A 57,671-nucleotide genomic window follows, 5' to 3' on the forward strand; every position below is an offset into this window, starting at 1 on the left:
CTTGGCAACGAGTCGGGAGAGTAGGTAATTGCCGCATTTCATTAAAAAGCACTGTATCGCTACAGTGCTTTTTTGTTTGTGTGTATACCTTTCTTATGCCTGAGATTGCTTCGGAACTAAAGTTCCTCGCAATGACGTGCTCTAAACTTTGTTTTTGCGAGCGGCGCACAAATAATGTCATTGCGAGCGGCGCAGCCGCATGGCAATCTCTTGCATTAAACAAGTACAGTATCTGCACTTTTCTTATGCCTGAGATTGCTTCGGAACTAAAGTTCCTCGCAATGACGTGCTCTAAACTTTGTTTTTGCGAGCGGCACACAAAGAATGTCATTGCGAGCGGCGCAGCCGCGTGGCAATCTCTTGCATTAAACAAGTACAGCATCTGCACCTTTCTTATGCCTGAGATTGCTTCGGAACTAAAGTTCCTCGCAATGACGTGCTCTAAACTTTGTTTTTGCGAGCGGCACACAAAAAATGTCATTGCGAGCGGCGCAGCCGCGTGGCAATCTCCTGCATAAGAAAAAATCGCCTCAAATACTATAGTCGTTAGTCAAGACTTTTAACTACATTTGTAGTAAAATTATCATATGGAAACTTTTATAGAACGCTTGAAAGAATTGAGAATTGAAAAAAAACTTTCGCAAGCACAATTAGCAAAAGAAACCGGACTTACTCAATCTGCTATTGCTACGTGGGAGGTGGGTAAGCGTGTGCCCGGTGCATTAGCCATTATAGCTCTTGCAAAATATTTCAATGTTAGCTCCGATTATTTATTGGGGCTTGAGTAAATGAGCGTTTGCGGACGGTTTGCGCCCACTCCGAGCGGAGAATTGCACGCGGGAAATATCCTTTGCGCACTTTTGGCGTATCTTTCCGCTAAGTCTAAGGGCGGCAAATTCATTGTGCGTATAGAGGACCTCGACGCCGCGCGTTGTCCCGCGTCGTCGGCGCAAAATATGCTCGATATGCTCGGAGCGTTGGGGCTTGAGAGCGACGAGTCGGAGGTGTGGCAAAGTAAACGAACGGACGCTTATCGTGCGGCAGAGGGCATTCTGCGGCGTAAGGCGCGAATATATCCTTGCTTTTGTTCGCGTGCGCAGTTGCTGGCGGCTCAAGCTCCTCGTTTGAGCGACGGCGGGGTGGTATATTCGGGCAGGTGCAAAGATTTGTCCGAAAAAGAAACCGAACTGTTGCTCAAAAAAAAGACTCCGTGCTTGCGCATCGAAGTGCCGAACAGGGTAATTAGTTTTACCGACGGTGCGGCAGGGGAGTATTCCCAAAATTTAGCAACCGAATGCGGCGATTTCATTTTGCGGCGCGGCGACGGCGTGTACGCATATCAGCTTGCGGTTGCGGTAGACGATTGCGAAAGCGGCGTAACTGAGGTTGTGCGGGGAATAGACTTGATTTCGAGTACTCCTCGGCAACTTTGGCTTATGGAGTTGCTCGGTTATTCCGCGCCTAAATATTATCACATACCGCTTGTGTGCGACTTTGAGGGGCGCAAACTCTCCAAGAGCGAGGGCGACGGCGCGACAAAACTTTTTAACAAGTTTCGTACCGAAGAAATACTCGGTGCGCTCGCCCACGCGGCGGGCATTTTGTCCAAAAACCGCCCGTCAAGCTTGCAAGAACTTATCACCATATTCGAGTGGAAAAACGTACGCACAGATAAGATACTTTTGCCGCGTGAATTTTTGTAAATCAAACTCAATTTGCTTGACTGCCGCGGCTATGTTTGGTATAATTTTAGTTACGTTGTGGAGAAGTACCCAAGAGGCTCAAGGGGCTCCCCTGCTAAGGGAGTAGACCGGATAACACTGGTGCGCGGGTTCAAATCCCGCCTTCTCCGCCAACGCTCCAAAGCATGTTGTATACGAACAACGATTTTGGACGTCAACAGATAAATCCCAGATAGAATGCAGGCTATCTGGGTTTTTTCTTTATAAGGAAAATTAGCAGCTCATTGGTAACAGCAATACCAATGGGCTTTTTTCATTTGAGAAAAGCCCCTATGCGAAAATAAACTCATAGGGAGAGCAAATATGAACAACAGTAGCAATGTAGTTATCGTAGGCAAGATAACGAAACCGCTTGAGGTAAAAGAGGTTTCTACAGCCAACGGAAACAAGAAAGTCGGCAATATGACTGTCAGTGCAGTTAAGCAAGTAAAGCAACCCGACGGTGGGGTTCTCATGGTGCCGACGTTCTATGAAGTCAGCACATGGAGTGCAGCGCAGCAAGAAAACTTGTCTAAGCTCAAGAACGGCGAGACGGTACTTGTGCAAGGACAATTAGAGGCGAAAAAGTACGAGCGTAACTCTGATAGCGGTGTGGCTTTGACTATCGCTAATGCCGACGTTCATGCGTTGGGCAGTCAAAACACAAGCGTGCAATCGATTGTCGCGGTAGGCAGAGTTACTCAAGATATTGAACTCGAGGAAACAAAGTCCGGGCATAAAGTAGCGAGAATTCCTCTTGCGCTCAATCACGGCAATGAAAAAACGTCATACGTAGACGTGGAAGTTTGGGACAAGTACGCCGAGTCTATATCGTCGGCTATCGGCAAAGGCAGCTTGCTTACCGTAAAAGGCGAACTCGATTTGAATACTTACCAAAAAAACGACGGGGGTAAATGTGCCAAGCTACGCATAGTAAATGCCGAAATCGGCTTTATGGATAAGTTCGCCAAAGCGGGCAAGGCGGCAACGTCCGAACAAGCTGCCGGAAACGGTAAGACGACCGGCAATGCGGGGCGATAATCGATTATGGACGAAAATTTCAAATCGATTGCAGCCAAGCACGGACTTACACTGGAACGGTTGGATAAGGTGAGCGCGGAGCTGTACAGCATACTTGTTGCATACGAGCCGCGCGAGTTGCAAGCAATGACCGAACTTATACAAAGCGGAATTTCGCCGCGTTCAAATCAACGCGACAAAGGAGCGACGAGATGAAGAACACAAAAAAAGAAAATGAGACCAACCAAACTACTCTTGACGGGCAAATATCGCTCGACGACGTTCTCGGCAACGTTGATGACGGTACGTATGGGAAACCGTCTGATGACTTTGAGGTGCAGTGATGAGGTTCAATCAAAGAAAGCGCAATGGACAGTTTGGCAGAATGTCACTTGTTGAGCTTGGCTTGTTGAGAGTCAATCAAATTGCTTGTAAACCAATGGTATGTGGTAAATGTGGTTATGAATGGATTCCTATTCTAATTACCGGTAAATGCCCTAACTGTGGAAATCAAGAGGGACATACGCCCAAAGCAGAGAGATAGTAGTCTATTTTAGAGAGGTGCAGTAATGAGTGAAATTGAAAAGAAAGACGCCCACGGCAATGTCATATATTCCCGTGATGATGACGGCGAAAATTTCTTTCAGTATGACGAAAACAATAGACAAACGTATTGCTATTATAGTGACGGCAGCGGCAGTTTTAAGGAGTATGACGAACAAGGCAGATTAGCTAAACGAATTAGCTTTGATTTAGCAGTATCCACTTATGACGGAGAGGGTGAATTTTGGGGCAAGGAGTATGACTATGACTCTGACGGGAATTTGCTCGGTGACCGTAATATCGGCGTACAATACAGTTTGTATAATAAAGCACGCATAAATGCCAATAACACAAAGATAAAAACGCAGATAGAACAACTGCAAGAACAAAAGCAACTAAGCAAAGCGCGCCAAGCACTTGTTGACCGTGTTCTTTCTCGTCTTGATGAGGGAGCTATACCATGGGACGACGGTATGCAAGGAGTTCGCGTCAAACCTTTTAACGCCGTTTCCGGCGCCCAATATCGCGGCATGAACGCTCTGAACTTAATGCTTGCGTATAAGTCTGACCCGCGTTGGCTTACGTTTAACCAAGCTACCGACGCCGGCTACAAGGTTAAAAAGGGAGCTAAGGGCGTGCCAATCGAATTGTATAAAATCATTGACCGTCGCACCAAGAAAGAGGCAGACCTTGAGGCAATCCGCGAGGAGATAAAAGACATGACCTTTATGGAGCGGCAAGAGTTTAAGCGTCAAAACCTGCAAACGTTCGCGCGCAGCTACTATGTTTTTAACGCAAGTGACGTCGTGGGCATAGAGCCGTACAAAGCGCCGGAATTGACGCCCGCCGACATTTCCGCACGTAACGAGCTTATCGAACAAGTGATTGCCGGCAGTCAAGCACCGATTTCTTATGACGGAAACGGACGCAATTATTACAGCCCGGCGTCTGATGAGATACACTTGACCGAACGTACAGCGTTCAAATCCGACGAGTTTTTCTATAACACCGCACTACATGAAATGGCACACAGTACCGGGCATAGTTCACGGCTTAATCGAGAGGGCGGTAGGTTCGGTTCTACAGCGTATGCTCGAGAGGAACTCGTTGCGGAAATATCGAGCGTGCTTGTCGCTGCCGAGTTTGGACTTGTCTATTCAGACCGCACTATCGAGAACAGCGCCGAATACGTGCGTTCGTGGGCGCGGCTTATACGTGATAACCCGCAAACACTTATCGACGCGATGTTCGACGCTTCGAGAGCAACTGATTATGTTTGCGATTACGAACGCCAACGCGCACAAACAAAATATGCATTATCACCTATTGTAACAGTTGAAGCTATACAGAATTATGCTGTAGTCGGTCAAGGCGCAATAAAAGATATGGCGGAATATCCCGGTTTCAGTATTTTACATGACAAAGCAAACGACACATGGTATTGCTTGAAAGACTGTTTTCCTCGCGGCGAACAAATAGATGAGTGTTCGTCGAGAAGATTGGCGATTGGAGACAATGCAAGATTAAATGCAATATTAGACAATTACGACGAGCAGTATAGACAAGAGTTTCTCACGCGATTTGAAAGTAAATCAGAAGCCTTGGAGTATTGGGAGCGCAGCAGCAAAATTTATGCTGATATTCGTGAAAAATATGTTGATGTCAATACGGTTAGCAAAGAAAAACAATCTACTTATGATAGCGCCGCAAACAAATCTGCGTTATTCACCGATGAGAAAACACAAAAAGAAAATGCCGCAAGCGGTGCGTGGGTTGCAGAGCGAGACGGTAAGAACGTAGTAATCGGCACATGGGAAACGCATGACATTTCCGAGCAAGAAAAGGCTCCACCCGAGCCGGAGCATAAAAAGCCGCTAATGGTAAACTTTTATGCGGGTCCGGGGAGCGGGAAAACTACTGCTGCGCTTGAATTGACCGCCGCATTAAAAAAAGCGGGCTACAATGTTGAGTACGTAAGCGAATATGCAAAAGAGCTTGTTCTTGAAAATCGTACCAACGAGCTTGACGACCAACGAAAAGTAACTGATGAGCAATATCGACGTTTTGACCGCATACGTAATAGCGCGGAAATTATAGTGACAGACAGCCCGGTTTTGTTGGGTATGGTTTACGGCGACGGTAAAATCGACGACGAGTATAAAAAGCAAATTCGAGCTTATCATGACAGTTTCGATAATTTCAATATGTTAGTTGCTCGACCGGAAAACTCAAAATTTCAAACGGAAGGGCGTGTACATGATGAAAAGCAATCCCTCGAGCTTGATAGCAAAATCAAGGGCATGCTTGATACACAAGGAGTGTTTTACGGTAGTTATAAACGCGACGATATAAGCAAGACGGTAGAGCGAATTGGACAGACGTATGAGCGGCTTTACGGCGAACACCAGAAAGTAAGAACACAAAAAGAAAATGCAAAGCCGCAGACCAAACCGAACGCTTTTAAGACGCAGCTCGAGAATATCCCGGACGCCATGAAAGCGTTGCCGAATTGGGTGGCGTTCCGAACGAGTTGGGTTTTCAACGAGAAAAAGCAAAAGTACGAATTGAAAAAAACACCCCTAACGCCAAACCAACCGCGCGCGGTATCGAGCAGCATGTATCTGAAATGGGCGCATTCCGACAAATCTACAACATGGGCAACGTTCGATAAAGCTGTGGCACTTGCAAAGCGGTACAAACTTGACGGACTTGCTTTTGCTATGAGTGGCAGCGGCATAACGTGTATTGACCTTGACCACCACATAGACGAGAACGGAAAACCAAGCGAGCTTGCGCAGAAGTTTCTAACCGCAGCTCAAGGTACATACGTTGAGCGTAGCGTATCCGGGCATGGATTGCATATCTTTTATGCCGGAAATCGCCCCGACGGATACCGCGCTCGAAACGACAATATCAATCTCGAAACTTATGACAACGTGCGGTTTATGAGCATGACCGGTGATATTTATGGCAATGCACCGAGCGAGCTTGCGCCACCGAGTGCAGCGCTCACCGAACTACTAAAATCCAACCTTAAGCAAGTGAGCCAATACAGCGCACCGAGTGTACCGCTCGGAATGGACGATAACGCTTTGATAGATAAAATCCGCGCAAGCAAAGTGGCTGCCGATTTCGAGGCGCTTTGGAACGGCAATGATATTTGCGGCAATCACTCGGTTAGCGATTTCAAGCTGTGCAATATGATTGCGTTCTTTAGCGGTGGAGACGCAGCTCAAGTAGAGCGAGTCTTTCGGTCAAGTGGTTTATACCGTCCGGAAAAAGGCGACGCATACGTGAAACTAACCGCTCAAAATGCGTGTTCGACTTTACAAAAAAGCATTGACTCAAGAGCTTACATTCCAAAATCCAACGCAAACAAGAACAGCGGCAAGCCGACCGGTACCGGCAATAGCGGGCGGTGACGTAGAACATTCTCTTTTGTGTTCTTACTCGCGCCGCTTGCGGCGCGCATATTCACTAAAATCTGACCTTATAATCCCGCGCGTAGCGCGGGTCGCGCCCCAAATTTCCCACACTGTCCGCTGTTGTGCTTTCTGTTGCTGCAATACCCTTGTTTTCAAACAAGCAGGATAAGGCAAGTGACCCTTTCGCCGCGATTTTACGCCCCTATATACTACGTATATAAATCATGGGTCACAAATCGTTGCTTTATGGGTCATAAAGGGTCACGTTGAAATGCGACAAATCGGACACCGATTTTCGCCTAATTACACGAAAAGGAGCTAACGTACATGGCTAAACCTAAATTCAATCTCAATGCTGCAGATATTACGCTCCGCATACATAATGCGGACACTTTGGCGCTCGTGAATGAGCTTGCCGTCAAGTTAGGAAATCGCAGCGCTGTTTTGAATGAGGCACTCGATATAGGGGTACCCATAATGTACGCACGCATTTTCGGTAAAGCCGGCAATCCCGAGTCGGCACCGGCGCCGGCATATTCTCCGTCCGTTGGGCGGGAGATGAAAGAGTTACGCCGCGTCATAGATGATTTGTTTATTGAAATGGCTATACAAGAAACCATGATAGCGGGCTTGTTTAACGCTACCGTTGCGCAGCTCGACGGTGAGGCGGTAAACGCGGAAACGTTGCGTGACGGTTCGCTTTGCGATTTGCCCGAACTCGTATCCGGACTGAAAGAGGACTTGATAGGTATGACAAAGAGGAGTGACTCATGAACGCAAAAAATGCCGTTGTATTTTCTTGCACGTTCACGCCACCGTCGCCGTCGGGGCAGTGGGGTACTAAGCAAAAAGCGACCTGGGCAAGCAATCGCAGATTTTATTCGTGCAACGCCGCACACAACGAAATAGACGTTACGGAGTATATTGCCGACGGGGAAAAGGTCGAGCGTCCGGACAATGAGCTACTGCAAGAGCAAGCGGCACAAAGGCTCAACATGGATTTGTCGAACCGTCTCCCGAACAAAAACGAGGCGCGCAATATAAGCGAGTACGTTACGAGGTTTAACAGCTTGGGCGCGTTCGGGCTTAACGGCGCCATGACGCAAAGCGAAATTGACGAGTGGCGAGAGGCAGCGCGGAAAACAAAAAGTATCATTTGGCATGGAGTGGTTTCTTTTCCGTCGGAACAATCAAAGCTAATAGGGTATGAGGACGCAGAGCGGCTTATGCGGCAAACGTTCGGCGGGTTCCTTAAGAACGCCGGGTTTGACACTAACAACGTTGCTTTGTTGTGCGCAATGCACTCCAACACCGAAAACAAGCACGTGCATTTCACGTTCTACGAACGCGAGCCGAAATACCGCAACAAAAACGGTGAGGTCGGCTACCGCGCAAAAGGCAAGATAGACAATGCCGTTCTGAATGAGTACCGCATGAGCGCGACAGCTTACCTCGACGAACACAAGCGCGATTTATATAATTATCGCAATGCTGCCGTGAACGGGATACGCGGGCTGAACGTGGTACCGACAGACAGAGACTTGTACGTTTCGTTATGTGAGCTTGCAGACAAACTCCCGAAAAGGGGTAGGCTACAGTACAATAGCGAAAACGTTGCGGAGTATCGCAAAGACATAGACAATGTAGTGCAGCTATTGCTACGTAGAAATACTAACGCAATGCAAGCTCACAAAAAAGCGTTGTCCGAGATAGCGCGGCGCGGAAAAGCGCTTTCCGAAACCGGCACAAAATCCGATTACGTAAAACGCTTGACCGAAGAATATAAATCTCGTCTCGGCAACGTCGTACTCGGTATGGTTAAAAATTTCCGCAACAAACCGAAAGCCGACGTTCGCGGGGAGCCGACAACGTGCAAGCAGCACAAAGCAGCAGCGCGACGTCGCCGCACTCACGGAGCAAAGGTTATACGGAGTGCAATGCAAATGGTGAGTGGCGGCAACAAAAGTATTCAAGCGGATTTCACACGCGAGCTTGCACGTGTAGAACACGAAATCGAGTTCGAGCTGCAGAGTTCGCAAAAGCATAATAGGAGTTGATTTTTTTGGCGAACAAGGGCAGACAATCGAATAAACGCCCCGTCGGCGTGACGATAGCACTATTGGCTGTAGCGGCGGTTTTTATGTGGGTTGCCGTCGCCGTAGTTATCGGCTTGCTGTCTTTCGGTAAATCGTTTGAATTGTTATCGGCGCTCGTTGCCGGGCTTTCCGATTACCGCGTATGGGTTATATTCTTATGCGCGCTCGCGGGCATAGGTATTGTATTTGCCGTGCGCAGTATGCAATCGGGTAAGCGTGTTCTCAAGGTCAACGACATAGAGGACACACATTGGCTCACCAACGCCGAAGTTGTGAAAAGCGATAACATGACGCTGACCTCATATAGTAAGTTGCACGAGGTGAAAGACGGTGTGCCGGTTTATGCGGCTAAGCAAGGCAATGACATAACGGTAGTATTCTCTAAGCCGATACACACGCTTGTTATCGGAACCACCGGCAGCGGTAAGACAAGCGCGTTCGTTGACCCCACCGTGCAAATACTTTGCCGCACCAAGACTAAGCCGGGAATAGTTGTGACCGACCCGAAAGGCGAGCTGTACCGTCATCACGCGGCAACACTCCAAAAGCAAGGGTACACCGTTCTCGTGCTTGACGTTGCCGACCCGTACAGTTCGGCAAGGTGGAACCCGTTTGCGGCGGTCATAGAAAAAACACGGAAAATAAACGAGGTGCAGAACCAACAAATCGGTGAAATGCAAATCGAGCAGCGCAACGGAAAATACGTAGACGCCAACGGAGAGATACACGATACGTTCGAGCTTGCAAATGCCGCTAACGGCAAGCTCGGCAAGTATGTGTTTGAGGGTAAGAGCTACGACTCGTACAGTCAAGCGGACGCGGCGCGCCAAGTTCTGATACAAACGTTAAAAGACGAGATATACATTGATATTCAAGATATTATATACACGATTTGTCCGATTTCGTCACAGACGGAGCCGGTGTGGGAGCAAGGTGCGCGGAATTTCATATTCGCTCTTGCGCTTGCTATGTGGGAAGATTTGCTGATAGGCGGTTGTAACGAAAACGAATTTAATCTGCATACGCTCTATCGCAATATAGCGGATTTTGCCAAAGGCGACTTGTCAACGCTATCCGAGTATCTTGTAGCAGAGCGCGACGATAGTCGAATAGCCGGACTTGCCAATCCGATACTTGCGTCTGAAGATAGGCAGCTCTCAAGCTATCTCTCGCAAGTCAATAACTACATGTTGGGCTTTGCCGATACCGGCATACGACGTCTTACGAGCGGCAACGATATTACGCTCGATACGTTCGACGAGCAGCCGACGGCGCTATTTATCAAAATTCCGGACGAAAAGGAGAACAGACACTTTCTTGCAACGTTGTTTATAACGCAACTTTATAAGGTACTTGTAAACAAAGCGCGTAAGAACTACAAGAACGGCGAGACCAAAGACGAGGAACTTATGCGCAACGTTTACGTGATAATGGACGAGTTCGGCAACCTACCGAAGTTTCCGAGCATTGATAAAATAATTACTGTCGGGCGTTCCCGCAACATTTTCATGGTGCCGATTATTCAAGATTACGGGCAGCTATACAATAAATACGGCAAAGAGCTTGCCGGCATTATTAAGTCGAACTGCAATATCAAAATCTTTATCGGCAGTACCGACCAAAACACGATAAACGAATTTTCCGAGCTGTGCGGCAAGACCAAACAGCGTCGCATAGGATTTGGCGACGGCAGCGGGAATTTTAACGTGAATACAAGCGCAGAGAGCGTACCGCTCATTTATCCGAGCGAACTTGAACACCTAAACGACCCGCCGGTCATGGGCAACGCAATCGTGCTTGTGTTTGGTAAAAATCCAATACGCGCAAAGTATGAACCCGTATTCAAATCGCGCAAGATTTATAGCCCCGTAGAGGGCGAACCGCCTGACTCGCCCGAGGCAGCCGTTTTTAATGAGCAAGCTCACTACTATAACTTTTGCGCTCGCGCCGCATGGATAACCAAGAACAAGGAGTTTATTGCTCGGCAGAACGCACAAGCTCAAAGTTTAATCGAGGAGCTATTGAGCGGCGTTAAGCCGCCGGACGAAAGCGGTGGGCAAGTAGCCGAGACGTATGACCCTTTAGACGCAGCCGAAGAACGACTACTGCCAATGGTTTTGAAAATCAAAGCCAAGGTGCCCGAAATGCTTGGAATAAAGCTCGAGACCGGATTTTTCGAGCATGACGTTGAAAAGATAATCGACGCTTGCGTGGCGATAATGGATTACACCAAAACGCGAGGATTGCGTTGGGTGCATACGGAAAGCGCAAAGCTCAAGAATATGATACGGCAAATAGCGGCAAGGTTGCCGCTCGAAGTCAACGAACAAGGAGATATAGAAAATGAAACGGAAATCGATTAAAGCACAATTATTAAAAGCTGTACTAATACTTGCGACAATAGGAATATCCTCGCTTGTGTTTTTAATACTTCCGACACAGCATGAATGTGTTTATGCCGCCGCGGCAAGCGCCACTACATACACGACAACGGACAAACTGTATATAAACATTCCCGACCATGACGTGAGCCATACCATGACTACGCTCGGCGGTTGGGTAAACGGACTCGGCTACCGCGAGGAGCAGGCAGTTAAAACTACTACTATGAAAGCACATTCATGGTACGATATTTATATAACTCGCTCGAACGGTTGGTACGTTCCGAAAAGCGACCAATCCTCTGACGGCAAGTTCTATTACAAAAGCGGCAACTATGACGCGACCGGTGCGCAGTTATTTCTTGAGATAAGAGATTTGCCCAAAGACAATACGTTAATGTCTTTTATTTGGAATGACACCGACCGCATTTTCCACCGCGAGGGAGCGCCGGGCAAAAGCGGTAGTGATAAACTTAGGCGCAGTACGTGTAGCGGGTTGGGAAATTATACTGCTATGTCATTTTATGCGCAACGTAGCGGCGGTTCTACGGTTAGAGCAAACATTACGGACAACGTGTCTTACAACGATAGTCAATGGAAACCCGAAAGCGGCGACGCAATAGGGGACACGTCATGGATGCTTGAGGGACCCGCCGATTTTTCGACGGGGTTCGGGATACAGCCCAAGCCAGGCACTTATCGTTTGGATAACATGACGTCGGGATTGAATAGCAGCACGTGGACTATTCATATTCAGTTTTTGCTCGGAGCGGTTTGTTTGCCGGGTAATTGGAGCCACGGCGTAGACCAAACGGCGCATTTCGTAATGCCAAACAGTTCGTATCGATACAGCAGAGATATAACAGTATCGTTTCGCACGGACTATGCGAAACCCGACGTCACACTTTCCGCAGAGTATTCGAAGACTAATATATCCGCAGAATGGGCTGACGCCTCGTACACATTTGCAACCTATACGCTTAACGGAGAAGACAAGGGCGAATACATACAAAAATCGCGCCTATCCGACGAGGGTAAATATATATTTACCGTAACGGACACGGGCGGCAATAAAACGCAGAAAACCGGTTGCGTCGATAAAACGGCGCCGAAGTTTTCAAGCGATTTCTATGACGCGTCGGGCAATCCGCTTGTTAAGTACACAAACGCAAGTTCATATACGCTCTCGTTCCCGACGGCAACGGCGAACGAAAGTCCGATTAACACGCAAGCTACGTACGTATATTCCTATTACGACAGTGCGGCAAAGCGCGTAGTTACAATGCCCGCCGAGTATTATAATCGCGGTGACAAACTTACGCAAGAGGGGCGGTACGTAATTACCGTCACCGACGCCGCGGGCAATAGCGGGTCTTGTACTGTCGTCATAGACCGTTCATTGCCGGTTTTCACAAGCACTCAATATTCAAAGACGGGCGTATATGCGAGTTATTCCGCGTCGGACGCAGAAAGTCCGATTAGCGCAACTTATACGCACACGACCGCGAGCGGTACGAGTAGCCCGCGCGCGTACAGTAGCGGAATGCGACTGACCGCCGAGGGCAAATATACGGTAACGGCAAGTGACGCGGCGGGCAACAGCGCAAGCGTTACGTTGTACGTAGATAATTCGGCGCCGGTATTATCTCGACCGTTCGAGTACGGAGCGGAGAGCGGCGCGGTAACGTTCTCGTATGCAGAGTGGGAGAGCGAGGTTACTGCAGTATATTCCTACGTAGGCGAAAGTGAGTCCAAAAGTAACGTTGAGTACGTGTCCGGCATGTTGCTCGAGGCTGACGGAGAGTATACAGTTACGGCTACTGATAAAGTCGGCAACACGTCGAACGTGCGATTTATTATAGACCGTAAAGCGCCGACGCTTACATTTGCCGACGGAACCACCGGCATGTCGCAGATAACGCGCGGGAGTTCGTTTGTGTCTTGGCGTACCGAACGCTACGAAAGCCCGGTTAGCGTCACATATTCGTTTATGTCTTTTGACGAGTCAAAAGTGCCGTCGGTAGAAAGCACCCCGTACACTTCGGGTAACGTATTTACCGCAGAGGGAACATACAGCTTTAATGCCGAAGACCGTGCCGGCAATTCCGCTCAAGCAACGGTTATAATCGATAATACGCCGCCGACGCTTACGTTCTCGTCTAACGGCTTGGCGTTCGAGCGGTATATCAACTCAACGTTTACGGCAACCGGCGCCGACGCATTGAGCGGAATTGCCGCTATCGAGCTATACGAGAACGGCAGCTATGTTCCTTACGATTTTGAACCGCGTGGCGCAAACGGAGCCTATTTGTTCCGCATAACGGATAGAGCCGGAAATTTTACAAGTGCCACCGCAACGGTTTACAAAACGGATACGTTCGGCAACATAACGTCGATACGCGATAGTTATAAGCTGAATGCGTGGTACGTAGTTACACTGCCGGCGCGCATTTTCACGACGGAAAACAAAGACGTCGCCGGGCGCTACAGCTTTGAGAGCTACGATAAAGCACTTGCGTTTGCCGTGGCGAACGAGTGGGAGTTCCGTGTGACGCCGGTGCAAGGCGGGTACATGTATATCGCGGCGAGCAATGAGAGCGTTGCGCAGAAATACGATACGGAAAGCGCCGTAAAAGCCGTAGTGGAGAAATACGCCAAAGGATATATATCCGCACGTCAGACGGCGAGCACCAACGGGAACGATAAATACTATATCGAACCCGAAAGTCTTACGCGCAATAGCCCCGCATTGCCCGATTATCTATTGGAGTTAAAGAGTATGCCGCGTTACTTTGTTCGCCCCGACATGTTATGGGCGTTGCCGAATATATCTTACATTTCGGAAATGCCGTATACTGTCACGGCAAAATATTTGGGGGACTACGCAGAGGAAACAACACAAAAAGAATTCGAGATACCTCGCGGTACCACACTGCAGAGCGCGAGCTTAGACTACAAGCAAGGGTACTACTTGATTACGGAGCGCGACGTCGCCGGCAATATCGAGCAGTATTTGATTTATTCGGACGCGGAGCTGCCTACGGCGCGCGTCACTGCGACTTTCGGCGACGGAGATAAAAGTTTTGTGCTCGATTACGGCTATACCCAAAATGAGACGCTCTATTTCTTGTCGCTTGCTTTTGAGGGGCTTTTGGATAACGCCGACGAGTACGTTACGTTGAAAATCGAAAAGGGCAGTACGGTTAGATACTTTACGCAGTCCGATATGCTGCCTATACTCGGCTCGGACGAATTTACGAGCGGCAAATATACTGTCACGGTGTTCGACCGTTCGCTCAACGCTCTTACGTTTGACGTGTTCATTGCCGGCAACGCGCCGACTATGACGCACGGCTCGCTTGCCGCAGATAAGACCGAGTGCAAAATATCGTTTGTTACGAGTGACCGCAACAATGTAATCACCGGCATTACGCTTTATAAAATCGAGTACGACGGTTCGCATACGGTGCTTGAGACCGACGGTGAGGGTACGCCGATTAGTGCGGCGACGCTAACGTACATTCTGAACGTTGGCGGTAAATACGGCGCGACCGTTACGGATAACTATCGCCGCATGATAGAACTGCCGCCCATATTCTTCTTGAAAGGCTTACCGAGCGGCAAGCTCGCGGGCGTGAGTGACGGCGGGCGCACCAATAAGAACGTGTCGTTTACGTTTGACAGCGGCGACGTTGCGGAGCTTTACATACTGTTGCCCGGCGGCGAACGTCAACCGTTCAACGGTTATACCATTCAGACCGGTTCGTCTATTACTACGTACAATATTACAGCTGACGAAACGACGTCGCATGAATATCTTGTGTTTTTACATAATGCGCAAGACTTGTCGCTTTTCGTGGAATACCGATTTGAAATCGATACGATATTACCCGAGTTCGAAATAACCGATAGCGACGGCAACGTCATACAGTCCGACGGCGCCACAAACAAATCGTTCTCGATTAAGTGGCAAGAAACCGGAGTGAGCGTGCGTTACTATACTGCACGCGGCGGTTCGCTCTCTGCTACCAAATATAACATGAACACTGTGCTGACTCAAGGAACGCTGTACTATTTTACGATAAAGGACGACGTGGGGAATACGCTCGAGTTCACCGTGTTGCTTGATAATTCGGTTGACTACACCTTGAGCGGAAAATACAACGACGTGAACGGCGTTTTGTATGCGAACACGCCCATTACCTTGACGGTAAACGAGCCTACGCAAAAGTTTGAGGTAGAAAACGAGGACGGCTTTACCGTGGAGAACGGTGGAACGCTTACGCAAGCGGGTAGGTACGATATAACCGTTACCGACAACTACCGTAATACGGTTGTCATCAGTATCGTTATCGATATTACGCCGCCCGTGTTATCGCTCGTTGGAGCCGAGAACGGCAGCGCGGTAAAGAGTGAGGTATCGATTTCGGCAAGCGATTACGACTATTTGTATCTTGCCGATAGCAAGGGAAATAAAATACGCGACGTCGCAAATGACGAGGTATTTGCAGCAGCGGGTATTTATTACATAACCGCAATGGACTATGCCGGGAACAGCGTAACGGTTACGTTCTCTATAGACCTTTCCGTAGATTACGCGTTGTCAGTGCCGAACGGAGCTGTAACGACGTCGAAAGTCACGCTCGATACCGACGAGCCGCTGACTGTTGTCGTTAAGCTCAACGGCGCCGAAATCGATACACAAACTAAGTTTACCGACCCCGGCGAATATGAGCTTACGCTCACCGACGTTCTCGGCAATACTGTTTCTTGTGTTTTTATAATCGTTCCGCAATACGCGCAAACGGTTTCGCAGCCGCTGCCGAGCGGTACGCGCATAGTAGGCTTGACCAAAGACGGAATGAGCGTAGCCGTTTCGGACTCGTCTGTAATAAACCTTACAGACACCGGAGTCTATGTTGTAAAGCTCGATTGCAGCGGCATACCGTATGAGCTTACGCTTTCGACGGACTGTGTGCCGCCGGTAGTTACTATCATAAAAGACGGCAATAAAATCAAAATCTCGGCTATAGACAAAGAGAACGTTAAAATGTTGCTACTCAAAGACGGCGTTGAGGTAAATTGCCGCGTTGGGCAAACGTTTGACGAACCCGGAAATTACGTGCTTACCGTTACCGACGAACTCGGCAACATAGCCGTCTACGAATTTACCGTACCGTTTAGGCTTAACTTGTGGGCGATTGTGATTATCATAGTCGGAGTCTTTGGCTTAGTGACAGTATCGGTGCTTATTATCCGCGCTCGCAGAAAGCCACGCATGAAATAAAGGAGTGATTTATGAATAGCACAAAGAAGAACAGCACACGACCGCCTTGAGACGTTCCCGTTTACGTAAGCAAAGTTTTTTGCTCGGAAATTTACGGGTTTTCAAAAAATATTCTGACACAGCGCGTCTGAATGACTTTCTAAAAATAAAATCAAGGAGTAAAAATATGAACACTTTTATCTCGTCGATTATGACGTTACTTGCAGCCGACGGCGCGGACTTTACCGACTTGTCGGATACTATAGTTGAACTGATAAATTCCATGTGGGTGCCCTGCGTTGCAATAGCAAGCGCACTTGCCGTAGCATGGGGAATATATCTCGGTATCAAATATTGGCTCGCTGCCGGCGACGAGCAGAAAAAGCGCAGCGCCAAAAGCTCGCTCATATCGTTCGGAGTGGGAATAATAATTATCTTTGTTGTGGCTGTAGGCGCTCCGCTCGGCATAGGCGCTTTAAGCGAGTGGGTGAGTGCAAACAATTCGGTTACGGTACTTGCCATATTGCAGTAGCCTGTTAGGATAAAGGAGCAATTTATGCAAGGTACTTTCAAAGAACGAGTTGCGCAAGTTGTATCGGGCGAATATAAGGACTTCGATACGGTACCTGTATGCGTTACGCCACAGCTTATACGAGATATAGGCTTTTCCGACGGTGAAATTGTAATGACGCAAAAGCATATCCGCAACTGTTTGGCTCAAGAGGAAACGGCTACGGATAAAGAACACCACCATAATCTCCCGATAGATTTTATGGATAGTTTGCCGCAGTACATAGAAAGTCCGGCAATGGTGCTTTCGTCGCTTACGCAGAAAGATAGTATTGTACTCGTTACTGATTGTAAGGACAAAAAAGACCGCCCGATTATAGTTGCATTGAAAAACAACGGCATAGGGCGGTCGAACGGTAGGCTAATTTCATGCAATGTTCTCACAAGTACATATGGCAAGGATAGCTTTGAGAGTTTTATCAATAATTCGATTAAACAAAATGGGGTACTGTATTATGACAATAAAAAAAGCCGCAACTTGGTAGTGTCGGCGGGGTTCCAATTACCCCGTGTTCTTGCCAAGTACGACTCTAATATTATTATACGCCGTTTTGATGAGATTGTCAACCCCTTATCTGAAAATAATTTGGATTTTTCGCCCGACGGTTATGGTACGACGCTTGAACGTCCGGACGGTAAGCCGTTTGCTTACGCCGATTCGGACGGGCGGCAAAAGACCTATGAGTATAGCAAGGCAGAGGACGGCAAGGAGTATTTGAGCAAAACTACGGCGACGTTCAGCGACGGGCGCAGCGAGATAACCGATTACGGCGAGAACGGCGCCGTTCTCGGTATCGAGCGCAAAGACGCCGAGGGCAGAACGACGTACAAGTATTCGTCGGACGGAATCGGCTATCATGCCCACGAGGTGAGCTACGAATACTACGACGGTTTAAGCGAGTATTGGGACAAGTACGCCGACCGTTCCGAAGAACTCTACAAGAGTGTTCATGAAAAAACACGCGATAAAGTAGAGGAGCGCGGATACTATCACGATACCGCAAAAGAGGGTTGGCGCGAGTCCGACGAGCGCGGCAATATCACCTTGAGCAGATACAACGTTTACGGCGTGAACGACGCGGTGCAGTACACGTCTGAAATCCGCTACGGCTATGACCGCTACAACAATACGGTTTCCGAGATAGACAGTGACGGTGGGGTATATAAAACCGAATACTATTCTCCGAGCGAGGTGCGTGACTACTTCTGCTATGATAGCGAGGACTACGAGGCGGGTGCCCGCGATTATGACAGCGTGAAATCAAAGGTATCTCGGTACCCGGACGGACGCATAAGCGTCAAGTCGTACTCGCTCGACGGTAAGGAGACGCAGCTCGATTATTCGGCAGACGGCAATATAGAGCATTACAGAGATACCGCCGGTAATTCGCATTATGGCTTTTCCGCTCAAGCGGCGTATGTTAAGAGTGCGGTCGGCGCGCCGCCAACGTTTGCCGAGGTTGCCGCCGCGTCCAAAGCCGCTCGACCGACTACTTTGATAAACAACACAAAAAAGAATGACGGTAAGCCGACAGGGAACGGAACGGGGAGCCGAGGGAGATAGTCTATGAAACCAAAGTGTATGGAGTGCAGATATTACATACCGAGCGCGCGGACGTTTTATAACAAGCCTACAGGGTTTTGCGGCAATATACGTGTAAACAAACAGTGCCGCGGATTAAGCCCCGCTTGCAACTGTTTTGAGCAGCCACTGTCCCGAAATGTTCCTCGAGCGCAAAGGTAATTAAAAAGCCCGGCGCTTAGGTCGGGCTGAAAGGGTAAGGTTATAAAAAAGTTGCTATTTTTGAACCTGTTTGATTATATGCAATGTTGGGTTCAGTGTCAAAAATGTACCAATTGGACATTGCCGTATAAGTAAATTTGAAGACATAATAATGACCTTTTTTGTTGTTTGTGCCCTCGTCTATCAAAAAAAATGTGTCTGTGTAAGCATTTCCCGAATTTCCTACGTGCAAAAAAGTTCCGTCCGAATTAAATTTATAGGTTTTAGACGAATTTGCGCTTTTCCATGAACCTACAATAATTCTTTCGGAGCTATGTAATACTCTTGTGGTGCTTATTCTGGTATAAGTTGCAGTGCGCCCTACATAAAGCGAATTACTATTAAAGTCGTAATATCTCAAAATTGTATTACTATCAAGAACAATTTCGTAATAATGACCGAAAATGCTGTCAATGCCGTCGTTGCCTTGTTTGAATATACCGGTTGAATTGTTGCCTGTATATGTACCGTCAAGGTGAAATGAGTAACTTAAATTTTTGCTACTGTCATAGTGCTTATATTCGCCGATAATTCGGTCTTCGATTTCGGTTAAAACTCTACCGCTACTACCATTGTTTTCGTTATTCTCATTACTATCGGAGTAATCGTCCGTACATGCGGCAAAGGCAAAAACGGATAATAACAGTGAGAGTATTAAAACAAAAGATGAAAACCCTAAACTCTTCTTTTTCATACAAATTCTTCCTTTTTGTGTTTTTATATATTTTATCATTACGTAAAAAAATTGTCAAGGAGTAAAATTATGCTTATTTGGCTGAAAGAAATTTTAATGCAAGGGCTTATTTGGCTACTCGGTTTTATAGACAGCATTTTTGTCGTATTCCGAAGTGTAGCGGGACTCGACAGCGTAACTACCGAAAACGGCGAGCAGACTTTAAGCTCGTACTTTCTGAACCTTAACGGGGTGCAGTGGGCGTTTTGGGTAATTTTCATTGCGTCAATCGGTATTTGCGCCGTTTGTACCGTTGTTGCCGTTGTAAAGAACGCTATAAATGCGCGCAGCGGAGAAACCAAAAGTCACGTGCGCACGCTCGGACAGTCAATGAGTACGTTGTTGGTATCGCTGTTTATGGCAATGTTGCTGATTGTCGGCGTAGCTTGTGCCGACGGTTTGCTTAGTGCGATAGACAAAGGTATAAATCACGGAGAGCAAACGTTTATGTCGCATGAGATAATAAATATCTCCGTAGGCGACGGCTTTTTGTATGACGTAAACGACGTTCAAGGACTTAACGAGCGAGATGAAGATGGAAATTACACATTTGTTTCGTATTTATACCGTTTTGAGGTTGAAGACCCTACAAGCGGACAGCTTCTGCCGAAGCGGTATGACGACGGCACCGGACGTATAATTTTTCTTGATGACAAAGGAAATAGATTGCGTCCCGAAGATACATATACGGAAATTGAAGATGAGAACGGCAATAAGACGTGGAAAATTACCGAAAAGAATTTGGAAAAGCTGACGCCTTTACGAACATACAACGGTTGGCGTCCTAAAGATATTTTCGGTGCGATGAACGGAGATACCGACGGTGACGTTTACTATTCAAAAAACGATTTGCGGGACAATTTTTGGGACGAAGACGTAGAGCATATTTTGGGTGATGACAAGTGGATGGTAGTTCCGTTACCTTACGGTTGGAAAAACGACGGACTTGTAGACCCGGAGGCTTTTAACTTTTTGGTTGCATATATTTGCGCCGTCGTTCTGATGATAGCACTCATCAGCGCGACGTTCGGACTCGTAAAGCGGCTTTTCGATATTGTGCTACTGTTTATCGCACTGCCGGGTATTGCCGCAACTATACCGCTTGACGACGGAGCCAAGTTTAAGCTATGGCGTGAAACCGTAATTAGCAAGGTGTTTCTCGCGTTCGGCACGGTCTTAGCTGTAAACGTATTCACTATCGTAGCGCCGAGTTTGTGGGGAGTTTCTCTCGGAACGAGCGAGAACAGCTTTGCAAATTCGATTTTGCGACTCGTTCTGATATGCGGCGGCGCACTCACTATAAGCGGCGGGCAGTTGCTATTTGCCCGATTGCTCGGTACGAGCGCAGAGGAGAGCCGCGAAATGGCGCAGAGCGCACGTACGCTTATGGGCGGAGCTATGACGGCATGGGGCGGAGCCAAGGCAGCGGGACGTCTTGCTTTCGGATACCGTAATGCAAACGGGCAACGAATGGGCGGATTGCTCAAGGGCAGTGCAAACGCGCTCGGCGCCTTAGGTGGCGGAACGGTAAATGCGGCAGGTTCAATTATTGGCGGACAAGCGTATCGAAGTAGCCGTTTTGCAAGCGGAGTTGCTGCAACTCAACGCGCTCTCAAAGGTTTTGGAAGTAGTGCGGGGTGGATAGGTAAAGACCACGTGACGGGAGAAAATACTCTCGGCGGCTCAATCGGCTCCGGCATGGGTAAATTCGGCAATAAGTTGTCGGGCAGTATCGGCGCACAAAAAACAGGTTTAGACAAAGGGCTTTTGGGCGGAGTTCATAAGCTCGGGCAATCCGTAAGGAGCAAAGCAAGCATGGAATACGGTACGCAATTAGATAAAGAGAACCATGCGAAACAACGCGCGGGCGACATTGCCGCCGCTTTCGGCGTAAGCCCATATGCCGTTAAGCACGTTAAAAATAAAAAGAGCAAGGAGTAAACATGTACGATACCGCTAATTTTTTCGCTATCTTACCCGCAGCGGTCAGATACAATGCAAAGCTCACACCGCGAGCCGTGTTGCTTTATGCAGCATTGACGTCGCTTGCCCAATCGGACGGCGAGGCTTATGCGTCGAATGATTATTTAATGCGTGTACTCGATATTTCGGAGCGCACTGTCGTTCGATTGCTGCGCGAGCTTGAGGCGGAGAAATTTATATCCATACGTTATGAATACGTAGGGAGTACGCGTGAGATTGCGCGGCGACTTATACGAATAAGTCCGCTTGCGCCGTTACTCGACTTACATAAAACGCAAGCTCTCTATGCCGTAATACCGTCTCATATTTTGTGCAATACGACGTTATCGGTTCAAGCCAAAATTCTATATGCGGAAATATCCGCGGCGACGCCGACGGACGGTTTCTGTTCGCAATCGGCGGCGTTTTTTGCAGAACTGCTCAATGCGTCGGAACCTACCGTGCGACGTTGGATAAAAGAACTGCAAGACGCGGACGCTGTGCGCGTCGAAATGGAGTATAGGGGAGATACCCGAGAAATACGCCGCAGACGGATTTATTTGACGGCGGCTGCCGAAATCGCCGAGAAACGGGCAGAAATGTGCCGCAACGACTCGGAGCCGAGTTGTTCGGACAGTCCTTTGATTTTCCATGACGAGGCGGAGAGCGCCGATTGCGGGCGAAATCGAGGTGTGCTCATTTTTGACACCACCTCTGATGAGCCGCAAAAAATCGTCGGAAAACGTTGGGAAAATTGTCGAAAACCGCTTGAGCGGCTGCGACTATAATTTTTTTACCTACGTATGCTCATTTTTGTCACCACGTATGCTCATTTTTGTCACCCATATATAAAATAAATTATATAACGAGGGAATAACACAAAAAGGGAGTATGTATACAAATACTAAACTTGTAACGTGTCGATAGAAACAAGTGTGCGCGTTCCACGTTCTTCCTTGTGTTCTTAATACGGCGTAGCCGTAAAAAACCGAGCTGTAGTTGCTCTTAAGCTGTACATATCGGCGGCGCGCGCGGCTGTTTACCCCCCCCACACTTTTTTGTGTTCTTAAAATTCGTTCAAAAGGAAATTTCGATTATGCGTTTAATACCCAAAAAGTCTAAGATGAACTCGACGATATGGAAGACGTTTACGTTGCTCGATTTCATTCTCATGTTCTTGTTACTCGTGCTTGCGTTGGTGCTCGCCATGTCGAACATACCCGGTAAGTGGTATATCTTGCTTTGTTACGTTCCGGTGTGCGCCTTGTTGTTTGTTCCCGACGGCGACGGTGGGAGAGCTTACTCCGAACTCGGGCATATCGTCAAGTACATATTTTCCCGTAAATACTTCCATGACGGCGCGCGTTCGGCGTCAAAGAACATTTCGGCGCTTTTGCCGGAGTTTACAATCCGTGAGGACGGCTTGCTTGATTACGGCGAGTATGTCGGCGGCGTTCTCGAGGTTGACAGTATCGAGTTCGCTCTCAAATCGGAGTGGCAGCAAAACGAGGCAATAACCGCGTTCTCGGCGGTGTTCAATTCCTTATCGCTCGGTGAGAGCGCTCAAATCGTCAAGGTTGACCGTCCAATAAACTTTGACGATATTTCGGCTTTGACGTTCGCCAAGCTCCGCGTTGCCGAGAAGACTTCCGAGGACAAGGCAAAGCGCCTCGTGCTGCGCTCTCGGCTTAAGCAGCTTGATGAGATAAATAACGTGCAAAAGCAATATCGCCCGTATTATTATCTTGTGTTTTTCTCTGCCAACGTTCAGACGCTCGGCGCTTTGCTCGATACTGCGCAGCATGCGCTCGGCACTTGCGGGTTGAAGACGTCGCAGCTCGACGGCAAGCAAGCCGCAGTATTTTTCAAGTATTGCTATACGAGAGATTTTGACGAGCGCGACATTGACACGGTACCACCCGAGAAATATCTTGAGTACATTCGTCCGCACGATATTCGTTTCCGTTTGGCAGACTACACGACCGACGGAAAGTATGCGTTTACCTACGCGATTTCGGATTATCCGTTGTCTGTCGGTAACGCATGGGGTGCAGATATTTTCAATATCGACAACACGCGAGTTGTGATGAACATACGCCCGGTTGACCGTGAGAAAGCAGTCAAGCGCATTGACCGCACCATTGTTGAGATAGGCACGAGAGCAAGCGGCAACAAGGCGTCGGAGATGATAGCTCAAGACACTCACCTTTCGACAATGGGCGCTTTGCTGCAGAGTCTGCAGAACGAGAACGAGGGGCTATTTGATTGCACGTTGACGATTACCGGTTACAACAATACCGGGGAGAGCAATGCTGCGTTTAGAAAGCGTGTTCGACAGCGCATAATCACGTCAGGCTTTAAGGTGTCCATGCTCCGCGCGCGGCAGCTTGACGGATTTATTTCGGGGAGTATTACCGCGCGCGAGTCGCTCAAGAACTTTATGCGCGGCATAAACAGCGAAAGCCTTGCTGCAGTCTTTCCGTTCGTGTTCACTTCGATAATCGAGCCGCAAGGTATGACGCTTGGGGAAAGTAACGGCTATCCGTTCATTTTCGACCCGTTCAAGTGGGAGTACAGCGGCGGCGAGTTCGTAAACGCGAATATGTTTATTGCCGGCACGAGTGGCAGCGGCAAAAGTTATTTTGCAAAGAGCTTATTGTCGCAGCTCTACTCGGAGAATGCCGTTATTTATGTACTCGACCCCGAAAACGAGTACAAGCATTTGTGCCGTAACGTAGGCGGCACGTTCATAGACGTCGGCTCGGCTACGACCGGAAGAATAAATCCGTTCCACATTTACCAAACGCTTACCGATGACGGAGAGCCGGCACCGCCGCAAGCAACGTTTTCGGCGCACTTGCAGTATCTTGAAAACTTTTTTGCGGTGACGTTGCCCGGCATAAATCCGGATACGCTCGAAGAAATCAACAATCTGATAGTCAAGTGCTATAAGCAAAAGGGCATAACTCAAGACACCGATTGTTTATATTTCAAGCCCGAGCAGTATCCGATATTTGATGACCTCTACGAGCTTGTTAAGAGTGAACTCACAAAAGAAAAATCCGGAGTTCGGTTCGGCAATTTGCAGCGCGCCGAAGTCTATCTCGCTAAGTTCGCGTCGGGTGGACGTTTCGCCAATCTTTGGAACGGGGCGAGTACGCTTGACGCTGCCGACAAGTTTACGGTGTTCAATTTTCAGTCATTATTTGAGGCGAAAAATAAGGTTACGAGCAACGGTCAAATGCTTACCGTGTTGCGCTTTTTGGAGCAGCAAATCATAAATTTGCGCGAGAAAAATGCGACGCTCGACCGCTCCGAACGGTTGCGCCCCATAGTCGTTATCGATGAGGGATACATGTATATCGACGCAAATAATCCGTGCGCGCTTGACTTCATTTATCAATGGTACAAGCGTATTCGTAAGTACAGCGGCAGCATGATTTTCCTTACTCAAAATCTTGCCGACATAGTGGGGAACATGGAAATCATACAAAAAACCTCGGCGATAATCAACAACACGCAGTACAGTTTTATCATGACTTTGCAAGGTAAAGACATCGAAGTTTTGCAAGATATTTTCGCGTCGCGCAATTTAACCGTAGCTGAAATCGAGGAAATCCAACGCACAAATAAGCCCAAGGGGACAGCGTTTTTTATGGGCAGTTCGGCGCAGCGAGCTATGCTGCACGTAGTCACTGCGGACGAGGTAGAGAGCATGTTTTCGGGACAAATTGACCTTGATACCGTATTTCCGGATACGGTACCGAACGAGGACGTTCCCGCCGTTGATGAGGCGGAAAGCGGCTCCGATAACCCGTAAAAATATGCTCATAAAGCAAGGGTAAATGCCATTGAGTAAGTAGTCGTTGGTGCCGATAAGCTCGCGTAGGCGCGATTTTACGACGAAATAAGAGCATTTTCAGAGAGGGTACACCACATGTGTACTCTCTTTTCATTGCAAATCTTGAAATTTTTTTGACTTTTTGTTATAATGAAAGTTCTCTTTTTTAAGGGGCAACAGCACAAAGGAGATTGCATTATGACGATAATGGAAATGCTCAAAAACATTTCGGACAAGTTGGATTTGGTTGTTGGTATTTTAAGCAATTTGCAGCCACAATCGCAAGATAGCGAGCGGACAATTTTTGAGGATTTTGCTCGATACTACTTTGATAAATTTCGTTGGCGCAAAGTTTCGCCGGAAACAAAGGTCAGAGATTTGCGCCGCTACAATAGACATATTGCGCCGGCATTCGGAACGCTGCAGATTGATAGAATAACGCCGCAACATTGTCAACGGCTGATAGATAATTTGTCGGAAAAACCGAAGACAGCACATGAGATTTTATCACTGTTGAACGTTATATTTAAGGCGGCGATAAAGCATAAACTTGTCGGTGATAATCCTTGCGATATGATATACATTTCCGAGTATGAACAGCAGCACGGTAGGGCATTGACCAAAGACGAGGAGTGCCGGTTGCTTGCGGCGACAAGTGGCACTCGGTATCAAAAAATGTTTGCGGTTATACTGTACACCGGGTTGAGACCGAACGAATACAAAACGGTAGAGTTTGACGGTGCATTTATAGTTGCCAAGAACAGCAAACAAAAAGACGGAAAAGAACACAAAAAGAAAATTCCTATAACACCTATGCTCGCGCCGTATCTTGCTGATATGAGTAATGATGAGTTGCGCAATTTCAAATTTCATCACGTAAACCGATTGCGTGATAAATTCAAATTGGTTTTGCCGGAGCATAAGTTGTACGATATGCGCACAACATTTTATACCCGCTGTCAAGAATGTGGGGTAAGTGATATTGCGCGAAACCTTTTTGTCGGACACTCTTTGGGCGGGCTTGCCGATACATATAGTGACATTTCAGATGAGTATTTGATTAGCGAGGCGCGAAAGATAGTTTATTAGTTGCTCAAAAATTCCAAAACAAAACTATTGACAATGCGTTTTTTTTGTGTTATTATACTTACGTTATCAATGAGCCTGCATTTATTGAGTAACAAAGTAGATTTATCAATTAGAGATAGTGGGTAAGAGCACCGCGATTGTGCGCGGGTTCAAATCCCGCCTTCTCCGCCAACGCTCCAAAGCATGTTGTATACGAACAACGATTTTGGACGTCAACAGATAAATCCCAGATAGAATGCAGGCTATCTGGGTTTTTTCTTTATAAGGAAAATTAGCAGCTCATTGGTAACAGCAATACCAATGGGCTTTTTTCATTTGAGAAAAGCCCCTATGCGAAAATAAACTCATAGGGAGAGCAAATATGAACAACAGTAGCAATGTAGTTATCGTAGGCAAGATAACGAAACCGCTTGAGGTAAAAGAGGTTTCTACAGCCAACGGAAACAAGAAAGTCGGCAATATGACTGTCAGTGCAGTTAAGCAAGTAAAGCAACCCGACGGTGGGGTTCTCATGGTGCCGACGTTCTATGAAGTCAGCACATGGAGTGCAGCGCAGCAAGAAAACTTGTCTAAGCTCAAGAACGGCGAGACGGTACTTGTGCAAGGACAATTAGAGGCGAAAAAGTACGAGCGTAACTCTGATAGCGGTGTGGCTTTGACTATCGCTAATGCCGACGTTCATGCGTTGGGCAGTCAAAACACAAGCGTGCAATCGATTGTCGCGGTAGGCAGAGTTACTCAAGATATTGAACTCGAGGAAACAAAGTCCGGGCATAAAGTAGCGAGAATTCCTCTTGCGCTCAATCACGGCAATGAAAAAACGTCATACGTAGACGTGGAAGTTTGGGACAAGTACGCCGAGTCTATATCGTCGGCTATCGGCAAAGGCAGCTTGCTTACCGTAAAAGGCGAACTCGATTTGAATACTTACCAAAAAAACGACGGGGGTAAATGTGCCAAGCTACGCATAGTAAATGCCGAAATCGGCTTTATGGATAAGTTCGCCAAAGCGGGCAAGGCGGCAACGTCCGAACAAGCTGCCGGAAACGGTAAGACGACCGGCAATGCGGGGCGATAATCGATTATGGACGAAAATTTCAAATCGATTGCAGCCAAGCACGGACTTACACTGGAACGGTTGGATAAGGTGAGCGCGGAGCTGTACAGCATACTTGTTGCATACGAGCCGCGCGAGTTGCAAGCAATGACCGAACTTATACAAAGCGGAATTTCGCCGCGTTCAAATCAACGCGACAAAGGAGCGACGAGATGAAGAACACAAAAAAAGAAAATGAGACCAACCAAACTACTCTTGACGGGCAAATATCGCTCGACGACGTTCTCGGCAACGTTGATGACGGTACGTATGGGAAACCGTCTGATGACTTTGAGGTGCAGTGATGAGGTTCAATCAAAGAAAGCGCAATGGACAGTTTGGCAGAATGTCACTTGTTGAGCTTGGCTTGTTGAGAGTCAATCAAATTGCTTGTAAACCAATGGTATGTGGTAAATGTGGTTATGAATGGATTCCTATTCTAATTACCGGTAAATGCCCTAACTGTGGAAATCAAGAGGGACATACGCCCAAAGCAGAGAGATAGTAGTCTATTTTAGAGAGGTGCAGTAATGAGTGAAATTGAAAAGAAAGACGCCCACGGCAATGTCATATATTCCCGTGATGATGACGGCGAAAATTTCTTTCAGTATGACGAAAACAATAGACAAACGTATTGCTATTATAGTGACGGCAGCGGCAGTTTTAAGGAGTATGACGAACAAGGCAGATTAGCTAAACGAATTAGCTTTGATTTAGCAGTATCCACTTATGACGGAGAGGGTGAATTTTGGGGCAAGGAGTATGACTATGACTCTGACGGGAATTTGCTCGGTGACCGTAATATCGGCGTACAATACAGTTTGTATAATAAAGCACGCATAAATGCCAATAACACAAAGATAAAAACGCAGATAGAACAACTGCAAGAACAAAAGCAACTAAGCAAAGCGCGCCAAGCACTTGTTGACCGTGTTCTTTCTCGTCTTGATGAGGGAGCTATACCATGGGACGACGGTATGCAAGGAGTTCGCGTCAAACCTTTTAACGCCGTTTCCGGCGCCCAATATCGCGGCATGAACGCTCTGAACTTAATGCTTGCGTATAAGTCTGACCCGCGTTGGCTTACGTTTAACCAAGCTACCGACGCCGGCTACAAGGTTAAAAAGGGAGCTAAGGGCGTGCCAATCGAATTGTATAAAATCATTGACCGTCGCACCAAGAAAGAGGCAGACCTTGAGGCAATCCGCGAGGAGATAAAAGACATGACCTTTATGGAGCGGCAAGAGTTTAAGCGTCAAAACCTGCAAACGTTCGCGCGCAGCTACTATGTTTTTAACGCAAGTGACGTCGTGGGCATAGAGCCGTACAAAGCGCCGGAATTGACGCCCGCCGACATTTCCGCACGTAACGAGCTTATCGAACAAGTGATTGCCGGCAGTCAAGCACCGATTTCTTATGACGGAAACGGACGCAATTATTACAGCCCGGCGTCTGATGAGATACACTTGACCGAACGTACAGCGTTCAAATCCGACGAGTTTTTCTATAACACCGCACTACATGAAATGGCACACAGTACCGGGCATAGTTCACGGCTTAATCGAGAGGGCGGTAGGTTCGGTTCTACAGCGTATGCTCGAGAGGAACTCGTTGCGGAAATATCGAGCGTGCTTGTCGCTGCCGAGTTTGGACTTGTCTATTCAGACCGCACTATCGAGAACAGCGCCGAATACGTGCGTTCGTGGGCGCGGCTTATACGTGATAACCCGCAAACACTTATCGACGCGATGTTCGACGCTTCGAGAGCAACTGATTATGTTTGCGATTACGAACGCCAACGCGCACAAACAAAATATGCATTATCACCTATTGTAACAGTTGAAGCTATACAGAATTATGCTGTAGTCGGTCAAGGCGCAATAAAAGATATGGCGGAATATCCCGGTTTCAGTATTTTACATGACAAAGCAAACGACACATGGTATTGCTTGAAAGACTGTTTTCCTCGCGGCGAACAAATAGATGAGTGTTCGTCGAGAAGATTGGCGATTGGAGACAATGCAAGATTAAATGCAATATTAGACAATTACGACGAGCAGTATAGACAAGAGTTTCTCACGCGATTTGAAAGTAAATCAGAAGCCTTGGAGTATTGGGAGCGCAGCAGCAAAATTTATGCTGATATTCGTGAAAAATATGTTGATGTCAATACGGTTAGCAAAGAAAAACAATCTACTTATGATAGCGCCGCAAACAAATCTGCGTTATTCACCGATGAGAAAACACAAAAAGAAAATGCCGCAAGCGGTGCGTGGGTTGCAGAGCGAGACGGTAAGAACGTAGTAATCGGCACATGGGAAACGCATGACATTTCCGAGCAAGAAAAGGCTCCACCCGAGCCGGAGCATAAAAAGCCGCTAATGGTAAACTTTTATGCGGGTCCGGGGAGCGGGAAAACTACTGCTGCGCTTGAATTGACCGCCGCATTAAAAAAAGCGGGCTACAATGTTGAGTACGTAAGCGAATATGCAAAAGAGCTTGTTCTTGAAAATCGTACCAACGAGCTTGACGACCAACGAAAAGTAACTGATGAGCAATATCGACGTTTTGACCGCATACGTAATAGCGCGGAAATTATAGTGACAGACAGCCCGGTTTTGTTGGGTATGGTTTACGGCGACGGTAAAATCGACGACGAGTATAAAAAGCAAATTCGAGCTTATCATGACAGTTTCGATAATTTCAATATGTTAGTTGCTCGACCGGAAAACTCAAAATTTCAAACGGAAGGGCGTGTACATGATGAAAAGCAATCCCTCGAGCTTGATAGCAAAATCAAGGGCATGCTTGATACACAAGGAGTGTTTTACGGTAGTTATAAACGCGACGATATAAGCAAGACGGTAGAGCGAATTGGACAGACGTATGAGCGGCTTTACGGCGAACACCAGAAAGTAAGAACACAAAAAGAAAATGCAAAGCCGCAGACCAAACCGAACGCTTTTAAGACGCAGCTCGAGAATATCCCGGACGCCATGAAAGCGTTGCCGAATTGGGTGGCGTTCCGAACGAGTTGGGTTTTCAACGAGAAAAAGCAAAAGTACGAATTGAAAAAAACACCCCTAACGCCAAACCAACCGCGCGCGGTATCGAGCAGCATGTATCTGAAATGGGCGCATTCCGACAAATCTACAACATGGGCAACGTTCGATAAAGCTGTGGCACTTGCAAAGCGGTACAAACTTGACGGACTTGCTTTTGCTATGAGTGGCAGCGGCATAACGTGTATTGACCTTGACCACCACATAGACGAGAACGGAAAACCAAGCGAGCTTGCGCAGAAGTTTCTAACCGCAGCTCAAGGTACATACGTTGAGCGTAGCGTATCCGGGCATGGATTGCATATCTTTTATGCCGGAAATCGCCCCGACGGATACCGCGCTCGAAACGACAATATCAATCTCGAAACTTATGACAACGTGCGGTTTATGAGCATGACCGGTGATATTTATGGCAATGCACCGAGCGAGCTTGCGCCACCGAGTGCAGCGCTCACCGAACTACTAAAATCCAACCTTAAGCAAGTGAGCCAATACAGCGCACCGAGTGTACCGCTCGGAATGGACGATAACGCTTTGATAGATAAAATCCGCGCAAGCAAAGTGGCTGCCGATTTCGAGGCGCTTTGGAACGGCAATGATATTTGCGGCAATCACTCGGTTAGCGATTTCAAGCTGTGCAATATGATTGCGTTCTTTAGCGGTGGAGACGCAGCTCAAGTAGAGCGAGTCTTTCGGTCAAGTGGTTTATACCGTCCGGAAAAAGGCGACGCATACGTGAAACTAACCGCTCAAAATGCGTGTTCGACTTTACAAAAAAGCATTGACTCAAGAGCTTACATTCCAAAATCCAACGCAAACAAGAACAGCGGCAAGCCGACCGGTACCGGCAATAGCGGGCGGTGACGTAGAACATTCTCTTTTGTGTTCTTACTCGCGCCGCTTGCGGCGCGCATATTCACTAAAATCTGACCTTATAATCCCGCGCGTAGCGCGGGTCGCGCCCCAAATTTCCCACACTGTCCGCTGTTGTGCTTTCTGTTGCTGCAATACCCTTGTTTTCAAACAAGCAGGATAAGGCAAGTGACCCTTTCGCCGCGATTTTACGCCCCTATATACTACGTATATAAATCATGGGTCACAAATCGTTGCTTTATGGGTCATAAAGGGTCACGTTGAAATGCGACAAATCGGACACCGATTTTCGCCTAATTACACGAAAAGGAGCTAACGTACATGGCTAAACCTAAATTCAATCTCAATGCTGCAGATATTACGCTCCGCATACATAATGCGGACACTTTGGCGCTCGTGAATGAGCTTGCCGTCAAGTTAGGAAATCGCAGCGCTGTTTTGAATGAGGCACTCGATATAGGGGTACCCATAATGTACGCACGCATTTTCGGTAAAGCCGGCAATCCCGAGTCGGCACCGGCGCCGGCATATTCTCCGTCCGTTGGGCGGGAGATGAAAGAGTTACGCCGCGTCATAGATGATTTGTTTATTGAAATGGCTATACAAGAAACCATGATAGCGGGCTTGTTTAACGCTACCGTTGCGCAGCTCGACGGTGAGGCGGTAAACGCGGAAACGTTGCGTGACGGTTCGCTTTGCGATTTGCCCGAACTCGTATCCGGACTGAAAGAGGACTTGATAGGTATGACAAAGAGGAGTGACTCATGAACGCAAAAAATGCCGTTGTATTTTCTTGCACGTTCACGCCACCGTCGCCGTCGGGGCAGTGGGGTACTAAGCAAAAAGCGACCTGGGCAAGCAATCGCAGATTTTATTCGTGCAACGCCGCACACAACGAAATAGACGTTACGGAGTATATTGCCGACGGGGAAAAGGTCGAGCGTCCGGACAATGAGCTACTGCAAGAGCAAGCGGCACAAAGGCTCAACATGGATTTGTCGAACCGTCTCCCGAACAAAAACGAGGCGCGCAATATAAGCGAGTACGTTACGAGGTTTAACAGCTTGGGCGCGTTCGGGCTTAACGGCGCCATGACGCAAAGCGAAATTGACGAGTGGCGAGAGGCAGCGCGGAAAACAAAAAGTATCATTTGGCATGGAGTGGTTTCTTTTCCGTCGGAACAATCAAAGCTAATAGGGTATGAGGACGCAGAGCGGCTTATGCGGCAAACGTTCGGCGGGTTCCTTAAGAACGCCGGGTTTGACACTAACAACGTTGCTTTGTTGTGCGCAATGCACTCCAACACCGAAAACAAGCACGTGCATTTCACGTTCTACGAACGCGAGCCGAAATACCGCAACAAAAACGGTGAGGTCGGCTACCGCGCAAAAGGCAAGATAGACAATGCCGTTCTGAATGAGTACCGCATGAGCGCGACAGCTTACCTCGACGAACACAAGCGCGATTTATATAATTATCGCAATGCTGCCGTGAACGGGATACGCGGGCTGAACGTGGTACCGACAGACAGAGACTTGTACGTTTCGTTATGTGAGCTTGCAGACAAACTCCCGAAAAGGGGTAGGCTACAGTACAATAGCGAAAACGTTGCGGAGTATCGCAAAGACATAGACAATGTAGTGCAGCTATTGCTACGTAGAAATACTAACGCAATGCAAGCTCACAAAAAAGCGTTGTCCGAGATAGCGCGGCGCGGAAAAGCGCTTTCCGAAACCGGCACAAAATCCGATTACGTAAAACGCTTGACCGAAGAATATAAATCTCGTCTCGGCAACGTCGTACTCGGTATGGTTAAAAATTTCCGCAACAAACCGAAAGCCGACGTTCGCGGGGAGCCGACAACGTGCAAGCAGCACAAAGCAGCAGCGCGACGTCGCCGCACTCACGGAGCAAAGGTTATACGGAGTGCAATGCAAATGGTGAGTGGCGGCAACAAAAGTATTCAAGCGGATTTCACACGCGAGCTTGCACGTGTAGAACACGAAATCGAGTTCGAGCTGCAGAGTTCGCAAAAGCATAATAGGAGTTGATTTTTTTGGCGAACAAGGGCAGACAATCGAATAAACGCCCCGTCGGCGTGACGATAGCACTATTGGCTGTAGCGGCGGTTTTTATGTGGGTTGCCGTCGCCGTAGTTATCGGCTTGCTGTCTTTCGGTAAATCGTTTGAATTGTTATCGGCGCTCGTTGCCGGGCTTTCCGATTACCGCGTATGGGTTATATTCTTATGCGCGCTCGCGGGCATAGGTATTGTATTTGCCGTGCGCAGTATGCAATCGGGTAAGCGTGTTCTCAAGGTCAACGACATAGAGGACACACATTGGCTCACCAACGCCGAAGTTGTGAAAAGCGATAACATGACGCTGACCTCATATAGTAAGTTGCACGAGGTGAAAGACGGTGTGCCGGTTTATGCGGCTAAGCAAGGCAATGACATAACGGTAGTATTCTCTAAGCCGATACACACGCTTGTTATCGGAACCACCGGCAGCGGTAAGACAAGCGCGTTCGTTGACCCCACCGTGCAAATACTTTGCCGCACCAAGACTAAGCCGGGAATAGTTGTGACCGACCCGAAAGGCGAGCTGTACCGTCATCACGCGGCAACACTCCAAAAGCAAGGGTACACCGTTCTCGTGCTTGACGTTGCCGACCCGTACAGTTCGGCAAGGTGGAACCCGTTTGCGGCGGTCATAGAAAAAACACGGAAAATAAACGAGGTGCAGAACCAACAAATCGGTGAAATGCAAATCGAGCAGCGCAACGGAAAATACGTAGACGCCAACGGAGAGATACACGATACGTTCGAGCTTGCAAATGCCGCTAACGGCAAGCTCGGCAAGTATGTGTTTGAGGGTAAGAGCTACGACTCGTACAGTCAAGCGGACGCGGCGCGCCAAGTTCTGATACAAACGTTAAAAGACGAGATATACATTGATATTCAAGATATTATATACACGATTTGTCCGATTTCGTCACAGACGGAGCCGGTGTGGGAGCAAGGTGCGCGGAATTTCATATTCGCTCTTGCGCTTGCTATGTGGGAAGATTTGCTGATAGGCGGTTGTAACGAAAACGAATTTAATCTGCATACGCTCTATCGCAATATAGCGGATTTTGCCAAAGGCGACTTGTCAACGCTATCCGAGTATCTTGTAGCAGAGCGCGACGATAGTCGAATAGCCGGACTTGCCAATCCGATACTTGCGTCTGAAGATAGGCAGCTCTCAAGCTATCTCTCGCAAGTCAATAACTACATGTTGGGCTTTGCCGATACCGGCATACGACGTCTTACGAGCGGCAACGATATTACGCTCGATACGTTCGACGAGCAGCCGACGGCGCTATTTATCAAAATTCCGGACGAAAAGGAGAACAGACACTTTCTTGCAACGTTGTTTATAACGCAACTTTATAAGGTACTTGTAAACAAAGCGCGTAAGAACTACAAGAACGGCGAGACCAAAGACGAGGAACTTATGCGCAACGTTTACGTGATAATGGACGAGTTCGGCAACCTACCGAAGTTTCCGAGCATTGATAAAATAATTACTGTCGGGCGTTCCCGCAACATTTTCATGGTGCCGATTATTCAAGATTACGGGCAGCTATACAATAAATACGGCAAAGAGCTTGCCGGCATTATTAAGTCGAACTGCAATATCAAAATCTTTATCGGCAGTACCGACCAAAACACGATAAACGAATTTTCCGAGCTGTGCGGCAAGACCAAACAGCGTCGCATAGGATTTGGCGACGGCAGCGGGAATTTTAACGTGAATACAAGCGCAGAGAGCGTACCGCTCATTTATCCGAGCGAACTTGAACACCTAAACGACCCGCCGGTCATGGGCAACGCAATCGTGCTTGTGTTTGGTAAAAATCCAATACGCGCAAAGTATGAACCCGTATTCAAATCGCGCAAGATTTATAGCCCCGTAGAGGGCGAACCGCCTGACTCGCCCGAGGCAGCCGTTTTTAATGAGCAAGCTCACTACTATAACTTTTGCGCTCGCGCCGCATGGATAACCAAGAACAAGGAGTTTATTGCTCGGCAGAACGCACAAGCTCAAAGTTTAATCGAGGAGCTATTGAGCGGCGTTAAGCCGCCGGACGAAAGCGGTGGGCAAGTAGCCGAGACGTATGACCCTTTAGACGCAGCCGAAGAACGACTACTGCCAATGGTTTTGAAAATCAAAGCCAAGGTGCCCGAAATGCTTGGAATAAAGCTCGAGACCGGATTTTTCGAGCATGACGTTGAAAAGATAATCGACGCTTGCGTGGCGATAATGGATTACACCAAAACGCGAGGATTGCGTTGGGTGCATACGGAAAGCGCAAAGCTCAAGAATATGATACGGCAAATAGCGGCAAGGTTGCCGCTCGAAGTCAACGAACAAGGAGATATAGAAAATGAAACGGAAATCGATTAAAGCACAATTATTAAAAGCTGTACTAATACTTGCGACAATAGGAATATCCTCGCTTGTGTTTTTAATACTTCCGACACAGCATGAATGTGTTTATGCCGCCGCGGCAAGCGCCACTACATACACGACAACGGACAAACTGTATATAAACATTCCCGACCATGACGTGAGCCATACCATGACTACGCTCGGCGGTTGGGTAAACGGACTCGGCTACCGCGAGGAGCAGGCAGTTAAAACTACTACTATGAAAGCACATTCATGGTACGATATTTATATAACTCGCTCGAACGGTTGGTACGTTCCGAAAAGCGACCAATCCTCTGACGGCAAGTTCTATTACAAAAGCGGCAACTATGACGCGACCGGTGCGCAGTTATTTCTTGAGATAAGAGATTTGCCCAAAGACAATACGTTAATGTCTTTTATTTGGAATGACACCGACCGCATTTTCCACCGCGAGGGAGCGCCGGGCAAAAGCGGTAGTGATAAACTTAGGCGCAGTACGTGTAGCGGGTTGGGAAATTATACTGCTATGTCATTTTATGCGCAACGTAGCGGCGGTTCTACGGTTAGAGCAAACATTACGGACAACGTGTCTTACAACGATAGTCAATGGAAACCCGAAAGCGGCGACGCAATAGGGGACACGTCATGGATGCTTGAGGGACCCGCCGATTTTTCGACGGGGTTCGGGATACAGCCCAAGCCAGGCACTTATCGTTTGGATAACATGACGTCGGGATTGAATAGCAGCACGTGGACTATTCATATTCAGTTTTTGCTCGGAGCGGTTTGTTTGCCGGGTAATTGGAGCCACGGCGTAGACCAAACGGCGCATTTCGTAATGCCAAACAGTTCGTATCGATACAGCAGAGATATAACAGTATCGTTTCGCACGGACTATGCGAAACCCGACGTCACACTTTCCGCAGAGTATTCGAAGACTAATATATCCGCAGAATGGGCTGACGCCTCGTACACATTTGCAACCTATACGCTTAACGGAGAAGACAAGGGCGAATACATACAAAAATCGCGCCTATCCGACGAGGGTAAATATATATTTACCGTAACGGACACGGGCGGCAATAAAACGCAGAAAACCGGTTGCGTCGATAAAACGGCGCCGAAGTTTTCAAGCGATTTCTATGACGCGTCGGGCAATCCGCTTGTTAAGTACACAAACGCAAGTTCATATACGCTCTCGTTCCCGACGGCAACGGCGAACGAAAGTCCGATTAACACGCAAGCTACGTACGTATATTCCTATTACGACAGTGCGGCAAAGCGCGTAGTTACAATGCCCGCCGAGTATTATAATCGCGGTGACAAACTTACGCAAGAGGGGCGGTACGTAATTACCGTCACCGACGCCGCGGGCAATAGCGGGTCTTGTACTGTCGTCATAGACCGTTCATTGCCGGTTTTCACAAGCACTCAATATTCAAAGACGGGCGTATATGCGAGTTATTCCGCGTCGGACGCAGAAAGTCCGATTAGCGCAACTTATACGCACACGACCGCGAGCGGTACGAGTAGCCCGCGCGCGTACAGTAGCGGAATGCGACTGACCGCCGAGGGCAAATATACGGTAACGGCAAGTGACGCGGCGGGCAACAGCGCAAGCGTTACGTTGTACGTAGATAATTCGGCGCCGGTATTATCTCGACCGTTCGAGTACGGAGCGGAGAGCGGCGCGGTAACGTTCTCGTATGCAGAGTGGGAGAGCGAGGTTACTGCAGTATATTCCTACGTAGGCGAAAGTGAGTCCAAAAGTAACGTTGAGTACGTGTCCGGCATGTTGCTCGAGGCTGACGGAGAGTATACAGTTACGGCTACTGATAAAGTCGGCAACACGTCGAACGTGCGATTTATTATAGACCGTAAAGCGCCGACGCTTACATTTGCCGACGGAACCACCGGCATGTCGCAGATAACGCGCGGGAGTTCGTTTGTGTCTTGGCGTACCGAACGCTACGAAAGCCCGGTTAGCGTCACATATTCGTTTATGTCTTTTGACGAGTCAAAAGTGCCGTCGGTAGAAAGCACCCCGTACACTTCGGGTAACGTATTTACCGCAGAGGGAACATACAGCTTTAATGCCGAAGACCGTGCCGGCAATTCCGCTCAAGCAACGGTTATAATCGATAATACGCCGCCGACGCTTACGTTCTCGTCTAACGGCTTGGCGTTCGAGCGGTATATCAACTCAACGTTTACGGCAACCGGCGCCGACGCATTGAGCGGAATTGCCGCTATCGAGCTATACGAGAACGGCAGCTATGTTCCTTACGATTTTGAACCGCGTGGCGCAAACGGAGCCTATTTGTTCCGCATAACGGATAGAGCCGGAAATTTTACAAGTGCCACCGCAACGGTTTACAAAACGGATACGTTCGGCAACATAACGTCGATACGCGATAGTTATAAGCTGAATGCGTGGTACGTAGTTACACTGCCGGCGCGCATTTTCACGACGGAAAACAAAGACGTCGCCGGGCGCTACAGCTTTGAGAGCTACGATAAAGCACTTGCGTTTGCCGTGGCGAACGAGTGGGAGTTCCGTGTGACGCCGGTGCAAGGCGGGTACATGTATATCGCGGCGAGCAATGAGAGCGTTGCGCAGAAATACGATACGGAAAGCGCCGTAAAAGCCGTAGTGGAGAAATACGCCAAAGGATATATATCCGCACGTCAGACGGCGAGCACCAACGGGAACGATAAATACTATATCGAACCCGAAAGTCTTACGCGCAATAGCCCCGCATTGCCCGATTATCTATTGGAGTTAAAGAGTATGCCGCGTTACTTTGTTCGCCCCGACATGTTATGGGCGTTGCCGAATATATCTTACATTTCGGAAATGCCGTATACTGTCACGGCAAAATATTTGGGGGACTACGCAGAGGAAACAACACAAAAAGAATTCGAGATACCTCGCGGTACCACACTGCAGAGCGCGAGCTTAGACTACAAGCAAGGGTACTACTTGATTACGGAGCGCGACGTCGCCGGCAATATCGAGCAGTATTTGATTTATTCGGACGCGGAGCTGCCTACGGCGCGCGTCACTGCGACTTTCGGCGACGGAGATAAAAGTTTTGTGCTCGATTACGGCTATACCCAAAATGAGACGCTCTATTTCTTGTCGCTTGCTTTTGAGGGGCTTTTGGATAACGCCGACGAGTACGTTACGTTGAAAATCGAAAAGGGCAGTACGGTTAGATACTTTACGCAGTCCGATATGCTGCCTATACTCGGCTCGGACGAATTTACGAGCGGCAAATATACTGTCACGGTGTTCGACCGTTCGCTCAACGCTCTTACGTTTGACGTGTTCATTGCCGGCAACGCGCCGACTATGACGCACGGCTCGCTTGCCGCAGATAAGACCGAGTGCAAAATATCGTTTGTTACGAGTGACCGCAACAATGTAATCACCGGCATTACGCTTTATAAAATCGAGTACGACGGTTCGCATACGGTGCTTGAGACCGACGGTGAGGGTACGCCGATTAGTGCGGCGACGCTAACGTACATTCTGAACGTTGGCGGTAAATACGGCGCGACCGTTACGGATAACTATCGCCGCATGATAGAACTGCCGCCCATATTCTTCTTGAAAGGCTTACCGAGCGGCAAGCTCGCGGGCGTGAGTGACGGCGGGCGCACCAATAAGAACGTGTCGTTTACGTTTGACAGCGGCGACGTTGCGGAGCTTTACATACTGTTGCCCGGCGGCGAACGTCAACCGTTCAACGGTTATACCATTCAGACCGGTTCGTCTATTACTACGTACAATATTACAGCTGACGAAACGACGTCGCATGAATATCTTGTGTTTTTACATAATGCGCAAGACTTGTCGCTTTTCGTGGAATACCGATTTGAAATCGATACGATATTACCCGAGTTCGAAATAACCGATAGCGACGGCAACGTCATACAGTCCGACGGCGCCACAAACAAATCGTTCTCGATTAAGTGGCAAGAAACCGGAGTGAGCGTGCGTTACTATACTGCACGCGGCGGTTCGCTCTCTGCTACCAAATATAACATGAACACTGTGCTGACTCAAGGAACGCTGTACTATTTTACGATAAAGGACGACGTGGGGAATACGCTCGAGTTCACCGTGTTGCTTGATAATTCGGTTGACTACACCTTGAGCGGAAAATACAACGACGTGAACGGCGTTTTGTATGCGAACACGCCCATTACCTTGACGGTAAACGAGCCTACGCAAAAGTTTGAGGTAGAAAACGAGGACGGCTTTACCGTGGAGAACGGTGGAACGCTTACGCAAGCGGGTAGGTACGATATAACCGTTACCGACAACTACCGTAATACGGTTGTCATCAGTATCGTTATCGATATTACGCCGCCCGTGTTATCGCTCGTTGGAGCCGAGAACGGCAGCGCGGTAAAGAGTGAGGTATCGATTTCGGCAAGCGATTACGACTATTTGTATCTTGCCGATAGCAAGGGAAATAAAATACGCGACGTCGCAAATGACGAGGTATTTGCAGCAGCGGGTATTTATTACATAACCGCAATGGACTATGCCGGGAACAGCGTAACGGTTACGTTCTCTATAGACCTTTCCGTAGATTACGCGTTGTCAGTGCCGAACGGAGCTGTAACGACGTCGAAAGTCACGCTCGATACCGACGAGCCGCTGACTGTTGTCGTTAAGCTCAACGGCGCCGAAATCGATACACAAACTAAGTTTACCGACCCCGGCGAATATGAGCTTACGCTCACCGACGTTCTCGGCAATACTGTTTCTTGTGTTTTTATAATCGTTCCGCAATACGCGCAAACGGTTTCGCAGCCGCTGCCGAGCGGTACGCGCATAGTAGGCTTGACCAAAGACGGAATGAGCGTAGCCGTTTCGGACTCGTCTGTAATAAACCTTACAGACACCGGAGTCTATGTTGTAAAGCTCGATTGCAGCGGCATACCGTATGAGCTTACGCTTTCGACGGACTGTGTGCCGCCGGTAGTTACTATCATAAAAGACGGCAATAAAATCAAAATCTCGGCTATAGACAAAGAGAACGTTAAAATGTTGCTACTCAAAGACGGCGTTGAGGTAAATTGCCGCGTTGGGCAAACGTTTGACGAACCCGGAAATTACGTGCTTACCGTTACCGACGAACTCGGCAACATAGCCGTCTACGAATTTACCGTACCGTTTAGGCTTAACTTGTGGGCGATTGTGATTATCATAGTCGGAGTCTTTGGCTTAGTGACAGTATCGGTGCTTATTATCCGCGCTCGCAGAAAGCCACGCATGAAATAAAGGAGTGATTTATGAATAGCACAAAGAAGAACAGCACACGACCGCCTTGAGACGTTCCCGTTTACGTAAGCAAAGTTTTTTGCTCGGAAATTTACGGGTTTTCAAAAAATATTCTGACACAGCGCGTCTGAATGACTTTCTAAAAATAAAATCAAGGAGTAAAAATATGAACACTTTTATCTCGTCGATTATGACGTTACTTGCAGCCGACGGCGCGGACTTTACCGACTTGTCGGATACTATAGTTGAACTGATAAATTCCATGTGGGTGCCCTGCGTTGCAATAGCAAGCGCACTTGCCGTAGCATGGGGAATATATCTCGGTATCAAATATTGGCTCGCTGCCGGCGACGAGCAGAAAAAGCGCAGCGCCAAAAGCTCGCTCATATCGTTCGGAGTGGGAATAATAATTATCTTTGTTGTGGCTGTAGGCGCTCCGCTCGGCATAGGCGCTTTAAGCGAGTGGGTGAGTGCAAACAATTCGGTTACGGTACTTGCCATATTGCAGTAGCCTGTTAGGATAAAGGAGCAATTTATGCAAGGTACTTTCAAAGAACGAGTTGCGCAAGTTGTATCGGGCGAATATAAGGACTTCGATACGGTACCTGTATGCGTTACGCCACAGCTTATACGAGATATAGGCTTTTCCGACGGTGAAATTGTAATGACGCAAAAGCATATCCGCAACTGTTTGGCTCAAGAGGAAACGGCTACGGATAAAGAACACCACCATAATCTCCCGATAGATTTTATGGATAGTTTGCCGCAGTACATAGAAAGTCCGGCAATGGTGCTTTCGTCGCTTACGCAGAAAGATAGTATTGTACTCGTTACTGATTGTAAGGACAAAAAAGACCGCCCGATTATAGTTGCATTGAAAAACAACGGCATAGGGCGGTCGAACGGTAGGCTAATTTCATGCAATGTTCTCACAAGTACATATGGCAAGGATAGCTTTGAGAGTTTTATCAATAATTCGATTAAACAAAATGGGGTACTGTATTATGACAATAAAAAAAGCCGCAACTTGGTAGTGTCGGCGGGGTTCCAATTACCCCGTGTTCTTGCCAAGTACGACTCTAATATTATTATACGCCGTTTTGATGAGATTGTCAACCCCTTATCTGAAAATAATTTGGATTTTTCGCCCGACGGTTATGGTACGACGCTTGAACGTCCGGACGGTAAGCCGTTTGCTTACGCCGATTCGGACGGGCGGCAAAAGACCTATGAGTATAGCAAGGCAGAGGACGGCAAGGAGTATTTGAGCAAAACTACGGCGACGTTCAGCGACGGGCGCAGCGAGATAACCGATTACGGCGAGAACGGCGCCGTTCTCGGTATCGAGCGCAAAGACGCCGAGGGCAGAACGACGTACAAGTATTCGTCGGACGGAATCGGCTATCATGCCCACGAGGTGAGCTACGAATACTACGACGGTTTAAGCGAGTATTGGGACAAGTACGCCGACCGTTCCGAAGAACTCTACAAGAGTGTTCATGAAAAAACACGCGATAAAGTAGAGGAGCGCGGATACTATCACGATACCGCAAAAGAGGGTTGGCGCGAGTCCGACGAGCGCGGCAATATCACCTTGAGCAGATACAACGTTTACGGCGTGAACGACGCGGTGCAGTACACGTCTGAAATCCGCTACGGCTATGACCGCTACAACAATACGGTTTCCGAGATAGACAGTGACGGTGGGGTATATAAAACCGAATACTATTCTCCGAGCGAGGTGCGTGACTACTTCTGCTATGATAGCGAGGACTACGAGGCGGGTGCCCGCGATTATGACAGCGTGAAATCAAAGGTATCTCGGTACCCGGACGGACGCATAAGCGTCAAGTCGTACTCGCTCGACGGTAAGGAGACGCAGCTCGATTATTCGGCAGACGGCAATATAGAGCATTACAGAGATACCGCCGGTAATTCGCATTATGGCTTTTCCGCTCAAGCGGCGTATGTTAAGAGTGCGGTCGGCGCGCCGCCAACGTTTGCCGAGGTTGCCGCCGCGTCCAAAGCCGCTCGACCGACTACTTTGATAAACAACACAAAAAAGAATGACGGTAAGCCGACAGGGAACGGAACGGGGAGCCGAGGGAGATAGTCTATGAAACCAAAGTGTATGGAGTGCAGATATTACATACCGAGCGCGCGGACGTTTTATAACAAGCCTACAGGGTTTTGCGGCAATATACGTGTAAACAAACAGTGCCGCGGATTAAGCCCCGCTTGCAACTGTTTTGAGCAGCCACTGTCCCGAAATGTTCCTCGAGCGCAAAGGTAATTAAAAAGCCCGGCGCTTAGGTCGGGCTGAAAGGGTAAGGTTATAAAAAAGTTGCTATTTTTGAACCTGTTTGATTATATGCAATGTTGGGTTCAGTGTCAAAAATGTACCAATTGGACATTGCCGTATAAGTAAATTTGAAGACATAATAATGACCTTTTTTGTTGTTTGTGCCCTCGTCTATCAAAAAAAATGTGTCTGTGTAAGCATTTCCCGAATTTCCTACGTGCAAAAAAGTTCCGTCCGAATTAAATTTATAGGTTTTAGACGAATTTGCGCTTTTCCATGAACCTACAATAATTCTTTCGGAGCTATGTAATACTCTTGTGGTGCTTATTCTGGTATAAGTTGCAGTGCGCCCTACATAAAGCGAATTACTATTAAAGTCGTAATATCTCAAAATTGTATTACTATCAAGAACAATTTCGTAATAATGACCGAAAATGCTGTCAATGCCGTCGTTGCCTTGTTTGAATATACCGGTTGAATTGTTGCCTGTATATGTACCGTCAAGGTGAAATGAGTAACTTAAATTTTTGCTACTGTCATAGTGCTTATATTCGCCGATAATTCGGTCTTCGATTTCGGTTAAAACTCTACCGCTACTACCATTGTTTTCGTTATTCTCATTACTATCGGAGTAATCGTCCGTACATGCGGCAAAGGCAAAAACGGATAATAACAGTGAGAGTATTAAAACAAAAGATGAAAACCCTAAACTCTTCTTTTTCATACAAATTCTTCCTTTTTGTGTTTTTATATATTTTATCATTACGTAAAAAAATTGTCAAGGAGTAAAATTATGCTTATTTGGCTGAAAGAAATTTTAATGCAAGGGCTTATTTGGCTACTCGGTTTTATAGACAGCATTTTTGTCGTATTCCGAAGTGTAGCGGGACTCGACAGCGTAACTACCGAAAACGGCGAGCAGACTTTAAGCTCGTACTTTCTGAACCTTAACGGGGTGCAGTGGGCGTTTTGGGTAATTTTCATTGCGTCAATCGGTATTTGCGCCGTTTGTACCGTTGTTGCCGTTGTAAAGAACGCTATAAATGCGCGCAGCGGAGAAACCAAAAGTCACGTGCGCACGCTCGGACAGTCAATGAGTACGTTGTTGGTATCGCTGTTTATGGCAATGTTGCTGATTGTCGGCGTAGCTTGTGCCGACGGTTTGCTTAGTGCGATAGACAAAGGTATAAATCACGGAGAGCAAACGTTTATGTCGCATGAGATAATAAATATCTCCGTAGGCGACGGCTTTTTGTATGACGTAAACGACGTTCAAGGACTTAACGAGCGAGATGAAGATGGAAATTACACATTTGTTTCGTATTTATACCGTTTTGAGGTTGAAGACCCTACAAGCGGACAGCTTCTGCCGAAGCGGTATGACGACGGCACCGGACGTATAATTTTTCTTGATGACAAAGGAAATAGATTGCGTCCCGAAGATACATATACGGAAATTGAAGATGAGAACGGCAATAAGACGTGGAAAATTACCGAAAAGAATTTGGAAAAGCTGACGCCTTTACGAACATACAACGGTTGGCGTCCTAAAGATATTTTCGGTGCGATGAACGGAGATACCGACGGTGACGTTTACTATTCAAAAAACGATTTGCGGGACAATTTTTGGGACGAAGACGTAGAGCATATTTTGGGTGATGACAAGTGGATGGTAGTTCCGTTACCTTACGGTTGGAAAAACGACGGACTTGTAGACCCGGAGGCTTTTAACTTTTTGGTTGCATATATTTGCGCCGTCGTTCTGATGATAGCACTCATCAGCGCGACGTTCGGACTCGTAAAGCGGCTTTTCGATATTGTGCTACTGTTTATCGCACTGCCGGGTATTGCCGCAACTATACCGCTTGACGACGGAGCCAAGTTTAAGCTATGGCGTGAAACCGTAATTAGCAAGGTGTTTCTCGCGTTCGGCACGGTCTTAGCTGTAAACGTATTCACTATCGTAGCGCCGAGTTTGTGGGGAGTTTCTCTCGGAACGAGCGAGAACAGCTTTGCAAATTCGATTTTGCGACTCGTTCTGATATGCGGCGGCGCACTCACTATAAGCGGCGGGCAGTTGCTATTTGCCCGATTGCTCGGTACGAGCGCAGAGGAGAGCCGCGAAATGGCGCAGAGCGCACGTACGCTTATGGGCGGAGCTATGACGGCATGGGGCGGAGCCAAGGCAGCGGGACGTCTTGCTTTCGGATACCGTAATGCAAACGGGCAACGAATGGGCGGATTGCTCAAGGGCAGTGCAAACGCGCTCGGCGCCTTAGGTGGCGGAACGGTAAATGCGGCAGGTTCAATTATTGGCGGACAAGCGTATCGAAGTAGCCGTTTTGCAAGCGGAGTTGCTGCAACTCAACGCGCTCTCAAAGGTTTTGGAAGTAGTGCGGGGTGGATAGGTAAAGACCACGTGACGGGAGAAAATACTCTCGGCGGCTCAATCGGCTCCGGCATGGGTAAATTCGGCAATAAGTTGTCGGGCAGTATCGGCGCACAAAAAACAGGTTTAGACAAAGGGCTTTTGGGCGGAGTTCATAAGCTCGGGCAATCCGTAAGGAGCAAAGCAAGCATGGAATACGGTACGCAATTAGATAAAGAGAACCATGCGAAACAACGCGCGGGCGACATTGCCGCCGCTTTCGGCGTAAGCCCATATGCCGTTAAGCACGTTAAAAATAAAAAGAGCAAGGAGTAAACATGTACGATACCGCTAATTTTTTCGCTATCTTACCCGCAGCGGTCAGATACAATGCAAAGCTCACACCGCGAGCCGTGTTGCTTTATGCAGCATTGACGTCGCTTGCCCAATCGGACGGCGAGGCTTATGCGTCGAATGATTATTTAATGCGTGTACTCGATATTTCGGAGCGCACTGTCGTTCGATTGCTGCGCGAGCTTGAGGCGGAGAAATTTATATCCATACGTTATGAATACGTAGGGAGTACGCGTGAGATTGCGCGGCGACTTATACGAATAAGTCCGCTTGCGCCGTTACTCGACTTACATAAAACGCAAGCTCTCTATGCCGTAATACCGTCTCATATTTTGTGCAATACGACGTTATCGGTTCAAGCCAAAATTCTATATGCGGAAATATCCGCGGCGACGCCGACGGACGGTTTCTGTTCGCAATCGGCGGCGTTTTTTGCAGAACTGCTCAATGCGTCGGAACCTACCGTGCGACGTTGGATAAAAGAACTGCAAGACGCGGACGCTGTGCGCGTCGAAATGGAGTATAGGGGAGATACCCGAGAAATACGCCGCAGACGGATTTATTTGACGGCGGCTGCCGAAATCGCCGAGAAACGGGCAGAAATGTGCCGCAACGACTCGGAGCCGAGTTGTTCGGACAGTCCTTTGATTTTCCATGACGAGGCGGAGAGCGCCGATTGCGGGCGAAATCGAGGTGTGCTCATTTTTGACACCACCTCTGATGAGCCGCAAAAAATCGTCGGAAAACGTTGGGAAAATTGTCGAAAACCGCTTGAGCGGCTGCGACTATAATTTTTTTACCTACGTATGCTCATTTTTGTCACCACGTATGCTCATTTTTGTCACCCATATATAAAATAAATTATATAACGAGGGAATAACACAAAAAGGGAGTATGTATACAAATACTAAACTTGTAACGTGTCGATAGAAACAAGTGTGCGCGTTCCACGTTCTTCCTTGTGTTCTTAATACGGCGTAGCCGTAAAAAACCGAGCTGTAGTTGCTCTTAAGCTGTACATATCGGCGGCGCGCGCGGCTGTTTACCCCCCCCACACTTTTTTGTGTTCTTAAAATTCGTTCAAAAGGAAATTTCGATTATGCGTTTAATACCCAAAAAGTCTAAGATGAACTCGACGATATGGAAGACGTTTACGTTGCTCGATTTCATTCTCATGTTCTTGTTACTCGTGCTTGCGTTGGTGCTCGCCATGTCGAACATACCCGGTAAGTGGTATATCTTGCTTTGTTACGTTCCGGTGTGCGCCTTGTTGTTTGTTCCCGACGGCGACGGTGGGAGAGCTTACTCCGAACTCGGGCATATCGTCAAGTACATATTTTCCCGTAAATACTTCCATGACGGCGCGCGTTCGGCGTCAAAGAACATTTCGGCGCTTTTGCCGGAGTTTACAATCCGTGAGGACGGCTTGCTTGATTACGGCGAGTATGTCGGCGGCGTTCTCGAGGTTGACAGTATCGAGTTCGCTCTCAAATCGGAGTGGCAGCAAAACGAGGCAATAACCGCGTTCTCGGCGGTGTTCAATTCCTTATCGCTCGGTGAGAGCGCTCAAATCGTCAAGGTTGACCGTCCAATAAACTTTGACGATATTTCGGCTTTGACGTTCGCCAAGCTCCGCGTTGCCGAGAAGACTTCCGAGGACAAGGCAAAGCGCCTCGTGCTGCGCTCTCGGCTTAAGCAGCTTGATGAGATAAATAACGTGCAAAAGCAATATCGCCCGTATTATTATCTTGTGTTTTTCTCTGCCAACGTTCAGACGCTCGGCGCTTTGCTCGATACTGCGCAGCATGCGCTCGGCACTTGCGGGTTGAAGACGTCGCAGCTCGACGGCAAGCAAGCCGCAGTATTTTTCAAGTATTGCTATACGAGAGATTTTGACGAGCGCGACATTGACACGGTACCACCCGAGAAATATCTTGAGTACATTCGTCCGCACGATATTCGTTTCCGTTTGGCAGACTACACGACCGACGGAAAGTATGCGTTTACCTACGCGATTTCGGATTATCCGTTGTCTGTCGGTAACGCATGGGGTGCAGATATTTTCAATATCGACAACACGCGAGTTGTGATGAACATACGCCCGGTTGACCGTGAGAAAGCAGTCAAGCGCATTGACCGCACCATTGTTGAGATAGGCACGAGAGCAAGCGGCAACAAGGCGTCGGAGATGATAGCTCAAGACACTCACCTTTCGACAATGGGCGCTTTGCTGCAGAGTCTGCAGAACGAGAACGAGGGGCTATTTGATTGCACGTTGACGATTACCGGTTACAACAATACCGGGGAGAGCAATGCTGCGTTTAGAAAGCGTGTTCGACAGCGCATAATCACGTCAGGCTTTAAGGTGTCCATGCTCCGCGCGCGGCAGCTTGACGGATTTATTTCGGGGAGTATTACCGCGCGCGAGTCGCTCAAGAACTTTATGCGCGGCATAAACAGCGAAAGCCTTGCTGCAGTCTTTCCGTTCGTGTTCACTTCGATAATCGAGCCGCAAGGTATGACGCTTGGGGAAAGTAACGGCTATCCGTTCATTTTCGACCCGTTCAAGTGGGAGTACAGCGGCGGCGAGTTCGTAAACGCGAATATGTTTATTGCCGGCACGAGTGGCAGCGGCAAAAGTTATTTTGCAAAGAGCTTATTGTCGCAGCTCTACTCGGAGAATGCCGTTATTTATGTACTCGACCCCGAAAACGAGTACAAGCATTTGTGCCGTAACGTAGGCGGCACGTTCATAGACGTCGGCTCGGCTACGACCGGAAGAATAAATCCGTTCCACATTTACCAAACGCTTACCGATGACGGAGAGCCGGCACCGCCGCAAGCAACGTTTTCGGCGCACTTGCAGTATCTTGAAAACTTTTTTGCGGTGACGTTGCCCGGCATAAATCCGGATACGCTCGAAGAAATCAACAATCTGATAGTCAAGTGCTATAAGCAAAAGGGCATAACTCAAGACACCGATTGTTTATATTTCAAGCCCGAGCAGTATCCGATATTTGATGACCTCTACGAGCTTGTTAAGAGTGAACTCACAAAAGAAAAATCCGGAGTTCGGTTCGGCAATTTGCAGCGCGCCGAAGTCTATCTCGCTAAGTTCGCGTCGGGTGGACGTTTCGCCAATCTTTGGAACGGGGCGAGTACGCTTGACGCTGCCGACAAGTTTACGGTGTTCAATTTTCAGTCATTATTTGAGGCGAAAAATAAGGTTACGAGCAACGGTCAAATGCTTACCGTGTTGCGCTTTTTGGAGCAGCAAATCATAAATTTGCGCGAGAAAAATGCGACGCTCGACCGCTCCGAACGGTTGCGCCCCATAGTCGTTATCGATGAGGGATACATGTATATCGACGCAAATAATCCGTGCGCGCTTGACTTCATTTATCAATGGTACAAGCGTATTCGTAAGTACAGCGGCAGCATGATTTTCCTTACTCAAAATCTTGCCGACATAGTGGGGAACATGGAAATCATACAAAAAACCTCGGCGATAATCAACAACACGCAGTACAGTTTTATCATGACTTTGCAAGGTAAAGACATCGAAGTTTTGCAAGATATTTTCGCGTCGCGCAATTTAACCGTAGCTGAAATCGAGGAAATCCAACGCACAAATAAGCCCAAGGGGACAGCGTTTTTTATGGGCAGTTCGGCGCAGCGAGCTATGCTGCACGTAGTCACTGCGGACGAGGTAGAGAGCATGTTTTCGGGACAAATTGACCTTGATACCGTATTTCCGGATACGGTACCGAACGAGGACGTTCCCGCCGTTGATGAGGCGGAAAGCGGCTCCGATAACCCGTAAAAATATGCTCATAAAGCAAGGGTAAATGCCATTGAGTAAGTAGTCGTTGGTGCCGATAAGCTCGCGTAGGCGCGATTTTACGACGAAATAAGAGCATTTTCAGAGAGGGTACACCACATGTGTACTCTCTTTTCATTGCAAATCTTGAAATTTTTTTGACTTTTTGTTATAATGAAAGTTCTCTTTTTTAAGGGGCAACAGCACAAAGGAGATTGCATTATGACGATAATGGAAATGCTCAAAAACATTTCGGACAAGTTGGATTTGGTTGTTGGTATTTTAAGCAATTTGCAGCCACAATCGCAAGATAGCGAGCGGACAATTTTTGAGGATTTTGCTCGATACTACTTTGATAAATTTCGTTGGCGCAAAGTTTCGCCGGAAACAAAGGTCAGAGATTTGCGCCGCTACAATAGACATATTGCGCCGGCATTCGGAACGCTGCAGATTGATAGAATAACGCCGCAACATTGTCAACGGCTGATAGATAATTTGTCGGAAAAACCGAAGACAGCACATGAGATTTTATCACTGTTGAACGTTATATTTAAGGCGGCGATAAAGCATAAACTTGTCGGTGATAATCCTTGCGATATGATATACATTTCCGAGTATGAACAGCAGCACGGTAGGGCATTGACCAAAGACGAGGAGTGCCGGTTGCTTGCGGCGACAAGTGGCACTCGGTATCAAAAAATGTTTGCGGTTATACTGTACACCGGGTTGAGACCGAACGAATACAAAACGGTAGAGTTTGACGGTGCATTTATAGTTGCCAAGAACAGCAAACAAAAAGACGGAAAAGAACACAAAAAGAAAATTCCTATAACACCTATGCTCGCGCCGTATCTTGCTGATATGAGTAATGATGAGTTGCGCAATTTCAAATTTCATCACGTAAACCGATTGCGTGATAAATTCAAATTGGTTTTGCCGGAGCATAAGTTGTACGATATGCGCACAACATTTTATACCCGCTGTCAAGAATGTGGGGTAAGTGATATTGCGCGAAACCTTTTTGTCGGACACTCTTTGGGCGGGCTTGCCGATACATATAGTGACATTTCAGATGAGTATTTGATTAGCGAGGCGCGAAAGATAGTTTATTAGTTGCTCAAAAATTCCAAAACAAAACTATTGACAATGCGTTTTTTTTGTGTTATTATACTTACGTTATCAATGAGCCTGCATTTATTGAGTAACAAAGTAGATTTATCAATTAGAGATAGTGGGTAAGAGCACCGCGATTGTGCGCGGGTTCAAATCCCGCCTTCTCCGCCAACACCGTAATAACGTCAGTAACGACGGGTGTCAACAAGTTAAATTCCGTGTTGGGTACAAGACGACACGGAATTTTCTTTTTATTAGGGAATATTCAAAGCTCATTGGTAACGACAATTACCAATGGGCTTTTTTCATTTGAGAAAAGCCCCTATGCGAAAATAAACTCATAGGGAGAACAAATATGAACAATAGCAGTAACGTCGTTATCGTAGGCAAGATTACGAAACCGCTTGAGGTAAAAGAGGTTTCTACAGCCAACGGAAACAAGAAAGTCGGCAATATGGCACAGCTCGTAAACGTAATTGCGCCTATTATGACAAACAAAGACGAGGTGTGCAAGCAAACAATATGCTATCCGTACATGGCGGCGATACGTTACGCCAAAGGCAACGCGTTGCGAATTTGCGTGCCCTCCGACAGGGTGGAAACGGAATACGGGGAAACGGGCGAGGTATACGGAGCATGCTGTTTCCACAACGGAACGTACACGCTGTTTTTGCTCAACAAGTCGGAGCGAGCGCAGTCTTACGAAACGGCGTTTTACGGGTCGAGGGTGCGCATGACCGAGCGTTGGGAAATGAGCGGCTACCTTCGCGAGTACAACGATTTTTCTTGTCCGAACGAAGTTGCTTTGCGTCCCTGCGCTACGGAAAATGAAATATCGGGCGCACTGCCCTTAACTCTGCCGCCGCAAAGTTTTACGGTTTTACGCTATTGCGAGCAAGAATATATTTGATTAGCCGAGAGAATTGTGGTATAATCGAGGTATGGAAGAGTATTTGTTCTTCGATATCGAGTGCGCCGACGGGCACAATATGTGCTCTTTCGGTTATGTGATTACCGCCGAAGATTTCGGTATTAAGGAAAAGCGGGATATACTCGTAAATCCCGAGTGCAAATTCAAGTTAAGCCGAGCAAACTCCGTGCCGGATATAAATCTTGCTTATTCCGAAGCGGAGTTTTTCGCCGCGCCGGCGTTCTCGGAGATTTACGGGGAGTTGTCCGGTTTGCTTACCGCGCCCTCGCGGGTGCTTTTGGGGCACAGCGTGGCGGCGGACCTCGGCTACATAGATACGGCGTGCGCCCGATACAACAAAAAGCGGCTCAAATTACAGGCGTTCGATACTCAAAAGATTTACGCCGAATCGGACGAAGAGCACCGCATACGTTCGCTCTCGGGGATTATGGAGGATTTGGGCGTTAACGTGGCGGGGCTTAGCGAGCACAAGAGTTGCGACGACGCCGAGATGACCATGCTCACGGTGAAAGAAATTTGCCGCAAATACGGCGTTACTTTGCCCGAGTTGTTGCAAAACGCGGGCGACTGCGTTGTGAACAGGCGCACCATTGCGGCGGCGCATTTGCGCTCTGTGGTGAACAAGGCGTTGAAAAACCTACGCAAAAAATATCCCGACTCGAGCGGTCGGAAAAAGATTTACATATCCGAAACGGTCAACCCCAAAAACGCCGACGCCCGCGTGGAGCTCGTGAAAGCCGTTTACAGGCGCGGCTGGGGATATACTTTCAACTTGTCGGAATGCGATTGCATTGTGTCCGACGGGCGTTACAGCGCGGCGGAAAAAGAGTTTTTGAAATCTTCGCCGCAGGTGGAAAGGGCGAGCTTTGCCGAGCTCGGCTCAAAGCTCAAAATTTGCGTTAAGAGTTTTTGAGCGCGGCTTCCAAAAATTCGGCGGCGTCGCGCACGCAGTCTACGCACTCGCGAACTACCTTGCCCGTGCCCACTCCTTTGAGCTCTTTGCAAGTTACCGTGCCGTTGCGCTCAATAAACGAATTCATAACCGCTCGCACGTCTTGCACCGTTTTTACGCGGTCTTTGTTAGCCATGCCGAGCACCACGCCCGCGCCTATGAGTGCGCCGCAGGTTGCCTCGAGCGTGCCCATGCCCACGCCGAACGCCTGAGTCATGTTCTTTATCGTTTCTTCGTCGGCGTCTATGCAGTCGGCGAAGGCGCACGCCACTGCTTGAGCGCAATTGTATTTGCCGCTCTTTTTCATTTCCGCGGCTTTGTCCGCTCGGCTTGTTATTATGTTATCTTCGATTACGGTGTTGTCGTTCATGATTATATTATACAACGCTTTTTTCATTCGGTCAAACGGATTTTTAACTATTGACACTGACTGTGCGGTTTGATATAATAGTTAAAAGGCGTCTGCTCGGAGGGCTGAAAATGGCAACAAACGAAGAATTTATAAAATATGAGTGCGAACTCGAGCGGGTTGCTCCGCTTCCCAAAAAACGCGCGGGGACTAAGTTGCGGAATGCTTGATTGGTGGTTTGACGCAGACGGGAAAATATGTTGCGTGCGAATGGACGAGCGGAAAACGGCTTCTTCGGCGACGTTCGACGGCGGAGTGCACGTTAAATTCGAGGGAGTGCGTGTTCTGAAGAGCGGCAAAACCTACGTGTACGCAGTCGCCGACGGTCACAGCGTGAACATAAACGACGTGAAACTGCGCGGAGAAAGATACGTGTCGCTGTATTTCGACGGCAAACTCATAAAGGAATACAACGTGCATGCGGAATACTACAAGCACAAATACGGCTCGTATCCCGAAATATACGACTCGGTGTGCCTGTTTTTCCGCAGAACGGCGTTCGCGTCCGCCGCGCTCGCCGTGTTTGCGGCGTGTTTTTTAGCGGCGGCGCTTACGGCGGCGGGGATAATAAACACGCTTACGGCGGCGGGGATATTTGCGGCGGCTTGCGCGGCTACGGCGTTTGTGCTGTTCGGCGCGTTCGCGGCATTGCGTTATGCGGTTTTGCACGCGCGAATGAAGCGGTATTCCATTATCTCGAGCGTGAAAAAGCACAAAAAGGCGCGTCGCCGAACGGGGCGAAAGCGGTAAACATATCTGCCCAAAACAATTGACGAAAAGGGTGCGTTTGGGCTATAATAGTTAAGAAATACGTTTGCGGAGAAAATAATATGAAGATAATATGTAACGGAGCGGATTTGTCGGATGCTGTGAGCAAGGTTTATAAAGCCGCGTCGGTGCGCACTACCAACGTGATACTCGAGGGTATCAAGCTCAAAGCCGCCGACGGCAGCCTTACTCTTACTGCTACCGACCTCGAGCTTGCCATAGAAAAGTGCATTGTGGCGGACGTTCTCATAGAGGGCGAAACGGTTGTGCCGGGAAGATTTTTCTCCGAGTTCGTGAAAAAACTCACTTTCGACCGCATAGAGCTAAGTCTTGACGAAGCCAACCGCTTGAAAATAAAGTATACCGACAGCGAGGGCATGCTCCAGTGCATGAACCCGCTCGAATATCCGCAGATAAAAGAGCTCGGCGAAGCGCAGTCGTTCTCCGTTACCAAAAAGGATTTTAAGGACCTCGTAAACAAGATTGCGTTCTCTGTAAGCGCGGACGACGCTCGCCCCATGCTCAAAGGCGTTTTGCTCGAGATAGGGGAAGACGCGGTAACGGGCGTTGCGCTCGACGGCTACAGGCTCGCTAAGTGCGTTAAGGCGGTTGAAAAGACCACGGCTATGATGAGCGCGGTTGTGCCCGCCCGTTGCCTTGTGGAAATTTCCAAACTGCTCGAGGACAGCGACGACCTCGTAGAGGTGCGAATTCAGCGCAACTACATGCTCGTAGACCTCGGACACACCCGTATCACCACTCGCTTGTTGGACGGCGACTTTATAAACTACAAGCAGATTATCCCCGGCTCTTTCGAAAGCTCGGTAACCGTGCCCAAAGACCAGTTCGAGTCGGGTCTCGAACGCGCCATACTGCTTGCCCGTTCGGACAAAAACAACCTCGTGCGTTTCGACGTGAAAGACGGCGTGATGCAACTCAGCAGTAACAGCGACATAGGCAACATAACCGAGAAGATACCCGTAAAGCTCAACGGCATGGATATAGCCATTGCGTTCAACGCCCGCTATTTCACCGAACTGCTTCGTTATATAGATTGCGACAACATAGTTATCAAATTTATAAACTCGGTAAGCCCCTGCGTGGTTGTTCCGGCAGGCTCGCTCGAAGAATTTATGTATCTTATCCTGCCCGTTCGCATGCTCAGCTGAATCCTTTTGAAAATTCGTTTGCGAAACAGTGCGAAATCCCTTGCGTTTTTCGCCGGATTATAGTAAAATAAAAAAGCTCGGTTGCGTAACTCGCGCAACCGCATGCCTCTGTGGCTCAGTTGGTAGAGCGACGCATTCGTAATGCGTAGGTCGCCGGTTCAAATCCGGCCGGGGGCTCCAAAGAAAACCACCAAATATGGTGGTTTTTCTTATATTTAACTACTAAATATAGGTATTGTCAAATTTTAAGGAAGTAGTCAAGGTACAACTGCATACGAATTGCAGACTTTTCGGGGTAAAAAATAAGACTGTTTTATAGGTAGGGTTCGTCCTTGTCCATCTACTCTCTAAAACTGCCTAAAACGCTCTAATTCTACCCTAATTGCATACATTTGCAAACAATTGCAAACGTCGAAAAGGTAGGGCATTTCAAGGCTGTTGATACAAGTCTAAAAAATTTACAGACGTTTTTTATTTGCGTTTTTTTGCAAATGTTTGCAATAATACAGGTTTAGAGCGTTTCAGAACGAATTAGAACAACGATTTGCCGCTATCGGCAAAATTGATGAATTTTTTATTTTATTGATTGCTTTTTTGCCGATAATATGATATACTTACAATCGAGGAATAAAAAATGAAATTCTTATCGGTAGCGCAAACAGCGAAAAAATGGAATATGTCCGAACGTAGCGTAAGGAACTATTGCGCTATGGGAAAAGTGGAAGGTGCGTTCTTGACGGGTAAAACATGGAATATTCCTGACGACGCGCAAAAACCGGATAGAGCAAATAAGAAAATAGAATTACCGACTACACTTTTAGAAGTGCTTACTGCGGAAAGACGCGCCAAACTTTCGGGCGGAATTTATCATAAAGTGCAAATCGACTTGACTTATAATTCCAATCATATAGAGGGCAGTCGGCTTACGCACGACCAAACGCGATATATTTTTGAAACGAACACAATCGGAATAGAAGGCGGTGCGGTAAAGGTTGACGACATCGTGGAAACGGCAAATCACTTTAAGTGTATTGATATGATCATCGAGCATGCAAAGAAAACGATAACGGAAGCATTTATAAAAGAACTGCACCGCACATTAAAGAACGGAACTACGGATGCACGGCAGGATTGGTTTGCGGTAGGGAATTATAAAAAGTTGCCGAATACCGTTGGCGATATGTACACGGCACGACCCGAAGAAGTTTCGGAAAAAATGAGAGAGCTGCTGACTGAATACAATGAAAGTAATGAAAAGTCATTTGACGACCTTTTGGACTTTCATTGCAAATTTGAATGTATACACCCTTTTCAAGACGGTAACGGTAGGATCGGCAGACTATTGTTATTTAAGGAATGCTTGAAACACAATATTGTTCCGTTTATTATCGACGAGGAATTAAAAATGTTCTACTACCGCGGATTGAAAGAGTGGAAAGACGAAAGAGGGTATCTACGCGACACCTGCCTAATGGCGCAAGACAAATTCAAAATGTACCTTGATTATTTTAAGGTGCAATATTGAAAATAGAGGTAAACGGTATGATTGATAAAATTGGCAGAAAAGATATAGTCGAAAAAATTAGTTACTTAATAGATATAAAGCCGAGATATAATCTCATCTCTTGCTATTTCTTTTCATAAATTAGATAGGAGAGTGTTTGAAAGTAGGTAATTCCGCAAAATGTATATTTTCGTCATTTTCGTTTATTGATGCAATAATGCCTTTTATTTTGAAATACATAAATTGTTATAAAATGTAATCGTTAGCAGAAAAAGTATTTGCATCTGCAATTAGTTGTTGAATACTTTGAAGAAAAGGAAATTATCAATAGAGAAATCTTAAAAGCACGAAAAAAGTATATTGCATTAGAGTTCAAAAAAGACATTGAAATGCATTAGCACAAAATAAATTGATGGTAGATTAGATGTTATTTTTTTTCGATACGCTTTTGTTATAAAAAGTCAGTTCTTTCTGTTTCCCAAAACTGAAAAAAAGTTGATTTTGGGAAATGAATGTGCTATAATAAATGCGGAGGAAAAATTATATGAAACTGATCGAGCGTACATTATATTTAGACAAAATCAAGAGCGTTATAGGAACGCCGGATATAAAAGTCATTACGGGGGTGCGCCGTAGCGGAAAGTCGAAGCTGTTGGAAGCCTTAAAAGATTATTTAATTGTCGAACGGCACGATTCAAATGTCATTCATATCAATTTTAACTTGACGTCGTTTGAAAATTTGAAAGATTATCATAAATTAAA

Annotated in this window: 40 protein-coding genes and 2 tRNA genes (1 of these 42 running past the window's edge); 38 read left to right on the top strand and 4 right to left on the bottom strand. The window is 47.6% G+C overall.

Features of this window, described 5'->3' with window-relative positions:
• A partial coding sequence (locus NFR55_RS05725) for a hypothetical protein (RefSeq protein ID WP_251547207.1) occupies positions 1-481 on the bottom strand: 481 nt, incomplete at its 3' end.
• 106 nt (positions 482-587) lie between these two features.
• On the opposite strand from NFR55_RS05725, the gene NFR55_RS05730 reads away from it, so the two are divergent.
• The 13 genes from NFR55_RS05730 to NFR55_RS05785 all read left to right on the top strand — a co-directional run bounded on the left by NFR55_RS05730 (position 588) and on the right by NFR55_RS05785 (position 18,586).
• Positions 588-788, top strand: coding sequence for a helix-turn-helix domain-containing protein (locus NFR55_RS05730; protein ID WP_251547209.1), 201 nt, complete (start codon positions 588-590; stop codon positions 786-788).
• Positions 789-1,703, top strand: coding sequence for a tRNA glutamyl-Q(34) synthetase GluQRS (gene gluQRS / locus NFR55_RS05735; RefSeq protein WP_251547211.1), 915 nt, complete (start codon positions 789-791; stop codon positions 1,701-1,703).
• A gap of 59 nt (positions 1,704-1,762) precedes the next feature.
• Positions 1,763-1,855 (top strand) — tRNA-Ser (locus tag NFR55_RS05740).
• A gap of 190 nt (positions 1,856-2,045) precedes the next feature.
• Complete coding sequence (gene ssb, locus NFR55_RS05745) at positions 2,046-2,762, top strand: single-stranded DNA-binding protein (RefSeq protein WP_251547213.1); 717 nt, start codon at positions 2,046-2,048, stop codon at positions 2,760-2,762.
• Positions 2,763-2,768: 6 nt separating this feature from the next.
• Positions 2,769-2,957 (top strand): hypothetical protein, encoded by a 189-nt coding sequence (locus NFR55_RS05750; RefSeq protein ID WP_251547215.1) that lies wholly within the window; start codon positions 2,769-2,771, stop codon positions 2,955-2,957.
• Entirely contained in the window at positions 2,954-3,085 is a 132-nt protein-coding gene (locus NFR55_RS10510) for a hypothetical protein (protein WP_275556912.1), read from the top strand. The genes NFR55_RS05750 and NFR55_RS10510 overlap by 4 nt, the downstream gene beginning before the upstream one ends.
• Before the next feature lie 225 nt (positions 3,086-3,310).
• Positions 3,311-6,706 (top strand): phage NrS-1 polymerase family protein, encoded by a 3,396-nt coding sequence (locus NFR55_RS05755; RefSeq protein WP_251547217.1) that lies wholly within the window; start codon positions 3,311-3,313, stop codon positions 6,704-6,706.
• A 330-nt stretch (positions 6,707-7,036) separates the two neighbouring features.
• On the top strand, positions 7,037-7,483 hold the full coding sequence (locus tag NFR55_RS05760; RefSeq protein ID WP_251547219.1) for a hypothetical protein: 447 nt from the start codon (positions 7,037-7,039) through the stop codon (positions 7,481-7,483).
• A complete protein-coding gene (gene mobL / locus NFR55_RS05765) occupies positions 7,480-8,766 on the top strand; it encodes a relaxase MobL (protein WP_251547221.1) in 1,287 nt (428 codons plus the stop codon). The genes NFR55_RS05760 and mobL (NFR55_RS05765) overlap by 4 nt, the downstream gene beginning before the upstream one ends.
• Positions 8,767-8,771: 5 nt before the next feature.
• On the top strand, positions 8,772-11,168 hold the full coding sequence (locus NFR55_RS05770) for a type IV secretory system conjugative DNA transfer family protein (protein ID WP_251547223.1): 2,397 nt from the start codon (positions 8,772-8,774) through the stop codon (positions 11,166-11,168).
• Positions 11,169-11,223: 55 nt separating this feature from the next.
• Positions 11,224-16,473, top strand: a complete 5,250-nt coding sequence (locus NFR55_RS05775; protein ID WP_251547225.1) for a hypothetical protein — start codon at positions 11,224-11,226, stop codon at positions 16,471-16,473.
• A 166-nt stretch (positions 16,474-16,639) separates the two neighbouring features.
• On the top strand, positions 16,640-16,984 hold the full coding sequence (locus NFR55_RS05780; RefSeq protein WP_251547227.1) for a hypothetical protein: 345 nt from the start codon (positions 16,640-16,642) through the stop codon (positions 16,982-16,984).
• Between the two features lie 24 nt (positions 16,985-17,008).
• Positions 17,009-18,586, top strand: coding sequence for a MuF-C-terminal domain-containing protein (locus NFR55_RS05785; RefSeq protein WP_251547229.1), 1,578 nt, complete (start codon positions 17,009-17,011; stop codon positions 18,584-18,586).
• Positions 18,587-18,806: 220 nt separating this feature from the next.
• On the opposite strand, the gene NFR55_RS05790 is transcribed toward NFR55_RS05785, so the two are convergent.
• A complete protein-coding gene (locus tag NFR55_RS05790; protein ID WP_251547231.1) occupies positions 18,807-19,499 on the bottom strand; it encodes a hypothetical protein in 693 nt (230 codons plus the stop codon).
• Between the two features lie 69 nt (positions 19,500-19,568).
• Between NFR55_RS05790 and NFR55_RS05795 the strand changes: the two genes are divergently transcribed.
• The 14 genes from NFR55_RS05795 to NFR55_RS05855 all read left to right on the top strand — a co-directional run bounded on the left by NFR55_RS05795 (position 19,569) and on the right by NFR55_RS05855 (position 43,332).
• Positions 19,569-21,479: an Mbov_0396 family ICE element transmembrane protein gene (locus NFR55_RS05795; RefSeq protein ID WP_251547233.1), complete on the top strand. Its 1,911-nt coding sequence runs from the start codon at positions 19,569-19,571 to the stop codon at positions 21,477-21,479.
• 2 nt (positions 21,480-21,481) lie between these two features.
• Positions 21,482-22,288, top strand: a complete 807-nt coding sequence (locus NFR55_RS05800; RefSeq protein ID WP_275556913.1) for a helix-turn-helix domain-containing protein — start codon at positions 21,482-21,484, stop codon at positions 22,286-22,288.
• 308 nt (positions 22,289-22,596) lie between these two features.
• A complete protein-coding gene (locus NFR55_RS05805; protein ID WP_251547237.1) occupies positions 22,597-25,320 on the top strand; it encodes a VirB4 family type IV secretion system protein in 2,724 nt (907 codons plus the stop codon).
• 219 nt (positions 25,321-25,539) lie between these two features.
• On the top strand, positions 25,540-26,430 hold the full coding sequence (locus tag NFR55_RS05810; protein ID WP_251547239.1) for a site-specific integrase: 891 nt from the start codon (positions 25,540-25,542) through the stop codon (positions 26,428-26,430).
• Positions 26,431-26,791: 361 nt separating this feature from the next.
• Positions 26,792-27,508 carry a single-stranded DNA-binding protein gene (gene ssb / locus NFR55_RS05815; RefSeq protein ID WP_251547213.1) on the top strand — a complete coding sequence of 239 codons (717 nt, stop codon included), beginning with the start codon at positions 26,792-26,794 and terminating at the stop codon, positions 27,506-27,508.
• Between the two features lie 6 nt (positions 27,509-27,514).
• Positions 27,515-27,703 carry a hypothetical protein gene (locus NFR55_RS05820; protein WP_251547215.1) on the top strand — a complete coding sequence of 63 codons (189 nt, stop codon included), beginning with the start codon at positions 27,515-27,517 and terminating at the stop codon, positions 27,701-27,703.
• On the top strand, positions 27,700-27,831 hold the full coding sequence (locus NFR55_RS10515; protein WP_275556912.1) for a hypothetical protein: 132 nt from the start codon (positions 27,700-27,702) through the stop codon (positions 27,829-27,831). Before NFR55_RS05820 ends, NFR55_RS10515 begins: the two co-directional genes overlap by 4 nt.
• Positions 27,832-28,056: 225 nt before the next feature.
• Positions 28,057-31,452: a phage NrS-1 polymerase family protein gene (locus NFR55_RS05825; protein ID WP_251547217.1), complete on the top strand. Its 3,396-nt coding sequence runs from the start codon at positions 28,057-28,059 to the stop codon at positions 31,450-31,452.
• Between the two features lie 330 nt (positions 31,453-31,782).
• A complete protein-coding gene (locus NFR55_RS05830) occupies positions 31,783-32,229 on the top strand; it encodes a hypothetical protein (protein WP_251547219.1) in 447 nt (148 codons plus the stop codon).
• Positions 32,226-33,512: a relaxase MobL gene (gene mobL, locus NFR55_RS05835; protein ID WP_251547221.1), complete on the top strand. Its 1,287-nt coding sequence runs from the start codon at positions 32,226-32,228 to the stop codon at positions 33,510-33,512. The genes NFR55_RS05830 and mobL (NFR55_RS05835) overlap by 4 nt, the downstream gene beginning before the upstream one ends.
• A 5-nt stretch (positions 33,513-33,517) precedes the next feature.
• Positions 33,518-35,914: a type IV secretory system conjugative DNA transfer family protein gene (locus NFR55_RS05840; protein ID WP_251547223.1), complete on the top strand. Its 2,397-nt coding sequence runs from the start codon at positions 33,518-33,520 to the stop codon at positions 35,912-35,914.
• Between the two features lie 55 nt (positions 35,915-35,969).
• On the top strand, positions 35,970-41,219 hold the full coding sequence (locus NFR55_RS05845; protein ID WP_251547225.1) for a hypothetical protein: 5,250 nt from the start codon (positions 35,970-35,972) through the stop codon (positions 41,217-41,219).
• A gap of 166 nt (positions 41,220-41,385) precedes the next feature.
• Positions 41,386-41,730, top strand: coding sequence for a hypothetical protein (locus tag NFR55_RS05850; protein ID WP_251547227.1), 345 nt, complete (start codon positions 41,386-41,388; stop codon positions 41,728-41,730).
• Between the two features lie 24 nt (positions 41,731-41,754).
• Positions 41,755-43,332, top strand: coding sequence for a MuF-C-terminal domain-containing protein (locus NFR55_RS05855; protein WP_251547229.1), 1,578 nt, complete (start codon positions 41,755-41,757; stop codon positions 43,330-43,332).
• A 220-nt stretch (positions 43,333-43,552) separates the two neighbouring features.
• Here the strand turns inward: NFR55_RS05855 and NFR55_RS05860 are convergent, their stop codons facing one another.
• Positions 43,553-44,245, bottom strand: coding sequence for a hypothetical protein (locus tag NFR55_RS05860; protein WP_251547231.1), 693 nt, complete (start codon positions 44,243-44,245; stop codon positions 43,553-43,555).
• 69 nt (positions 44,246-44,314) lie between these two features.
• Between NFR55_RS05860 and NFR55_RS05865 the strand changes: the two genes are divergently transcribed.
• The 6 genes from NFR55_RS05865 (at position 44,315) to NFR55_RS05890 (ending at position 53,020) form a co-directional block, all read left to right on the top strand.
• On the top strand, positions 44,315-46,225 hold the full coding sequence (locus NFR55_RS05865; protein WP_251547233.1) for an Mbov_0396 family ICE element transmembrane protein: 1,911 nt from the start codon (positions 44,315-44,317) through the stop codon (positions 46,223-46,225).
• Between the two features lie 2 nt (positions 46,226-46,227).
• The gene (locus NFR55_RS05870) at positions 46,228-47,034 is read left to right on the top strand and encodes a helix-turn-helix domain-containing protein (protein ID WP_275556913.1); all 807 of its coding nucleotides are present in this window, start codon (positions 46,228-46,230) and stop codon (positions 47,032-47,034) included.
• 308 nt (positions 47,035-47,342) lie between these two features.
• Positions 47,343-50,066, top strand: coding sequence for a VirB4 family type IV secretion system protein (locus NFR55_RS05875; protein WP_251547237.1), 2,724 nt, complete (start codon positions 47,343-47,345; stop codon positions 50,064-50,066).
• A 219-nt stretch (positions 50,067-50,285) separates the two neighbouring features.
• Positions 50,286-51,176: a site-specific integrase gene (locus NFR55_RS05880; protein WP_251547239.1), complete on the top strand. Its 891-nt coding sequence runs from the start codon at positions 50,286-50,288 to the stop codon at positions 51,174-51,176.
• Between the two features lie 355 nt (positions 51,177-51,531).
• Complete coding sequence (locus tag NFR55_RS05885; RefSeq protein WP_251547241.1) at positions 51,532-52,086, top strand: alpha-L-arabinofuranosidase C-terminal domain-containing protein; 555 nt, start codon at positions 51,532-51,534, stop codon at positions 52,084-52,086.
• Positions 52,087-52,117: 31 nt separating this feature from the next.
• On the top strand, positions 52,118-53,020 hold the full coding sequence (locus NFR55_RS05890; RefSeq protein WP_251547242.1) for a 3'-5' exonuclease: 903 nt from the start codon (positions 52,118-52,120) through the stop codon (positions 53,018-53,020).
• Here the strand turns inward: NFR55_RS05890 and NFR55_RS05895 are convergent.
• Positions 53,007-53,456 (bottom strand): C-GCAxxG-C-C family protein, encoded by a 450-nt coding sequence (locus tag NFR55_RS05895; RefSeq protein WP_251547243.1) that lies wholly within the window; start codon positions 53,454-53,456, stop codon positions 53,007-53,009. The two genes, NFR55_RS05890 and NFR55_RS05895, sit on opposite strands and share 14 nt — an antisense overlap.
• Before the next feature lie 174 nt (positions 53,457-53,630).
• Here NFR55_RS05895 and NFR55_RS05900 point away from each other — a divergent pair, with 174 nt between their 5' ends.
• From NFR55_RS05900 to NFR55_RS05920, 5 genes are all read left to right on the top strand, one after another.
• Positions 53,631-54,218, top strand: coding sequence for a hypothetical protein (locus NFR55_RS05900; protein ID WP_251547244.1), 588 nt, complete (start codon positions 53,631-53,633; stop codon positions 54,216-54,218).
• Between the two features lie 80 nt (positions 54,219-54,298).
• Positions 54,299-55,405, top strand: a complete 1,107-nt coding sequence (gene dnaN / locus NFR55_RS05905) for a DNA polymerase III subunit beta (RefSeq protein WP_251547245.1) — start codon at positions 54,299-54,301, stop codon at positions 55,403-55,405.
• A 104-nt stretch (positions 55,406-55,509) separates the two neighbouring features.
• Positions 55,510-55,585 (top strand) — tRNA-Thr (locus NFR55_RS05910).
• 454 nt (positions 55,586-56,039) lie between these two features.
• Positions 56,040-56,930 carry a Fic family protein gene (locus NFR55_RS05915; RefSeq protein WP_251547246.1) on the top strand — a complete coding sequence of 297 codons (891 nt, stop codon included), beginning with the start codon at positions 56,040-56,042 and terminating at the stop codon, positions 56,928-56,930.
• Between the two features lie 523 nt (positions 56,931-57,453).
• On the top strand, positions 57,454-57,671 hold the 5' portion of the coding sequence (locus tag NFR55_RS05920; RefSeq protein WP_251547247.1) for an ATP-binding protein. Its footprint extends 976 nt past the window's final position; only the first 218 of its 1,194 coding nucleotides appear in the window; its start codon is at positions 57,454-57,456; the stop codon falls past the right edge of the window.

The sequence above is a fragment of the Pumilibacter intestinalis genome (genome assembly GCF_943193005.1).
In the GTDB taxonomy this organism is placed as follows: Bacteria; Bacillota; Clostridia; order Christensenellales; family Pumilibacteraceae; genus Pumilibacter; species Pumilibacter intestinalis.

Excerpts from the sequence above, each read along its gene's own strand:
- NFR55_RS05730 (WP_251547209.1), top strand. The coding sequence starts at position 588 with ATGGAAACTTTTATAGAACGCTTGAAAGAATTGAGAATTGAAAAAAAA.
- gluQRS (WP_251547211.1), top strand. The coding sequence starts at position 789 with ATGAGCGTTTGCGGACGGTTTGCGCCCACTCCGAGCGGAGAATTGCAC.
- ssb (WP_251547213.1), top strand. The coding sequence starts at position 2,046 with ATGAACAACAGTAGCAATGTAGTTATCGTAGGCAAGATAACGAAACCG.
- NFR55_RS05750 (WP_251547215.1), top strand. The coding sequence starts at position 2,769 with ATGGACGAAAATTTCAAATCGATTGCAGCCAAGCACGGACTTACACTG.
- NFR55_RS10510 (WP_275556912.1), top strand. The coding sequence starts at position 2,954 with ATGAAGAACACAAAAAAAGAAAATGAGACCAACCAAACTACTCTTGAC.
- NFR55_RS05755 (WP_251547217.1), top strand. The coding sequence starts at position 3,311 with ATGAGTGAAATTGAAAAGAAAGACGCCCACGGCAATGTCATATATTCC.
- NFR55_RS05760 (WP_251547219.1), top strand. The coding sequence starts at position 7,037 with ATGGCTAAACCTAAATTCAATCTCAATGCTGCAGATATTACGCTCCGC.
- mobL (WP_251547221.1), top strand. The coding sequence starts at position 7,480 with ATGAACGCAAAAAATGCCGTTGTATTTTCTTGCACGTTCACGCCACCG.
- NFR55_RS05780 (WP_251547227.1), top strand. The coding sequence starts at position 16,640 with ATGAACACTTTTATCTCGTCGATTATGACGTTACTTGCAGCCGACGGC.
- NFR55_RS05785 (WP_251547229.1), top strand. The coding sequence starts at position 17,009 with ATGCAAGGTACTTTCAAAGAACGAGTTGCGCAAGTTGTATCGGGCGAA.
- NFR55_RS05790 (WP_251547231.1), bottom strand. The coding sequence starts at position 19,499 with ATGAAAAAGAAGAGTTTAGGGTTTTCATCTTTTGTTTTAATACTCTCA.
- NFR55_RS05795 (WP_251547233.1), top strand. The coding sequence starts at position 19,569 with ATGCTTATTTGGCTGAAAGAAATTTTAATGCAAGGGCTTATTTGGCTA.
- NFR55_RS05800 (WP_275556913.1), top strand. The coding sequence starts at position 21,482 with ATGTACGATACCGCTAATTTTTTCGCTATCTTACCCGCAGCGGTCAGA.
- NFR55_RS05805 (WP_251547237.1), top strand. The coding sequence starts at position 22,597 with ATGCGTTTAATACCCAAAAAGTCTAAGATGAACTCGACGATATGGAAG.
- NFR55_RS05810 (WP_251547239.1), top strand. The coding sequence starts at position 25,540 with ATGACGATAATGGAAATGCTCAAAAACATTTCGGACAAGTTGGATTTG.
- ssb (WP_251547213.1), top strand. The coding sequence starts at position 26,792 with ATGAACAACAGTAGCAATGTAGTTATCGTAGGCAAGATAACGAAACCG.
- NFR55_RS05820 (WP_251547215.1), top strand. The coding sequence starts at position 27,515 with ATGGACGAAAATTTCAAATCGATTGCAGCCAAGCACGGACTTACACTG.
- NFR55_RS10515 (WP_275556912.1), top strand. The coding sequence starts at position 27,700 with ATGAAGAACACAAAAAAAGAAAATGAGACCAACCAAACTACTCTTGAC.
- NFR55_RS05825 (WP_251547217.1), top strand. The coding sequence starts at position 28,057 with ATGAGTGAAATTGAAAAGAAAGACGCCCACGGCAATGTCATATATTCC.
- NFR55_RS05830 (WP_251547219.1), top strand. The coding sequence starts at position 31,783 with ATGGCTAAACCTAAATTCAATCTCAATGCTGCAGATATTACGCTCCGC.
- mobL (WP_251547221.1), top strand. The coding sequence starts at position 32,226 with ATGAACGCAAAAAATGCCGTTGTATTTTCTTGCACGTTCACGCCACCG.
- NFR55_RS05850 (WP_251547227.1), top strand. The coding sequence starts at position 41,386 with ATGAACACTTTTATCTCGTCGATTATGACGTTACTTGCAGCCGACGGC.
- NFR55_RS05855 (WP_251547229.1), top strand. The coding sequence starts at position 41,755 with ATGCAAGGTACTTTCAAAGAACGAGTTGCGCAAGTTGTATCGGGCGAA.
- NFR55_RS05860 (WP_251547231.1), bottom strand. The coding sequence starts at position 44,245 with ATGAAAAAGAAGAGTTTAGGGTTTTCATCTTTTGTTTTAATACTCTCA.
- NFR55_RS05865 (WP_251547233.1), top strand. The coding sequence starts at position 44,315 with ATGCTTATTTGGCTGAAAGAAATTTTAATGCAAGGGCTTATTTGGCTA.
- NFR55_RS05870 (WP_275556913.1), top strand. The coding sequence starts at position 46,228 with ATGTACGATACCGCTAATTTTTTCGCTATCTTACCCGCAGCGGTCAGA.
- NFR55_RS05875 (WP_251547237.1), top strand. The coding sequence starts at position 47,343 with ATGCGTTTAATACCCAAAAAGTCTAAGATGAACTCGACGATATGGAAG.
- NFR55_RS05880 (WP_251547239.1), top strand. The coding sequence starts at position 50,286 with ATGACGATAATGGAAATGCTCAAAAACATTTCGGACAAGTTGGATTTG.
- NFR55_RS05885 (WP_251547241.1), top strand. The coding sequence starts at position 51,532 with ATGAACAATAGCAGTAACGTCGTTATCGTAGGCAAGATTACGAAACCG.
- NFR55_RS05890 (WP_251547242.1), top strand. The coding sequence starts at position 52,118 with ATGGAAGAGTATTTGTTCTTCGATATCGAGTGCGCCGACGGGCACAAT.
- NFR55_RS05895 (WP_251547243.1), bottom strand. The coding sequence starts at position 53,456 with ATGAAAAAAGCGTTGTATAATATAATCATGAACGACAACACCGTAATC.
- NFR55_RS05900 (WP_251547244.1), top strand. The coding sequence starts at position 53,631 with ATGCTTGATTGGTGGTTTGACGCAGACGGGAAAATATGTTGCGTGCGA.
- dnaN (WP_251547245.1), top strand. The coding sequence starts at position 54,299 with ATGAAGATAATATGTAACGGAGCGGATTTGTCGGATGCTGTGAGCAAG.
- NFR55_RS05915 (WP_251547246.1), top strand. The coding sequence starts at position 56,040 with ATGAAATTCTTATCGGTAGCGCAAACAGCGAAAAAATGGAATATGTCC.